Below are 57,342 nucleotides of genomic sequence, written 5' to 3' on the forward strand. Positions count from 1 at the left end.
ATCCCGATCGACGTCCGCCTGCGCGAGGGCGGCGACAGGCTCATGACGAGCGGCGCCCCCATCGGCGTACGGACCGGGAGTCAGAACTTGTTGCGCGGGGTGATCCCCAGCGTCATGCCCGCGAGGCCGCGCTGGCGGCCGCCGAGCTTGCCCGCGATCGTGCGAAGGGCCGAGCCCGCCGGGGACTCCGGGTCCGTCAGGACGACCGGCTTGCCCTCGTCGCCGCCCTCGCGCAGGCGGACGTCGATCGGGATGGAGCCGAGGACCGGGACGTTCGTGCCGGTGGTCTTGGTGAGGCCCTCGGCGACCCGCTGGCCGCCGCCCGTGCCGAAGACGTCGACCATCTCGCCGCAGTGCGGGCAGGGCAGCCCCGCCATGTTCTCGACGACACCGACGATCTTCTGGTGGGTCTGCACCGCGATGGAGCCCGCGCGCTCGGCGACCTCGGCCGCCGCCTGCTGGGGCGTCGTCACGACGAGGATCTCGGCGTTCGGGACCAGCTGGGCGACGGAGATCGCGATGTCGCCGGTGCCCGGCGGCAGGTCCAGGAGCAGGACGTCCAGGTCGCCCCAGAACACGTCCGCCAGGAACTGCTGGAGGGCGCGGTGGAGCATCGGGCCGCGCCATACGACCGGGGCGTTGCCCGGCGTGAACATGCCGATGGAGATGACCTTCACGCCGTGCGCCGACGGCGGCATGATCATGTCTTCGACCTGGGTGGGCTTGCCGTCGGCGCCCAGCATCCTGGGCACGGAGTGGCCGTAGATGTCCGCGTCCACGACGCCGACCTTCAGGCCGTCCGCCGCCATCGCCGCCGCGAGGTTCACCGTCACCGAGGACTTGCCGACGCCGCCCTTGCCGGACGCGACGGCGTAGACACGGGTCAGCGAGCCGGGCTTGGCGAAGGGGACCTCGCGCTCGGCGGTGCCGCCGCGCAGGGCGCTCGCGAGCTCCTTGCGCTGCTCGTCGCTCATCACGTCGAGGGTGACGTCGACGTGCGTGACGCCTTCGACGGCGGCGACCGCGTCGGTCACGTTCTTCGTGATGGTCTCGCGCATCGGGCACCCGGAAACCGTGAGGTACACGGTGACCGCTACCACCCCATCAGGGGAGATATCTACCGATTTGACCATCCCCAGTTCGGTGATGGGTCGATGGATCTCGGGGTCGTTCACCGTCGCCAGTGCTTCACGCACCGCGTCTTCCGTAGCCATACGTCCGATAGTACGGCGCGGTAACCCTGCCCCGGAAAGAGCCGTCAACGGTCGCCTACATCACGCCCGCCGCTCTCCTCGGCGGGGAATACGACGCGCGTCTCCCTCCGCTGCTCCGCCAGCTCCGTGGCCAGCTCCTTGACCAGGTCCTGGAGTTCGGAACGGATCCAGTCGCGGGTGGCCACCTCGCCGAGGTTCATGCGCAGCGAGGCGATCTCACGGCTCAGATACTCGGTGTCCGCGATGGAGCGCTCGTTCTGTTTGCGGTCCTGTTCGAGATTGACCCGGTCCCGGTCGTCCTGCCGGTTCTGCGCGAGCAGGATCAGCGGAGCCGCGTAGGACGCCTGGAGGGAGAGCGCCAGGGTCAGGAACAGGAACGGGAACGGGTCGAAGCGCAGCGCCTGCGGGGCCCAGACGTTCCAGCCCACCCAGACGATGATCGTGATCGTCATCCAGACGATGAAGCGCCCCGTGCCCAGGAACCGCGCGATCCGCTCCGAGAGCCGCCCGAACGCCTCGGGGTCGTACTCCGGAAGCAGCTTGCGGCGCGGCGGCCGCGGCTGGTCGAGCCGGAAGCGGGGCGCGGTCCGCGGCTCGACGCGGTTGTCACGCTCGCGGTCAGCCGGCGCCATGGCGTGCTTCCTCTTCCTGGTGGAACTCGTTCTCGCGCCAGTCGTCCGGCAGCATGTGGTCGAGCACGTCGTCGACCGTGACCGCGCCGAGCAGCGAGCCGCCCTCGTCGACGACCGGGGCCGCCACCATGTCGTACGTGGCGAAGAACCCGGCGACCTGGGGCAGCGCGGTCTGCGGCAGCAGCGTCTGCAGGTCGTCGTCGAGGATCGAACTGACCAGCGTGTACGGGGGATCGCGCAGCAGCCGCTGGAAGTGCACGGTGCCCAGGTACTTGCCCGTCGGCGTCTCGTCCGGCGGACGGCACACGTACACCTGCGCGGCGAGCGCGGGGGACAGGTCCTGCTGGCGCACCCGCGCGAGGGCGTCGGCGACCGTCGCGTCGGGCCGCAGCACGATCGGCTCGGTCGTCATCAGACCGCCGGCGGTGCGCTCCTCGTACGCCATCAGGCGCCGCACGTCGGCCGCATCGTCCGGCTGCATCAGCGTGAGCAGCCGCTCCTTGTCGTCCTCGGGCAGCTCGGCGAGCAGGTCGGCGGCGTCGTCCGGGTCCATCGCCTCCAGGACGTCGGCCGCGCGCTCCTCCTTGAGCTTGCCGAGGATCTCGATCTGGTCGTCCTCGGGGAGCTCTTCGAGGACGTCGGCCAGCCGGTCGTCGTCGAGGGCCGCGGCCACCTCCGCCCGCCGTTTGGGCGACAGGTGGTGCAGGACGTTGGCGAGGTCGGCGGGGCGCAGCTGCTCGAAGGTGGCGAGCAGGCTCTCGGCGCCCTGGCCGTGCTCCTCCAGGGAGAACCCGTCGACGGCCGACCACTCCACGGTCAGCGTCTCGCCCTTGCGCCGGAAGGTGCCGCCCTTGCCCTTGCGTACGAAGACCCGGTCGATCTCCCAGTCCCGGCGGGCCGGAAGCTGCTGCACCGCCACGTCGAGGACGGTCACCTCCTCGCCCGTATCGACCAGATGGACCCGCCGGTCGAGCATCTCGCCGAGCACGAGCCGCTCGGTGGGCCGCTGCTCGAAGCGCCGCACGTTCAGTACGCCGGTGGTGATGACCTGGCCCGTCTCGATGCCGGTCACGCGGGTCATGGGCAGGAAGATGCGGCGCCGCGTGGACAGCTCGACGACCAGGCCCAGGAGCCGGGGCGGCCTGCGCTGCACCCGGAGCGTGGCCACCAGGTCGCGCACCCGGCCCACCTGGTCGCCGTTGGGATCGAAGACGGCCGTACCCGCCAGATGCGAGACGAAGACCCGGGAGGCGCTTGCCGCCATCGAACGTGCCTCCCTCGCTCATAGCTTTTTGTGCTGTTCTGTCGATCAATGCGGGCTTCAGGCTAGCCCGTCCCGGTCGGATACGCCCCGGCGGACCGTACGGCAGGACTGGCGCCGATCCAACTGGTCAGCACGGGTACGCTGCCGTACTGCCGTAGCCGTAGCCGTCGTCCCCACGAGAGGCAGCGCCCCCTGTGTCAGAGATTCCCCTGGCCCGCCGTACCCGCAGGACAGCACTGGTGAGCGCGGTCTGCGCGGGTCTCGTCGTGGGAGTCACCGGTCTCACCGGGTGCAGCAGCGAAGAGGATCCGGACGCGGGCACGAACGGCATGGGGAAACTCTCCGCCGCGAAGATCCAGAGCAAGACCCGCGCGGCGGCCGACTCGGCGCCGGCCGTGCGGCTCTCGGGCACTCTGGTCAGCAAGGGCCACACGTACAAGCTCGACATGCGCCTGAAGGACGAGGGCGGCACCGGTTCCGTGACCTCGAAGGGCGAGACCTTCCAGCTGCTGCGCGTCGGCAAGCAGCTCTTCCTGAAGGCGGACTCCGCCTTCTGGACGCACGAGGACGCCAAGGGCGGCCAGAAGCCCGGCAAGGCGGACGCGGGCGCGGCCTCCAAGCTCGACGGCAAGTACGTGAAGGTCCCCCAGGAAGACGCGTCCTACCAGCAGCTGAGCGGCTTCACGGACAAGGACGTCCTCCTGGAGGGCATGCTCACCCTGCACGGCGCCCTCGCCACCGGCGAGCGCGGCACGACGTCCGGCAACCCCAGCATCGAGATCACCGGCGACAAGGGCGCGGGCGGCACCCTGGACGTCTCCCTGAAGGGCAAGCCCTACCCGCTGAGCCTGGAGCGCGCGGGCGACGCGGGCACGCTGCGGCTGAGCGACTGGGGCAGGGACTTCCCCCTCAGCGAGCCGGACGAGGACGAGATGGTGGACTACGGAGAGCAGCTGCCGGAGTCCTGAGGGGCCGAGGAAGTCCGACGCTCCTGACTGCCGAGGGGCGCGCGGACGCGCTAGCCGCGCCGCTTCTTGCGCTTGAACAACAGCCGGGGCAGCGCAGCGGGCACCGGCTGCCGGGTGGTCGCCCCGGTCGGCAGGGGCGGGGCCGCGAGGGAGCCGTCCGGCAGGTCGGTGATCGTTTCCTGCGGGGTGAGCCTGACGACCCGGCACTCGTCCGCCCAGCGCTGCGGCATCCGCTCGCCGTCGGGCGCGTTCAGGCGCTTGCCCTTGAGCTCGGCGACGGCCGCCTCCCACGCCTCGGAGCGCGGCGCGAGCTCGGTCACCAGGGCCGTCCAGGACAGGAGACGGCCGCCCTTGTCCTTGCTGCGTACGGTCACTTCGGCGGTGCCTCCGTCGACGAGTCCCGGCAGCGGCTGCTCGCCGGGGCCGTCGCCGACGAGGTGCGCCGCACCTTCGTGCCATACGTGCCACAGGGCGCGGGCCGGTTCTTCGCCGCGCACCCAGATGAGGCCCGACTTCTTGGTGGCCTCCTCCAGGAGGGCCTGGGCGAGCAGCGTGTCTGTCATGCGCGCAGCCTACCGAGTGGGGGCTAGAGCCAGCCGTTGCGCTTCAGGGTGCGGTGGATCGTGTAGCAGGCGCCGGCGATGAGGCCGAGGACCATCGGGTAGCCGAAGCGCCAGTGCAGCTCGGGCATGTGGTCGAAGTTCATGCCGTAGACCCCGCAGACCGCCGTGGGCACGGCGATGATCGCAGCCCAGGAGGTGATCTTGCGCATGTCCTCGTTCTGCGCGACCGCGGCCTGCGCGAGGTTGGCCTGGAGGATCGAGTTGAGGAGTTCGTCGAAGCCGACGACCTGCTCCTGGACGCGGGCCAGGTGGTCGGCGACGTCACGGAAGTACTTCTGGATGTCCGGGTCGACAAGACGCATCGGCCGCTCGCTCAGGAGCAGCATGGGCCGGAGCAGCGGCGACACGGCCCGCTTGAACTCCAGGACCTCCCGCTTGAGCTGGTAGATCCGCCCGGCGTCGACACCGCGCGCGGAGCCCTTGCCCTTGCTCGGCGCGGAGAACACCTCGGTCTCCACCTCGTCGATGTCGTCCTGCATGGCGTCGGCGACCGCGAGGTAGCCGTCCACGACGTGGTCGGCGATAGTGTGCAGGACCGCGGACGGCCCTTTGGCGAGCAGCTCGGGCTCCTCCTGGAGCCGGCGCCGCAGGGCGCGCAGCGAGCCGTGGCCGCCGTGCCGCACGGTGATGAAGAAGTCCCGCCCGGTGAAGCACATCACCTCGCCGGTCTCCACGATCTCGCTGGTCGCGGTGAGTTCGGCGTGCTCGACGTAGTGGATGGTCTTGAAGACGGTGAAGAGCGTGTCGTCGTAGCGCTCCAGCTTGGGCCGCTGGTGGGCGTGCACCGCGTCCTCGACGGCCAGGGGGTGAAGCCCGAACTCGGCCGCGATACCGGCGAATTCGGCCTCGGTCGGCTCGTGCAGGCCGATCCAGGCGAAGCCTCCGTCGCGCCGCACCTGGAGCATCGCCTCGTGCGGCGTGAGCGTGTCGTCGCAGGCCGCGCGGCGTCCGTCGCGGTAGACGGCACAGTCGACGACGGCGGACGCGGCGGTGGGGTCGCGGGTGGCGTCGTACGAGCTGTAGGCGCTGCCGTCCTTGCGGAGCGAGGGGCGGACGGCGGCGCGAAGGTCACGGATCATCGACATGGGCAGGCTCCTTTGACGGAGGCCGCCGGCGGCGGGTGGAACTACCCGGAATGAGGACGTCGCTGAGGAGGTTTGGCACGTCCACAAAGCGGGGAGCACCGCACCATCGCGGTGGCAGCTTCGCTACTGACTCAGATCAGATAACTCAGAGAGATCAGGTGGAAACGAAGTGCTCTTCCGTCGCACGCGAGCACGGGGAGTACAGGCGCGCAGTGGCAGCTACAGAGCTGCGTGAGGTGTCAGACGGAAGAACGGGTGGTACTGCACGGTCGACTTCGATCCATGGCAGCCCCACCTCCTCCGGCCGGTCCCCCGTAGGGGAGTCCCAAGCGCGTAGCGCGCGAAGTCATCTGCCCGGGCTTGAAAGCGCGCTCTGCGTGCTGCCCGGAACCAGCGGCCAACACTATCAGCCGACTGAAGTGTCAAGCCCCGCCTTTACCCACCTCTGACGAGTTCTATGCTCGGCGTCATGGCTGATGTTCTTGCTCTGGTCGAAGCCCGTCTCCGCACTGGCCTCGGTGAACCGGACGCCCGCGCCGCGGTGACCTTCCTCGGCACCGACCGCGTCGAAGTGCTGCGCTTCACGGACGGGGACGTGGTCAGGTACGCCACTCTCGGTATGTCGTCCCAGCCGATGGCCGATCCGACCGCCCCGCTCGCCGACCCGATCAAGGGCCCGCGCGCGGAGCTGGTCCTCTCGGTGCGGGGCGGCGTCGCCGACACGGACAAGGTGCTGCGCCCCCTCGCCGTACTGGCGGCCTCGCCGCAGGTCGAGGGCCTGATCGTGGCCCCCGGCGCCTCGCTCGACGTGGGTGAACCGCTGTGGCCCGGCGCACAGTTCACGTCGGTCCTGGTCGCCGAGCCGGGAGGCCTGGTGGAGGACCTGGAGCTCGACGAGCCGATGGAGCCCGTACGGTTCCTGCCGCTGCTGCCCATGACGCCGAACGAGGCGGCGTGGAAGCGGGTGCACGGCGCGCAGGCCCTCCAGGAGCGCTGGCTGAACAGCGGGACGGACCTGCGCGATCCGCTGCGCAAGTCCGTGTCCCTGGACTGAAATCCCGTACGGAGAAAGCTAGTTGGCGAAGACGGTGACGCCGTCCTGTGTGGCGTGCTTCGGTTCGAGCTCCTCGGCTTCGTGGGTCAGGGAGTCCTTGCGGACCCAGACCACGACCGCGCCGAGCGCCGCCGTGACGGCCGCGACCACGAACGGGACGTGGATGTCGCTCCACTCCTCGATCTTCGGCGCGAAGAACGGGGCGGCGGCAGCGGCGAACCACCGGACGAAGTTGTAACCGGCGCTTGCCACCGGCCGCGGCGCGTCCGAGACGCCGAGCGCGAGCTCGGTGTAGACGGTGTTGTTCACGCCGATGAAGGCGCCGGACAGGATCGTGCAGACGATGGCCGTGGCGTGGTTGCCGTACCCCAGTACCAGCACGTCCGCCGCGAGCAGCACCAGCGAACCGCCGAGCACCTTCAGCGAGCGGAACCGCGCCTGCAGCCGCGGGGCCACCAGTACCGAGAAGACCGCGAGCAGCAGCCCCCAGGCGAAGAAGATCGCACCCGACTTGTACGGGGTCATGTTCAGCACGAACGGCGTGAAGGCCAGGACCGTGAAGAACGTGTAGTTGTAGAAGAACGCGGAGGCGGCGGCGGACGCGAGCCCGCCGTGGCCCAGCGCCTTGATCGGGGCGAGCAGCGAGGTCTTCTCCGCGGGCCTGGGCTGCTCCTTCAGGAACGCCGTGATGCAGAGGAAGCCGACCGCCATCAGCGCGGCGGTGCCGAAGAAGGGGTAGCGCCAGCTCGCGTTGCCGAGCACCGCGCCGAGCAGCGGCCCGCACGCCATGCCGAGGCCGAGCGCCGACTCGTACAGCAGGATCGCCGCGGCGCTGCCGCCGGCCGCCGCGCCGACGATGACCGCGAGCGCGGTTGACACGAACAGCGCGTTGCCGAGTCCCCATCCCGCGCGGAATCCGACGAGCTCGCCGACCGAACCCGATGTCCCGGCGAGGCCCGCGAAGACCACGACGAGCGCGAGGCCCAGGAGCAGGGTCTTCTTGCCGCCGATCCGGCTGGAGACGAATCCGGTCACCAGCATCGCCACGGCGGTGATCAGGAAGTACGAGGTGAAGAGCAGGGAGACCTGGCTGGCGGAGGCGTCGAGGCCCTTGGCGATGGAGGGGAGGATCGGGTCGACGAGCCCGATGCCCATGAAGGCGACGACGGACGCGCCCGCGGTCGCCCAGACGGCCTTCGGTTGCCGCAGGAGACTGGTCGCCCCCTCGTCGAACGGATCCCCTTCGGCGGGGCCTCCTGTGCTGCTGTTCATGCCTGCTCCTCCACGGCTTCCGTCGAGATCGTTGACGTATACACATATTAGTTAGCCAGCCTAAAAGATGCAAGCTACATCTAGTTTTGCCTGGTGACGGCGCCACCGGACGGGTGATCGTCCTTGACGGAGTGACGACCGGGGAGGACCGTTGGGCGCTATGAGGGGCGAACCCAGTTGCCCGAAGTGTGGTGGCCGGGTCAGGGCTCCCGGTCTCTTTTCCGACTCCTGGCAGTGCGATGTGCACGGCACGGTGCATCCGCTGCAACCTGTGATCCCGCCCAGCGTCGAGGCCCTCCAGGTCGTGGTGCATCGCGCGCAGGTGCCGGTGTGGATGCCGTGGCCGCTGCCGGTCGGCTGGCTGTTCACGGGCGTGGCCTGCGCGGGTGACGACCGCAGCGGCGGCCGGGCGACCGCGGTGGCCTGCTCCGGGCCCGCGCCGCTCGGCGGCATGGGCGAGCTGGTCCTCATCGCCGAGGAGCTCGGCGTCGGCCTCGGCGCGCGGTACGCGGGCATCGACGGCCCGGACCCGGGCCCGTACCTGAACGTCGAGAAGCCGCCGCAGGCCAAGCTTCTCGCGGCCGGGCGGCCGACCCCGATGTGGCACGTGGCGGGCACGCCGGACGACCGCGCGGTCTTCGCGGGCGAGGCGCGCGGCCTGTGGCTGTGGGCGGTCGCGTGGCCGGAGCAGTCGGGGCTCCTGATGTACGACGAGCTGGTGCTCACCGATCTGCGGGACGCGGGGGCCGAGGTGGACCTGCTGCCGTGCGGGGCGCTGTCGCCGCGGATCCTGATGCCGTGACGGCGCTCGGCGCTCGCTGTTCGGAGGCCGGTGGAGCGCTGACGCCGTGAGGGGAGTCTCCTTCGCGGCGGCGGGTGGAACGGCCCAGTCCCGTTATCCTTGAGCGTCCCCTCGTCCGCCCGCCGCAGAGCCTGGAGTACACGTCGTGCGCATCGACCTGCACACCCACTCCACCGCTTCCGACGGCACGGACACCCCGGCGCAGCTGGTGCGCAACGCCGCCGCGGCGGGGCTCGACGTCGTCGCGCTCACGGACCACGACACCACCCGCGGGTACGCGGAAGCCGTCGCCGCCCTGGGGGCACTCGACCGGGACCTCACCCTCGTCACCGGCGCCGAACTCTCCTGCCGCCTCGACGGCGTGGGCCTGCACATGCTGGCCTACCTCTTCGACCCGGACGAGCCGGAGCTGGCCCGCGAGCGCGAGCTCGTGCGCGACGACCGGGTGCCCCGCGCGAAGGCGATGGTCGGCAAGCTGCAGGAACTCGGCGTGCCGGTCAGCTGGGAGCAGGTCGCGCGCATCGCGGGCGACGGCTCGGTCGGCCGCCCGCACATCGCCGAGGCCTTGGTCGAGCTGGGCGTCGTGCCCACAGTCTCGGACGCCTTCACCGACGACTGGCTCGCCGACGGCGGACGCGCGTACGCCGAGAAGCACGAACTGGACCCCTTCGACGCGATCCGCCTGGTCAAGGCCGCGGGTGGCGTCACGGTCTTCGCGCACCCAGCCGCCGTCAAGCGCGGGCAGGTCGTGCCGGAGGCGGCCATGGCGGAGCTGGCCGCGGCCGGACTCGACGGCGTCGAGGCCGACCACATGGACCACGACCCGGCCACCCGCACCCGGCTGCACGGCCTGGCGGCGGACCTCGGCCTCCTGGCCACGGGGTCGAGCGACTACCACGGCAGCCGCAAGACCTGTGTGCTCGGGGAGTTCACCACCGACCCCGAGATCTACGGCGAGATCACCCGCCGGGCGACCGGGGCGTTCCCGGTGCCGGGCGCGGGCGGACGCCCCGCCGCGTAACGCGGGCTTCCCCCACACCTTTTCCGCCGCCCTCGCGCGGCATTCTCGTACGACTCACTGCAAGGCCATCACTGTGTTCGACGCCGCCGTCTTCGGATCCCTCTTTCTCACCCTTTTTGTCATCATGGATCCCCCTGGGATCACCCCGATCTTCCTCGGACTCACCTCCGGCCGTCCCGCCAAGGTGCAGAAGAAGATGGCCTTCCAGGCCGTGTGCGTCGCCTTCGGCGTGATCGCGGTCTTCGGGCTCCTGGGCCACCAGATCCTCGACTACCTGCATGTCTCCGTCCCCGCGCTGATGATCGCGGGCGGTCTGCTGCTCCTGCTCATCGCGCTCGACCTGCTCACCGGCAAGTCGGACGAGCCGACGCAGACCAAGGACGTCAACGTCGCCCTGGTGCCGCTCGGCATGCCGCTGCTCGCGGGGCCCGGCGCGATCGTCTCCGTGATCCTGGCCGTGCAGGACGCCGACAGCGTCGGCACGCAGGTCTCCGTGTGGGCGGCGATCGTGGCGATGCACGTCGTGCTGTGGCTGGTGATGCGCTACTCGCTGCTGATCATCCGGGTCATCAAGGACGGCGGCGTCGTCCTGGTGACGCGGCTCGCGGGCATGATGCTCTCCGCGATCGCGGTGCAGCAGATCATCAACGGCGTGACGCAGGTGATCAACGGCGGCTGAGGCGCCGCCGGGCACCTGCGGGCCGCCGGCTGGCCGGGTATGCCAAGGGCCCCCGTACCAAAGGTGTACGGGGGCCCTTCAACCTCAATCTCAACCTGTGCGTTACGAGGCCGGGGATTCGGCCGGTCGGATATAGATGCGCTGGCCGATCGCTGCGGCCTGCTGCACGATCCGATTGACGGAGGCGGCGTCTACGACGGTCCGGTCCACGGCGGAGCCGTCGACGTCGTCGAGTCGCATGATTTCGAAGCGCATATGGCTTCTCCCTTCGTCTGGTCATCCTCCTGAAGGAGAACTACTGGAGTTGTGGCCGCCGGGACAGCTGTGTCCGGCGTTCCATACGGGTACAACGAGTTGCCCCCAGCAAACATTCCCTACGCTAAGGAAATTTTTCGACAGACTAATTACTCACGAGTAGCGAGACCGGTTGTGTTCGCTGCGTGACCACCGGGGACAATGGACTCCAATGAACGACGAGATCGACATCAGCGCCCACGTCAGCGTCCAGTTGGAGCGCGCCAACGGGCTCCTCGAGCGCGTGCTCGCCGAGGTGGCGAAGACACCGTCCACACACGCGATCTTCGTCGACGCCGGATACGTGTACGCCGCCGCGGGACGCCTCGCGGTCGGCACGGAGGACCGGCGGGCCTTCGACCTGGACGCGGAGGGGCTGATCGAGGCGCTCATCGACAAGGCGCGCACGATCTTCGCGGACAGCCGGCTGCTGCGCGTCTACTGGTACGACGGTGCGCGGCGCCGCATCCACACGGTGGAGCAGCAGTCGATCGCGGAGCTGCCGGACGTCAAGGTCCGGCTCGGCAACCTCAACGCGAACAATCAACAGAAGGGCGTCGATTCCCTCATCCGGACGGATCTGGAGTCACTGGCCCGGCACCGCGCGATCAGCGACGCGGCCCTGATCGGGGGCGACGAGGACCTGGTCTCGGCGGTGGAGGCGGCGCAGGGGTACGGCGCGCGGGTGCATCTGTGGGGCATCGAGGCGACCGAGGGCCGCAACCAGGCGGAGCCGCTGCTGTGGGAGGTCGACAGTCAGCGCACGTTCGACCTCGACTTCTTCAAGCCGTACGTGTCCCGGCGCGCGGCCACGGCGACGTACGAGGCCGCGGGCACGCCCCGGCCCTCCCGCGAGGACGTGCGTTTCGTGGGCGCGCAGATCGCCTCGAAGTGGCTGGCCGAGCGGGGGCGGGCCGCGCTGGTGGACCTGCTGCCGGGGCATCCCTACCTGCCGGGGTCGGTGGACCAGGAGCTCTTGGTGGAGGCCGAGAAGCTGCTCGCGTACTCGCTGCGGGGACAGTCCGACCTGCGGCGGGCACTGCGGGACGGCTTCTGGGAGAACTTGCAGACGCGGTACTAGCGGCTACGGGCGGGCGGGGCCGCGGTCCCAGAAGTCGATGAGGGCGGCGGCCGTCTCCGTGGGGCGGTCGGTGTTGGGGGAGTGCTCGGCGCCGGTGATGACCGTGCGGTGGGCGTGCAGCCGGGCCGCCATGTCGTCGATCCAGGCGATGGGCCAGGTGTCGTCCCGCTCGCCGGAGATGACGTGCTTGTGCAGGGGCAGGGCGGCGAGTTCCGCGACGCGGTCGGGCTCGGCGCAGAGCTGCTTGCCGGTGGCGATGAGCTGGGCGGGGCTGTGGCGCAGCCAGCGCTCGCGCAGGGCGTCTCCGTCGAGGTCGGTGTCCTCGGGCGGATCGAGGGCCTGCATGGCGGCCCAGGCCTCGGCCATGGAGAGTACGGCGAGCGCGTCGGTCAGCATCTTGGCGCGGTCCTGCTGCGAGGGCGAGATGGCGGCGGGGCCCGAGGACATGAGGGTGAGCGAGGCGAAGGTCTCCGCGGGGGCGCGGAGGGCCGCGGCGCGGGCGATGTGGCCGCCGAGGGAGTGGCCGAGGAGGTGGGGCGTGCCGCCGACGGCCTCGCTCTGCGCGAGGACGTCCCTGGCCAACTCGTCCTGGGCGTACGGGGCTTCGTCCTTCGCCGGGCCTTCGCTCTCGTACTGTCCGCGGCCGTCGACGGAGACGGCGCGGTAGCCGGCCTCCGCGATGGGGCGCAGCAGGGTGATGAAGTCCTCCTTGCTCCCGGTGAATCCGGGGAGCAGGAGGACCGTCCCCTTGGCCTGGCCGGCCGGGGGGCGGGCGTCGAGGGCGGCGAAGTCGCCCCGGGCGGTCCGGAGGGGGCCGGCGTGGACGCCGGGGGGCGGGGTGAAGGTCGGGGGCCTGCTCATGGCTCGAGGCTAGTCGCCGGGGGCGGCCTTGGGGTGGGGGGTAGGGGGGCTGGTGCTTGTGTCCTGCGGGCGGGCTTCTCGCGCTGCCCGCGGGGGGCCTTTTCGCGCTTCGCGCGGAGCTTGCCCCCCCCACCCGCCCGTTTGCCCCGTAGTGGGTGGGGGGTGTGGCGGTGGGTGGTCCTCTGCGGGGCGTGCCTTTTCGCGCTTCGCGCGGATTTTTCCCGCCCGCCCGCCCGTTTGCCCCGTAGTTGTAGGGGGTGGGGGTCCGTGTGCCCTGCGGGCGGGTTTCTCGCGCTTCGCGCGGAGCTTGCCCGCCCGCCCGTTTGCCCCGCAGCTGCGTGGGGTGGGCTCGGGTGTCGCTGCCGGGTGGTCGGGTGGGTGGGTGGGGAGGATCCGGCGCGGAGCGCCGGTCTTGGAGGCTCGGGGAGGGCGAGCGGGGCAGTAAGTGGGGTTCAGGCAGGGGGAGTTGTGGTGGTGGAACGGCGAAGGCCCGGCACCCCGTAGGGGGCCGGGCCTTCGGGCGTCAAACCCGGGGGAGCGTCAGCTCTCCGGCGTTTCGGCCGGCGCAGCCACCGCCTTGCGGGTCCGGCGGCGCGGCTTGGCGACGGCGGACTCCTCGGCGACGACCGGGGCCTCGGCGACCTTGCGCGTACGGCGACGCGGCTTGGTCTCCTCCGTCGGCTGAGCGGGAATCTCGGCCTCGACCACGGGCTCCGCAGCCTTACGGGTGCGGCGCGGCTTCGTGGCCGCGGGGGCCTCTGCCGCTGCCTCGACCACGGGCTCCGCTGTCTTGCGCGTACGGCGGCGCGGCTTGGTGGCCACCGCGGCCTCCGGCTCGGCGGCTTCCGCCGCGACCTCGGCCACGGGCTCCGCGGCCTTGCGCGTGCGACGCGGCTTGGTCGCAGGGGTGGTCTCGGCGGCCTCTGCCGCGACCTCGACCGCGGGCTCCGCGGCCTTGCGGGTGCGGCGGCGCGGCTTGGTGGCAGCCGGAGCCTCGGGCTCCGGCACCTCCACGGCCTCGACCGTGTCGACCACAGCCTCCGCGGCCTTACGGGTCCGGCGGCGCGGCTTCGTGGCAGCCGGAGCCTCGGGGGCGGCGGCTTCCGTCGCCACCTCCACGGCCTCGGCCACGGGCTCCGCGGCCTTGCGGGTGCGGCGGCGCGGCTTCGTGGCGGCCGGGGCCTCGGGCTCCGGTACCTCCACGGCCTCGACCGTCTCGACCGTCTCAACGGTCTCGACCAGGGCCTCCGCTGCCTCCGGAGCGCTCCGCGTCCGGCGACGGCGACGCGGCGTACGCGGCTCCGTCAGCTCGGCCTCGGGAGCGGACACGGACGCAGCCGCAGCCGCAGGCGCTGCCTCGGCAACCGCCACTGCGGGGGCCGGAGTCTCCAGCGGCGTACCCGAACGGGTGCGGCGGCGGCGACGCGGCGTACGCGCCTCACGCGGCTCGCGCTCCGGCTCAGGAGCGCGCCCGCGGTCACGGTCACGACCGGCGTCGCGACCGGCGTCACGGCCACCGCGCCCGCGCGAGCCACCCTTGCCGCCCGTCTCGCCGAGGTCCTCGACCTGCTCCGCGCGGAGCCCGGCACGGGTCCGCTCGGTGCGCGGCAGCACACCCTTGGTGCCCGCCGGGATGTTCAGCTCCTCGTACAGGTGAGGAGAGCTCGAGTACGTCTCGACCGGGTCGCTCAGGCCGAGGTTCAGCGCCTTGTTGATCAGCTGCCAGCGCGGGATGTCGTCCCAGTCGACCAGCGTGATCGCGATGCCCTTGGCACCCGCGCGGCCGGTGCGGCCGATGCGGTGCAGGTAGGTCTTCTCGTCCTCGGGGGACTGGTAGTTGATGACGTGCGTGACGCCACCCACGTCGATGCCGCGCGCGGCGACGTCCGTGCAGACGAGCACGTCCACCTTGCCGTTGCGGAAAGCGCGCAGCGCCTGCTCGCGGGCGCCCTGGCCGAGGTCACCGTGCACGGCGCCCGAGGCGAACCCGCGCTTCTCGAGCTGCTCGGCGATGTCCGCCGCGGTCCGCTTCGTACGGCAGAAGATCATCGCGAGTCCGCGGCCGTCGGCCTGGAGGATGCGCGAGACCATCTCGGGCTTGTCCATGTTGTGCGCGCGGTACACGTGCTGCTTGGTGTTCGCGACGGTCTGGCCCTCGTCGTCCGGCGAGGTGGCGCGGATGTGCGTGGGCTGCGACATGTAGCGACGGGCCAGGCCGATGACCGCGCCCGGCATGGTCGCCGAGAACAGCATCGTCTGGCGCTTCGGCGGCAGCATGTTGATGATCCGCTCGACGTCGGGCAGGAAGCCCAGGTCGAGCATCTCGTCGGCCTCGTCGAGGACCAGGCACTTGATGTGCTTGAGGTTGAGCTTCTTCTGGCCCGCGAGGTCGAGCAGCCGACCCGGCGTGCCGACGACGATGTCGATGCCCTTCTTGAGGGCCTCGACCTGCGGCTCGTAGGCACGGCCGCCGTATATGGCGAGGACGCGGACGTTACGCGCCTTGCCGGCGGTCAGGAGGTCGTTCGTGACCTGCTGGCACAGCTCGCGCGTGGGCACGACGATGAGCGCCTGCGGGGCGTCGGTCAGCTGCTCGGGCTTGGCCCGGCCCGCCTCGACGTCCGCGGGGACGGTGACGCGCTCCAGGAGCGGGAGTCCGAAGCCGAGCGTCTTGCCGGTGCCGGTCTTGGCCTGGCCGATGACGTCGGAGCCGGAGAGCGCTACGGGCAGCGTCATCTCTTGGATGGGGAAAGGGCTGATGATGCCGACGGCCTCAAGGGCCTCGGCCGTCTCGGGGAGAATTCCGAGATCGCGGAAAGTCGTAGTCAGGGCATTGCCTCTTCTGTGGACGCAGTCCGAGGCGAACGCTGGGGGTCGTGACCGTGCCACTACCGCCGGCTGCTTGGGGGGCGGGGCCGGGGGCGCGGGACCACTGCCTGCGCTCGAGCGCTCGTACCGCTGAGGTTCCCTCCTCATGCCGCCCGCACTGTGCGGGCCGCCTGGAGGGCTGTCGGTTCGGAGCCGATCGGGCCTCCGACCGGGCATCCTCATTCGTACGGCCCGACGAATATTCGGCAGGCGCATTACCACTGTACCCCGGAATCTCGCAGCCGTGTCTGGCGAATTGGTCACGTAGTCGTCGTCACAGTCACTGACCAGGCCCTTACACGTTGCTGCGAGCGGGCTATTGTGCGGTTTATGGAGACGCCTGACACCGCCACTGACACACCTGCCGAACCCACCGGAATCGCCGCCCTGGACTGGAAGGCCGCCGCCGACGAGCCGCACTACCGCGCCGCGGTCGTGGATCTGCTCGGCGCGCTCGCCTACGGAGAGCTCGCGGCGTTCGAGCGGCTCGCGGAGGACGCGAAGCTGGCGCCGACGCTCGGCGACAAGGCGGAGCTGGCGAAGATGGCGTCGGCCGAGTTCCACCACTTCGAGCAGTTGCGGGACCGCCTCTCGGAGATCGGCGCGGATGCCACCCAGGCGATGGAGCCCTTCGTGGAGGCCCTCGACGGCTTCCACCGGCAGACGGCGCCCTCCGACTGGCTCGAGGGCCTCGTCAAGGCGTACGTGGGCGACTCGATCGCCAGCGACTTCTACCGCGAGGTCGCGGCGCGGCTCGACGGCGACACCCGGCGGCTCGTCCTCGGCGTGCTCGACGACACGGGGCACGCGAGCTTCGCCGTGGAGAAGGTGCGGGCCGCGATCGACGCGGATCCGCGGGTGGGCGGTCGGCTCGCACTGTGGGCCCGTCGCCTGATGGGCGAGGCGCTCTCGCAGTCGCAGCGGGTGGTCGCCGACCGGGACGCGCTGTCGACCATGCTGGTCGGGGGCGTTGCCGACGGGTTCGACCTGGCCGAGGTCGGGCGGATGTTCTCGCGGATCACCGAGGCGCACACGAAGCGGATGGCTGCGCTGGGGCTCGCCGCGTAGCGCTCTGCTGGGTTTGGCGGATCTTCCCCTGCGGGGGGCCTTCCGGGCTGGCCTTGTGGGTCTGCGCGGGTGCGTTGTGGTTGCGCGCGCAGTTCCCCGCGCCCCTGGCGGGGCGGTCCGCTGTGGGCGTCTGCGGGTGCTCTGTGGCTGAGCGCGCCGTTCCCCGCGCCCCCGGGTGCTTCCGTGCCCCTCAGGGCCCTACGCCGTCGCTGAGCGACGGCGTAGGCGGCCCCTGCTGGGGCGGATCAGGAGTGAGAGCAGGGCTGCCGCTACTGCCACGGCTCCCGCGATCGTGGCGGGGGCGTGGCCCGCGCCCAGGGCCATGTGTGTGACGAACGATCCGATCACGGCGCCCGCGGCCCCGGTCGACAGGACCAGGTTGCGTGCGGGCAGCCGGTGGGACAGTCGGTGGGCCGTGGCCCATGCCAGGGCGAAACCGAGCAGTGCGGAGCCAAGTGCTTCCAGAATCACAGGGTGTTCCCTCCCTCGCGGCCAGGTGCAAAACGGTCGTAGCCGGTCTTACCCCTGGCAGCCGGAATGCAATCCTCCAGAGCCTGGAAGCCTCAGGTCGAACGGGGCGTCAACATGCGAGAACGGCCCGGTGGTTGTCACCACCGGGCCGTTCCCGTCGTTCGTCCTGCGTGCAGCGCCCGTGACCTACAGGGCGCTGAAGCCCACCTTGCGTGCGGTCGGCTCACCGAGCTCGACGTACGCGAGGCGGTCGGCCGGAACCAGGACCTTGCGGCCGTGGTCGTCCACGAGGCTCAGCAACGGCGACTTGCCGGTCAGTGCCTCGGACACCGCGCGCTCGACTTCCTCGGCACTCTGGGTGCTCTCCAGCACGATCTCGCGGGGCGCGTACTGCACGCCGATCTTGACCTCCACGGCTTTGTCCCTCCGACGGTCAGTGATGTGCGCGTCGTCCGCGCCGTACTCAGCACACATTAGCCCGGTGAGGCGATGCTCATGCTTCCGCCGCTGCACGCCAGTAGCGAACAGAGATCGGGAACAAACGCGAACGCCGGAAACCGGGGGTCAGTGGCCGTCCAGGCCGTGCAGCGGGAACCCCGCGATGCCACGCCAGGCCAGCGAGGTCAGCAGCTCCACCGCCTTCTCGCGCGGGACCGTGCTGCCGCTCGCGAGCCAGTACCTGGCGACCACCTGCGAGTAGCCGCCGAGGCCCACCGCGAGCAGCATCGCCTCGTCACGGGGCAGCCCCGTGTCCTCGGCGATGACCTCGCAGATCGCTTCCGCGCACTGGAGCGTGACCCGGTCCACGCGCTCGCGGACCGCCGCCTCGTTCGTCAGGTCGGACTCGAAGACGAGCCGGAAGGCACCGCCCTCGTCCTCCACGTACGCGAAGTAGGCGTCCATCGTGGCCGCGACCCGCAGCTTGTTGTCCGACGTGGAGGCAAGTGCCGTACGGACGGACTGGAGCAGTGATTCGCAGTGCTGGTCGAGCAGGGCGAGATACAGGTCGAGCTTGCCGGGGAAGTGCTGGTAGAGCACCGGCTTGCTGACCCCGGCCCGCTCGGCGATGTCGTCCATCGCCGCAGCGTGGTAACCCTGCGCGACGAAGACCTGCTGTGCCGCGCCCAGCAACTGATTGCGTCGGGCACGACGCGGCAGGCGTGTGCCCCGCGGGCGCGCTGCCTCTGTCTGCTCGATGGCTGTCACGCCGCCTCCCATGATCGTGAATGTGCGGTGTGCGCCGCGCGGCCATCGTACTTTTCAGTAACCGTGATGTGCGCGGTACGAGCGGAGAATTTCACGGACTGGATGACCACGAAAGCCGTGCTTAGCAGGGCAAACACGGGCAGCTCAGCGATAGTCGTCTTCGTCGAGGCTGACGACGCGGGCCTGTTCGGCCAGGTCGGCCTCGTTGGCCGCGTCCGTGTCCGCGCCCTGCAAGGAGTCGTCCTCGTGGGGCGTGAGGTCGGTCTGCTGCTCGGCGCTGTCGGCCTCGGGTGCCTCGACGCTGATGGCGCTCTCTTCGGCCTGGAAGGTCTCGGGCTCGGACGGGTCGGCGTTCATCGTGGCTCTCTTCCCTGGCGGACTAAGCGGACTGATGGTGCGAGTGCCCTCTTCGCCCTCTTCTATGAGCGTAGGAGACTGTCGAACCGGGCGCTACGCGATCTCCGGGCGACATCGGCCTGATCTGTGACGGCGAACACATGAACCACCGTGTGATCGTCTCGTAACATTGCCGCATGTCTTCGACCGAGCTGCCGAACGTGATCGCCGCCTCCGTCGCACCCAAGCCGGGTGTCGTCGGGGTCGCGGCGGGCGAGCGGCTCGACTCGGTCACCCTTCCCGGCCTCACGCTGTCGGTGCGTTCCAGGCCGTCGGTCCGCGAGGGGCTGCCGCCCGCGGTGTACGTCCACGGGCTCGGCGGGTCCTCGCAGAACTGGTCGGCCCTGATGCCGCTGCTCGAAGACGTCGTGGACTGCGCGGCGCTCGATCTGCCGGGGTTCGGGGATTCGCCGCCGCCGGACGACGGCAACTATTCGATCACCGGGCACGCGCGCGGGGTCATCCGCTATCTGGACGCGCGCGGCGACGGGCCCGTGCATCTGATCGCCAACTCGCTGGGCGGCGCGGTCACCACCCGGGTCGCCGCCGTCCGCCCGGATCTGGTCCGCACCCTCACGCTCATCTCGCCCGCGCTCCCGGAGCTGCGGGTGCAGCGCACGGCGGTGCCGACCGGGCTCCTCGCGGTGCCCGGCGTCGCGGCTCTGTTCACCAGGCTCACCAAGGACTGGACCGCCGAGCAGCGGGTCAGCGGTGTCATGGCGCTCTGTTACGGCGATCCGGGCCGGGTCTCGCCCGAGGGGTACAGCGCGGCCGTCCGGGAGATGGAGCGCAGGCTCGCTCTTCCGTACATGTGGGACGCGATGGCCCGCTCGGCGCGCGGCATCGTGAACGCGTACACCCTGGGCGGGCAGCACGGCCTGTGGCGGCAGGCGGAGCGTGTGCTCGCACCGACGTTGCTGATCTATGGTGGCAAGGACCTGCTCGTCTCGTTCCGCATGGCACGCAAGGCCGCTGCCGCGTTCCGTGACTCACGGCTGCTCACGCTGCCGGACGCGGGGCATGTGGCGATGATGGAGTATCCGGATACGGTGGCCACGGCATTCCGCGAACTGCTCGCGGACACGGGCGAGTTGAATGCATCCGGTGATTCGGACGCGGGGAGCTGAGGCGGCGAGTGGGACGTCATAGCCGCCGGGGTTCGGCCGACCTCGCAGACAACACGGGCAGCACAGGCAGCACGGGCAGCACGAACACCGCCGACATACCGGCGCCGCCACAGGGCGCGCGCCCGCCGGCCCCCGGTACGGGGCGCCGCAGGCGCGCTCCGGGGGACAACGGCACCCCCGCGCACGGAACCCCGCAGGCCACGCCGCCGCACGGAATCCCGCAGCCGACCCCGCCGCACGGCATGCCGCAGGCCACGCCTCCGCACGTCCGCGGCGGGCACCCCGAGCAGCGTGAGCCGGGCGGGGCCTGGGGATCCGGGCCGCGGACGGGCGCCGCCCACGGAGCGCCGGGTGTGCGCACCGGGCCGCCGCGCGTGCCGGGGCCGCGCCGCGAGTACGTGGACGCGTTCGGCGAGGAGTTCGCCGACGACGACCTCTTCGGCGGCGCGACCGACGCCCTGCCCACGAAGGCGGGCGCCCCGCCCCGCGATCCGTACGCCTCCGTCACCGACTGGGACCGCGCGGTCGACGAGGACGAGGAAGCACACGGAGAGCTCTGGTCCGACGGAGCCGCCGGCACAGCAACCGAGGCAGCCGGAGCCGACGGGACCGACGGCCCCGGTGGCATCGCGGACGACGCGGCCGATGACGGCAAGGGAGGCGGCAGGGGCCGCACCTTCACCGGGATAGCCGCCGCCGCTGTCACCACCGTCCTCGCCATCGTCGTGGCCGGTCAGGTGGCCGACGGGCCGAAGGATTCCGCTCCCAGGACGCAGGCCGCGAAGGGCGGCGAGGAAGGCCGCGCCGCGGGCGGGGACGCGTCCCGCTCGGACGACCGGCCCACGCCCCCCGAGTCCGCCCCGGCGACGTACGAGACGAAGATGGCCAAGAAGTACCCCCTCGACACCAAGCTCACGGCGTCCGGCGACTTCGACGCGATGGCCGGGTTCGACAAGGCGCCCGGCAAGGGGCAGAAGTTCCGCTACCGCGTGGACGTCGAGAAGGGGATGGGCCTGGACGGCGAGCTGTTCGCGTCGGCCGTGCAGAAGACCCTGAACGACGACCGGAGCTGGGCGCACAAGGGCGGTCGCACCTTCGAGCGGATATCTTCCGGGAAGCCCGATTTCGTCATCACGCTGGCCAGCCCGGGGACGACCGCGAAGTGGTGCGCGAAATCCGGTCTCGACACGATGCAGCAGAACGTCTCCTGTGACTCCGCCGCCACGGACCGCGTGATGATCAACGCCTATCGGTGGGCGCAGGGCGCCAAGACCTACGGCGACCGCATCCATCCGTACCGGCAGATGCTGATCAATCACGAGGTCGGTCACCGGCTCGGCTTCAATCACACGGACTGCACGAAGAGCGGCGAGCTCGCGCCCGTCATGCAGCAGCAGACGAAGTTCCTCGACCACGACGGAATCAAGTGCAAGGCCAACCCCTGGGCGTTTCCCAAAAGTTGAGCCCGGAGTTCAGCTCAGGAGCTGAGGCGGAGTGATCGGCATGCGGTCATTTTTCGATCACAAGCTTTGACATCTGCCGAAAGTTCGTTCATATTTCTCCGCATGTCGCCTCGTCACGCCTCCTCGCGCGCCGCCCTTGAGCTGGCGCTCTTTGGCGTGACCGCGCTCTGCGTGTCCGACATTCACTGTTGCTGACGCCCGCCCCTGGCGCGTGCGTCGCTTTCATTCCGGACCCTGTGCACCCTTTGCACCTTTCGCGGTCCTGACTGACCTTCTTCGGCGGCCCCGGGGCGAGCTCTGCTCTTTTCAAGCGCTCTTCCCCTGCTTGCTTCTCCGAGAGGTCCCTTCCCATGCGTCAACCGTCCGTCATAGCCCGCCGCGTGGCAGCGGCATCCGTCAGCCTGGTCCTGGCAGCGGGCGCAGCCGCCTGCGCGGGTCCCAAGGACGCCGACGGCAATGGCGCCGGAAGCGCCGACGGCAAGGCCGCCAAGGGCGGCACGCTCACCGTCCTCAACAGTGACCCGCAGGTCGACTTCGACCCGGCGCGGCTCTACACCTCCGGCGGCGGCAACGTCCCCTCGCTCGTCTTCCGCACCCTGACCACCCGCAACCGCGAGGACGGCGCCAAGGGCTCGGAGGTCGTGCCCGACCTCGCCACGGACCTCGGCAAGTCGAGCAAGAACGCCACGGTGTGGACGTACACCCTCAAGAAGGGCCTCAAGTACGAGGACGGTTCGGCGATCACCTCCGCCGACGTCAAGTACGGCATCGAGCGCTCCTTCGCCGGTGAACTCTCCGGCGGTGCGCCCTACTTGAGGGACTGGCTGATCGGCGGCGACAAGTACGCCGGGCCCTACAAGGACAAGAGCGGCAAGGGCCTTGAGTCGATCGAGACGCCCGACGAGCGGACCATCGTCTTTCACCTGAACAAGCCCGAGGGCGAATTCCCCTATCTGGCGACGCAGACGCAGTTCACGCCCGTCCCCAAGAGCAAGGACAAGGGCACGAAGTACGAGGAGCACCCCGTCTCGTCGGGCCCCTACAAGGTCGTCAAGAACGAGAACGACGGCGAGCGCCTCACTCTGACGCGCAACACGCACTGGTCCGCGAAGACCGACCCCGAGCGCAAGGCCTACCCGGACAAGATCGACGTGCGGTCCGGCCTGAACTCCTCCGTCATCAACCAGCGGCTCTCGGCCGGTCAGGGCGCGGACGCCGCCGCCGTGACCACCGACACGAACCTGGGCCCCGCCGAGCTCGCCAAGGTCACCGGCGACAAGGCGCTCGCCTCGCGGGTCGGCACCGGGCACTTCGGATACACGAACTACCTCGCCTTCAACCCCAAGGTGAAGCCCTTCGACGATCCGAAGGTGCGCCAGGCCATCTCGTACGCCGTCGACCGCTCGTCCGTGGTCAACGCGGCCGGCGGCTCGTCGCTCGCCGAGCCCGCGACGACGTACCTGCCCGACCAGAAGTCCTTCGGATACACGAAGTACGACCACTTCCCGGCGGGCAAGTCCGGCAACGCGAAGAAGGCCAAGGAGCTCCTGAAGGAAGCCGGTCACAAGGACGGGCTCACCATCACGCTGACGCACTCCAACGCCAAGGACTTCGAGACGAGCCCGGAGATCGCCACCGCGATCCAGGACGCCCTGAAGAAGGCCGGGATCACCGTCAAGCTGGAGGGCCTTGAGGACAACGACTACAAGGACAAGGTGCACGGCGCCAAGACCGAGCCGGGCCTCTTCCTCGCCCACTGGGGTGCCGACTGGCCCTCGGGCGGTCCCTTCCTCGCCCCGATCTTCGACGGGCGGCAGATCGTGAAGGACGGCGCCAACTTCAACACCGGCTTCCTGGACGACAAGTCCGTCAACGACGAGATCGACGAGATCAACAAGCTCACCGACCTCGACGCCGCCGCGAAGCGCTGGGGCGCCCTCGACAAGAAGATCGGCGAGCAGGCGCTCACCGTGCCGCTCTTCCACCCGGTCTACAAGCGCCTGTACGGCAAGGACGTCAAGAACATCGTGATCAGCGACTGGACGGGTGTCCTGGACATCTCCCAGGTCGCGGTCAAGTAAGGGCTACTGGTCACATCACCATGAGCGAGGCCCTGTTGGCCTCGGAAGCGGGGACGGGCGTCACGGCGCCCGCCCCGACTTCCGGTGCCCGTCAGTTCTGGCGGCGGCTGCGTACGCAGCGCGCCGCCCTCGTCGCGGCGGCCGTCGTCGCGCTGCTCGTCCTGGTCGCGCTCGCCGCGCCGCTGCTCACCGCCGTCGAGGGCCAGGACCCCAGTACGTACCACCCCGACCTCATCGACTCCGGGCGCGGCGGCGTCCCGATCGGCTCGTTCGGCGGGATCAGCGCAGAGCACTGGCTCGGCGTCGAACCGCAGACCGGGCGCGATCTGTTCGCCCGCCTCGTCTATGGCGCGCGGGTCTCCCTCGGCGTCGCGCTCGCCGCGACCCTCGTGCAGGTCCTGCTGGGTGTCGGCGTCGGCATCACGGCCGGACTCGGCAACCGCTGGGTCGACCAGGTGCTCAGCCGCGCCACCGACGTCATCGTCGCCATGCCGCTGATGGTCCTCTCGCTCGCCCTGATGGCGATCGTGCCCAGCGGTTTTCCGCGCCCCGTCCTGGTCGCCCTGGTCATCGGGCTCGTCGCCTGGGGCGGCACGGCCAAGATCGTGCGCGCGCGGACCATCACCCTCAGGGAGCTCGACCACGTGGCCGCCGCCCGGCTCAGCGGCTGGAGCACCTGGCGCATCGCGCGCCGCGAACTCCTGCCCGGACTCGCCGCCCCCGTCATCACCTACGCGGCGCTGCTCGTCCCGATGAACATCACCGTGGAGGCCGCGCTCTCCTTCCTCGGCGTCGGCGTCAAGCCGCCGACCGCGTCCTGGGGACAGATGCTGACCTCGGCCGACATCTGGTACCAGGCGGCGCCGCAGTACCTGCTGCTGCCCGCCGGGGCGCTGTTCGTGACCGTGCTCGCGCTGACCGTCCTGGGGGACGGGGTGCGGACCGCGCTCGATCCACGGGCCGCGTCCCGGCTGCGGATCGGGACCGGGAAGAAGCGGGAGGGCAAGGCATGACCGGACACGGCATGACCGGCTTCCTCCTCAGGCGCTCGGTGGGCGCCCTCGTCACGCTGCTCGCCATCTCCGTGATCATCTACGCGGTCTTCTACGTGGCTCCCGGCGACGTCGCGCAGATCACCTGCGGTCCGCGCTGCTCACCGGCGCAAGTGGCCCAGGTGACCGAGCAGTTGCGGCTGGACGATCCGGTGTACGTCCGCTACTGGGACTTCCTCCAGTCCATTTTCACCGGTCAGGACTACTCGACGGGCACGGGCGTGGAGCACTGCGACGCCCCTTGCCTCGGGCTCTCCTACCAGAGCGACCAGCAGGTCACCCAGCTGATCCTGGCGAAGCTGCCGGTCACCGGGTCGCTCGCGCTCGGCGCCATGGTGATGTGGCTGATCCTCGGGGTCGGCACCGGCGTGCTGTCCGCCTGGCGGCGTGGGCGCGTCACCGAGCGCGTCCTGACCGCCGTCACCCTGGCGGGCACGGCCACCCCGGTCTTCGTCATCGGTCTTCTCCTGATGATCGTGGTCTGCGGCCAGCTGAACCTGCTGCCCTTCCCGCAGTACGTCCCCTTCACCGACGACCCTCAGCAGTGGGCGTGGAACCTGCTCCTGCCCTGGCTCTCCCTCGCGCTGATCGAGGCCGCCAAGTACGCGCGCCTCACCCGCGCCTCGATGCTGGAGACGCTCGCCGACGACCATGTGCGGACCTTCCGTGCGTACGGCGTCGGGGAGCGCTCGATCATCGGCAAGCACGCCCTGCGGGGCGCCGTCGCGCCGGTCATCGCGCTGAGCGCCAACGACTTCGGGTCGATGTTCGGCGGCGCGGTGCTCAGCGAGACGCTCTTCGGTCTGCCCGGCATGGGGCGCGAACTCGTGCACGCCGTCAAGGTCGTCGATCTGCCGGTCGTGGTCGGCATGGTCCTGGTGACCGGCTTCTTCGTGGTGCTCGCCAACGCCGTCGCGGACGTCCTTTACGCGGTGGCCGACCGAAGGGTGGTCCTTTCATGAGCCCGGTTCAGCGCCTGGACCAAAGCCTCGTCGAAGTGACCGACCTGGTGGTCGACTTCGGGGACACGCGCGCCGTCGACCGGCTCTCCTTCACGCTGGAGAAGGGCGCCGCGCTCGGCCTCGTCGGCGAGTCGGGGTCCGGCAAGAGCACGGTGGCCTCCGCGCTGCTCGGGCTCCACCGGGGCACCGGGGCGGGCGTCGGCGGCACGGTGCGGGTCGGCGGCGTCGACGTACAGGAAGCGTCCGGTGAGGAGCTGCGCCGGCTGCGGGGCGGCAAGGCGGCGATGGTCTTCCAGGACCCGCTGTCGTCCCTCGACCCGTACTACGCGGTGGGCGACCAGATCGCCGAGGTGTACCGCGTGCACACCGGAGCCTCGCGCCGGGCGGCACGCGCGCGTGCCGTCGAGGTGCTCGACCGGGTGGGCATCGCGGACGCGGCCCGCAGGGCGCGCTCCCGGCCGCACGAGTTCAGCGGCGGCATGCGGCAGCGCGCGCTCATCGCCATGGCCCTCGCCTGCGAGCCCGAGCTCCTGATCGCCGACGAGCCGACGACCGCCCTGGACGTCACCGTGCAGGCCCAGATCCTCGACCTGCTGCACGCGCTGCGGGCCGAGACCGGAATGGGCCTCCTCCTGGTCACCCACGACGTGGGCGTCGCGGCGGAGAGTGTCGACGACGTCCTGGTCATGCGGTACGGGCGGGCCGTCGAGCGGGGGCCCGTGCGCGAGGTCCTGGGGGCGCCCGCGAAGGCGTACACCAAGGAGCTGCTCGGAGCGGTGCCCCGGGTGGACTCGCCGCGGGAGGCGTCCGCGCCCGCGCAGGGCGACGTCGTCCTCGAAGCGGTCGCTCTGCGCAAGGAGTTCGGGCGCGGAAAGCGCGCGTTCGCCGCGGTGGACGGGGTGTCGCTCACGGTCCGCCGGGGCGAGACGCTCGGCGTCGTGGGGGAGAGCGGCAGCGGCAAGACGACCCTGGGGCGGATGCTGGTGGGGCTGCTCGACCCCTCGGCGGGGGAGATCCGGCACGAGGGCGCTTCGGCGCCGGGCGGCGGTGTACGGGCCGGCGTGCAGATGGTGTTCCAGGACCCCGTCTCCTCGCTCAATCCGCGCCGGAGCATCGGTGAGTCCATCGCCGATCCGCTGCGCGCGCGGGGTGCGCACGACGACGCCGTCGTGCGCGCTCACGCGCGCGACCTCATGGAGCGCGTCGGGCTCGATCCGGCGTACTACGGGCGCTATCCGCACGAGTTCAGCGGCGGCCAGCGGCAGCGCGTCGGGATCGCGCGGGCACTGGCCGCCGAGCCCCGGATCATCGTGTGCGACGAGCCGGTCTCGGCGCTCGACGTGACCACCCAGGCCCAAGTGACCGCGCTGCTCGCCGAACTGCAGGAGGAGTACGGGCTCGCGCTCGTCTTCATCGCGCACGACCTCGCGGTGGTACGCCAGGTCAGCGACCGGGTCGCGGTGATGCGGCAGGGGCGGATCGTCGAGCAGGGCACCGTCGAGGAGGTCTACGGCTCGCCGCAGCAGGCGTACACGCGACAGCTGCTGGCAGCCGTGCCCGCGCTCGATCCGGATGCCGCCGCGCGCCGCCGCACGGCCCGCAGGGAGCTGGCCGCAGCTTAACGCTCGGTAGCGAAAGAGCGCTCTCTCGGCTCCATAGCGCGACAGAACGCTACCGGGGCGGGAAAGTTACGGCCGTTCACCCCTTTTGGTGGCGTGATGGACAACCGTCCATCACGCCACCGGCATGTCCGCATACGTTCGTCCCGCTGCGAGCCGCTGGTCCAACGGCGGCTCTCCATAGGGGAGATCGGGGGTGTACGCGTGCGCATCGGACTGCTTACGGAGGGTGGCTATCCGTATGTGAGCGGTGACGCCAGGCTCTGGTGCGACCGGCTCGTACGCGGGCTCGGGCAGCACGAATTCGACATCTACGCCCTCAGCCGCAGCGAGCGGCAGGAGGCGCAGGGCTGGATCGAGCTGCCGCCCCAGGTGAACCGGGTGCGGACGGCGCCCCTGTGGACGGTCGACGACGACGGCATCGCCTTCAGGGCCGGGTACGGACGGCGGGCGCGGCGGCGCTTCGCGGAGTGCTTCGGCGAACTGGCCGCGGTGGTGTGCGACGCGGGGGCCCCGGATGCCCCAGGCCCCACCGGAGCGCTGGCGGACCGTTTCGGCAGCGCGCTCTACGGACTCGCCGAACTCGCCAGGGACCAAGGCGGCCTCGTCGCCGCCCTGCGCTCCGAAGTGGCCGTGCGCGCCCTGGAGGGCGCGTGCCGCGCGCCGGGCGCACTCCGTGCCGCGCGCACCGCGCGGGTGCCCGACCTCCTCACCGTGGCGGGCCTCCTGGAGCGCGCCCTTCGCCCGCTCTCCCTCGACTGGTACGGGGACGACGGCCTGGGCGCGGTGGACCTGTGCCACGCCGCGTCCGGCGGCCCCGCGGCCCTCCCCGGCCTGCTCGCCAAGCACTTCTCCGGGGTGCCGCTCCTGGTCACCGAGTACGGCATACAGCTGAGGGCGCACTATCTGGCGACCGGCGACGAAGCGCTGAGTGCGCCGGCGCGCGCGCTGCTCACCTCCTTCCACGGCAGGCTCGCCGCCGAGGTGTACGGCCAGGCCACGATCGTCACGCCCGGCAACACGCACGCCCGCCGCTGGCAGGAGCGGTGCGGCGCCGAGCGGGCGAAGCTGCGCACGGTCTACCCGGGCATGGAGGCCTCGCGCTTCACGGAGGTCGGCGAGCGGGAGGACCCCGGCGACCCCGACACCCTCCTGTGGGTGGGCCGCATCGAGCCCGCCAAGGACCTGATCTCCCTGCTGCACGCCTTCGCCGAGGTCCGCAAGGAGGAGCCGAAGGCACGCCTTCGCATCGTCGGGGCGCCCGCGGAAGGCCCGGAGGCGGCCGAGTACCTCGCGCACTGCAAGGCGCTCGCCGCACAGCTCTTCCCGGACGAGGCGGCCGGCGCGCATGCCGTCGGCGACAACCCCGTCTCCTTCGAGGAGATCGGCGCCCCCGAGGTGCCCGACCTTCAGGACGCGTACGCCGCGGGCGGCGTCGTCATCCTGTCCAGCGTCGTCGAGGGCTTCCCGATCAGCCTGGTCGAGGCGATGTTCTGCGGGCGGGCGACGGTCTCCACGGACGTCGGCGCGGTCGTCGAGGTCATCGGCGGCACCGGCCTCGTGGTCCCGCCGCGCAACCCGCGGGCGCTCGCCGAGGCGTGCGTGGCGCTCCTGCGCGATGCCGGGCGGCGCGAACGGCTCGGGGCGGCGGCGCGTGCGCGGGCGCTCGAACTGTTCACCGTGGAGCAGAACATCGAGGCATTTCGCGGCATCTACCTGGAGATCGTCTCGCACTGCCCGGTGCGCAGGGAGGCGGTCGACGACGCGGGCGAGCCGGTGCCGTTCGGCAATCCGGCGGAGGCGTACATGCCGGGTCGGTGGGCGGTCGCCGCGGGCGGCGGGGACGCGGGAGCGGGCTCTGGCTCGGGCGGCGCGCCCAGCTGGGCGCAAGAGGCGGACACGCCCGAGCAGTTGAAGGGGGCGGGGGTATGAGCGAGCAGCTGAAGGTCGACGCGCCGCGGGCTCCGGGGAGCCCCGGCGGCTGGGACGCGCGGTCGCAGGAGCTGGTGGCCGACGTCGGGGCGTCGGCCGGTGCCGGAGTTTCCACCGGTACGAAGCCCGCGCGGCGCGGTGGCGTCGACCCCGTGAAGGCGCTGATGCACCGGCATCGAGAGCTGTGCGAGCGCGCCGTCGACCCGCTGGAGATCGCCGCGGGGCTCGAAGCGCACGGAGTGACCGACCGGACCGCCGCGCGGTTCAGGCACCGGGACGTGTTCGCGCTCGCCGAGGAGATGTACGCGCGCGTGCCGCGTGACGAGGACGAACGCGTCGCCCCCGAGGCGCCTCCCTCGCGAGACGTGCCCGAAGTGCCCGCCGGGTGGGCGTTGTTCGCCCTGCTGCCGGGGACGGCCTGCGGACTGGCCGCCGTAGGGCTCGAACTGACCGAGGGGCGTGCGCGGCTCGGGGTGGGGCTCGGCGGCGCGCTCGCCGTGGCCGTCGCGCTGCGCGTGGCCCTTCGGTACGGTCCGCTGCGTTCCGCGCACCATGTCGTGCCGGCCACGCGCGCGTGGGTGTGCTTCCTCGTCGCGTACGCCCTCTTCGGCGACGGGCTGCTGCGGGCCGCCGTCTCCGGAGGGCCCGCAGGCCCCTGGGCGCCTTCGACGGCCGCCGCGCTGGGGCTCTGCCTCGCCGCCGCGCCCGCGCTGTGGTGCGTGCGGCTGTTCTCCGTGGGGGCGCGGGGGCGGTTGCCGCTCAGCCGGGGGCTGGCCGAGTTCACCGCTTCCGTCCGGCCGCTGCTCCTCGGCGTGATCGCCCTGTATCTGGGCGCCCTGTGGATCCTGCTGGTGGGCGCGGGGGCCGTCTACGACGTGCCGGCTCCCGCCGGGGCAGGCGCCCTGGGCGCGCTGCTGCTGCTCTCCCGGCTGCTCACCTCGTACGGATTCACCCGGGCGCCCCTGCTGATGCTGGGGGCCGCGGGGGCGGCCGAGGCGGGTGCGCTGGCCTCGGTCTTCGCGGGGCGGCTGCCCGGATGCGCGTGGCTCGCGGCCCCGGTCGAGGGGGCGGTGCGGGCCTGGGGGCCCGGTCTCGTACCCGTCGTCGCCTGTGGCGCCGCCGCGGGCGTGCTGCTGCTCCATTCCTCGCGGGTGCTCAGCCGGGCGTCCGCGCATGCCGACGGCGCGCCTTGAAGCCGCCTGCTCCGAGACCGAGTGCTGCCGGGCCCTCCCGGCTCCAACCGAAGACTTCCTCTCCCGCGGGGCCGACACCGCGGGCCCAACCCCGTGATCTACGGCAACCCCCTGAAGGAGAACCCCAGATGAGCACCCCCAGCATCCGAGAATCCGACCCGGGAGCCGCCCGATGAGGGTGCTGTTGATCGGAGCCAACGGATATCTCGGCCGGTTCGTCGCCGACCGGCTGCTCGCCGACCCGGCGGTGCAGCTCACCGCGCTCGGCCGCGGTGACGACTCGGACGTACGGTTCGACCTCGCGAGCGGCAGCCCCGGCGCGCTCACCCGCTTCCTGGACGCCGTGCACCCGGGAGTCGTCATCAACTGCGCGGGTGCCACCCGTGGCGGCGCCCGCGAGCTCACCCGGCACAACACCGTCGCCGTCGCCACCATCTGCGAGGCCCTGCGCCGCAGCGGATGCGGGGCGCGGCTCGTGCAGCTGGGATGCGGTGCCGAGTACGGGCCGAGCCAGCCGGGCTCCTCCACCGCGGAGGACGCCGTGCCCAGGCCCGGCGGACCGTACGGCGTCAGCAAGCTCGCGGCCACCGAACTGGTCCTCGGGTCCGGTCTGGACGCCGTCGTCCTGCGGGTGTTCTCGCCCGCGGGACCCGGCACCCCGGCGGGATCGCCGCTCGGGCGGCTCGCCGAGGCCATGCGGCGGGCCATGCAGGCCGGTGACGGTGAGCTCAAGCTCGGTGGCCTCGGCGTGCAGCGGGACTTCATCGACGTACGCGACGTGGCGCGCGCCGTGCACGCCGCCTCGCTCTCGGCGGCCCAGGGGGTCGTGAACATCGGCGCCGGGCGCGCGGTGCGGCTGCGGGACGCGGCCGCCATCCTGGCGCGCGTCGCCGGGTACGGCGGAGCCCTGCACGAGCTCGACCAAGGGGGCCTGCGGCAATCCATCGGGCACCCCCGCACCGAATCCGACCACGGGAGCCCGGCCGCCTACCCCTACCCCGACGGGTGCGGCAGCTGGCAGCAGGCCGACGTGCGCACCGCGCGCGACCGGCTCGGCTGGCGCCCCCGGATCAACCTCGAAGAATCACTCGCCGACATCTGGATGGAGGCGGCATGCCGCATCTGACCAGCACAGCCTCAGGCACCGCACACACCGACGTACGTCTCGGCTTCGGCATCCCGGGCTTCGCGCACCCCCTCGTGGCCCCCGCCGAATGGTCCCAACTCACCCGCCCCGGCGCCCCTTTGCACTGGGTCGTCCTGAATGTGAGCAGGGGGCCCGGCGACCGGCCCGACCCGCACTGCCTGGAGGCGGCGGGGCGGCTGCGGAACGCGGGCGTACGTGTTCTCGGTCACCTCGACGTGATGTACGGGGCGCGCGGGTTCGGGGAGCTCGTCTCCGACGCGCACCGCTACCTCGACTGGTACCAGGTCGACGGCTTCTCCCTTGACCGCTGCCCCACCGAGCGCGCCTCGCTCCCGGAGGTGCGCAGGACGGTCACGACCCTGCGCGCGCTCTGCGACGACGCGCACATCGTCCTGGGCCACGGCACCCACCCCTATCCCGGGTACGCCGAATCCGCCGACCAGTTGGTGACCTTCTCCGGCCCCTGGAGCGACTACCGCTGGTCACAGGTGGCCGAGTGGACCGCCGACTATCCGCCCGAGCGCTTCTGCCACTTCGTGCACGGCATGCCGCGCGGCCATCTCGACGAGGCGCTGCGCATCGCACGCTGGCAGGGCGCGTCGACGATCTACTTCACCGACCGGGTGGACAGCGGGGGAGCGGACGACCCGTGGGAGTCGATGCCCGGTTACTGGGACGAAATCGTCTCGCGCATCGGAACGGGTGTCTCGGAATGAAGAGGGGCGTGGCAGTGTTACGGAGAGAACCACCGATCCGAAATACCGACCAACGGAGTCCCCGTGTCGCTGCCACCCCTGGTCGAGCCAGCATCTGAGCTCACCGTCGACGAGGTTCGCAGGTACTCCCGCCACCTGATCATCCCCGACGTCGGGATGGACGGGCAGAAGCGGCTGAAGAACGCCAAGGTGCTGTGTGTCGGCGCCGGCGGCCTCGGGTCACCGGCGCTGATGTACCTCGCCGCGGCGGGCGTCGGCACGCTCGGCATCGTGGAGTTCGACGAGGTCGACGAGTCGAACCTGCAGCGCCAGATCATTCACAGCCAGGCCGACATCGGCCGCTCCAAGGCGGCCTCGGCGAAGGACTCCGTCCTCGGCATCAACCCGTACGTGAACGTGATCCTCCACGAAGAGCGGCTCGAGGCCGAGAACGTGATGGACATCTTCAGCCAGTACGACCTGATCGTCGACGGCACGGACAACTTCGCCACCCGGTACCTGGTCAACGACGCCTGCGTGCTGCTGAACAAGCCGTACGTATGGGGTTCGATCTACCGCTTCGACGGCCAGGCCTCGGTCTTCTGGAGCGAGCACGGCCCGTGCTACCGCTGCCTCTACCCGGAGCCCCCGCCCCCCGGCATGGTCCCGTCCTGCGCCGAGGGCGGCGTCCTCGGCGTGCTCTGCGCGTCGATCGGCTCCATCCAGGTCACCGAGGCGATCAAGGTCCTGGCCGGCGTGGGAGACCCGCTGGTCGGCCGCCTGATGATCTACGACGCCCTGGAGATGCAGTACCGCCAGGTCAAGGTCCGCAAGGACCCGGACTGCGCGGTCTGCGGCCCGAACGCCACCGTCACCGAGCTCATCGACTACGAAGCCTTCTGCGGCGTCGTGTCGGACGAGGCCCAGGAGGCGGCGCTCGGCTCGACGATCACTCCCAAGCAGCTCAAGGAGTGGATCGACGCGGACGAGAAGATCGAGATCATCGACGTGCGCGAGCAGAACGAATGGGAGATCGTCTCGATCCCCGGCGCCAAGCTGATCCCGAAGAACGAGTTCCTCATGGGCACCGCCCTTGAGGGCCTTCCGCAGGACAAGAAGATCGTCTTGCACTGCAAGACGGGTGTCCGGTCCGCGGAAGTCCTCGCCGTGCTGAAGTCCGCGGGCTTCTCCGACGCGGTGCACGTGGGCGGCGGCGTGATCGGCTGGGTCAACCAGATCGAGCCCGAGAAGCCGATCTACTAGGCGTAGCGCCTGAACCGGGACAAGGCCCGCACCTTTGAGGTGCGGGCCTTGTCGCCTTTTTGAGGTGCGGGCCTTTTCGCCTTGAGGGCTCGTCCGCAAACGCCGGACGGGCTGGAAGCGTGAGGTCTCAGGTCTCGCAGACCTTGCCGTCCTTCGGGGCTTTGCCCTTCAGCAGGTAGTCGTTGACCGTGCCGTCCACGCAGTCGCTGCCGCTGCCGTACGCCCCGTGGCCCTCGCCCTTCCAGGTCAGCTCGACGCCGACGCCCTTGCCCAGCTCGTCCGCCATCTTGCGGGCGCCGTCGTAGGGCGTGGCCGGGTCTCCGGTGTTGCCGACGACCAGGACCGGAGCCGCGTCCGGAGCGCTCACGTCGGGGGAGTCGTGCAGCCCGGCCACCGGCCAGTCGTGGCACCAGCCCGCCGTGTCCCAGCCCATGAACTCCCCGAAGACCGGCGATATCTCGCGGAACTCGCCGAGCTGCCGCTTCGCCTGCGCGGGAGTCGGCCGCGCCTTGTCGTCCAGACAGGAGATCGAGCGCTGCGAATGGCTCTGGGTGCTGTAACGGCCGGACGGATCCCGCTCGTTGTAGAGGTCCGCCAGCCGGAGCAGCTCCGATCCGTCGCCCTTCTCGGCCTGTTCGAGGCCGCGGGTCAGGGCGGGCCAGCTCTGCTTGCTGTAGAGGGTGACCGTGATGCCGGTGGTCGCCAGGGACTGGGTGAGCTCGCGGCCGTCCGAACCGGGCAGCGGGTTGGCGTCGAGGCGCTTCAGGAGACGCACTATCTTCTGTGAGCCCGTCTTGGGGTCCTGGCCCGAGGACTTCAGATAGTTCTCCAGGGCGCGCTGGAAGCCCCGCGCCTGGTTCTTCGCGTGCCCCACCGAGTCCGCGCTCGGGTCGACGACCGCGTCCAGGGTGAGGCGCCCCACCTTCTTGGGGAACAAGTGTGCGTAGACGCCGCCCAGTTCGGTGCCGTACGAAATGCCCATGTAGTGCAGCTTCTCGTCGCCGAGAACCTGGCGCATCACGTCCATGTCCTTGGCGGCCTCGGCCGTCGACACATGGCCGAGCAGCTTGCCCGAGTCGCGCGCGCAGCCCGCGCCGAAGTCGGCCGCGTCCTTGAAGTACGCCGCCTCCTCGGCCGGAGTGTCGGGAGTGAGGTCGACGGCCTCCGCGGCCTGCGTCTTCTTGTCGCTGCGGCAGCGCACCCCCTCGCTGCCGTCGACCCCGCGCGGGTCGAAGCTCACCAGGTCGTAGCGCTCGCGCAGCTTCTCGTACCCGTCGGCGAACGAGGGCAGCATGGAGACGCCGGAGCCGCCGGGCCCGCCGAAGTTGAACAGGAGCGAGCCGATGCGCTTGCCCTCGCCGGTGGACCTGGCGCGGATCAGCGCGACGTCGATCGTCCCGCCGTCCGGCTTCTCGTAGTCCAGGGGGACCTTGAGGGTCGTGCACTGCCACTGGGAGCCGGGCGCGGGGTCGCCGCCGCTCGCCTTGCAGCCGCCCCAGTCGAGCTTCTGGCCGGTGAGCGAGGCGGGCAGGGTGGAGGAGGGGTCGGGCTTCGGCGACTGTTCGGGGCCGGTCGGCGCGGGCTTCGCGTCGTCGTCGCCCCCGTCGGGGCCGCCGCAGCCGACGGCTAGCCCCGCCACCAGAATTCCTGCGGCGGCCAGAGCTGCTGACCGTACGAGACGCGGCATGGAGCGGTTCCCCCCTCGTAAGACAATCAGGCCATAGTAGGTGGGGTGTCTGACGGTGATTCGGGCGGGCCGCGGCGCCCTCCCGTCCCTCCCGCCCGCCACGCCCGTCACACTTGCCACGCGCGTCACACCCGCCACGCCCGTCACGCCCGTCACGAGCAGACCGTGCCCTCCTTCGGCACCGTGCCGTCGAGCAGATAGCCGTTCACCGCGTCCCGCACGCACTTGTTCTTGCTGTCGTACGCCCCGTGCCCCTGGCCCTTGTACGTCAGCTCGACGCCGACGCCCTTGCCCAGCACGTCCGCCATCTTCTTCGCGCCCTCGTACGGCGTGGCCGGGTCACCCGTGTTGCCGATGACGACGATGGGCGCCGCGTCCGCCGCGCCGACGTCCGGGTGGTCGGTGGCTCCGTCCACCGCCCAGTCGGTGCAGCCGACCATGCCCCACGCCAGATAGTCGCCGAACAGCGGCGACGCCTCACGGAACCCGGGGAGCTTCTTCTCGACGTACTCCGGTGTGTAGCGCGCCTTGTCGTCCGCGCAGTTGATGGAGATGTTGGCGGCCTGGATGTTGCTGTACGTGCCGTCTTCGTTGCGGCCGTTCATGGAGTCCGAGAGCGTCATCAGGATCCTGCCGTCACCGTCGTACGCCTGGTCCAGACCCTCGGTGAGGTACGGCCAGAAGTCCTTGGAGTACAGCGACTGCGCGATGCCGTTCGTGGCGGCGGTCTGCGTCAGTCGGCGCGGCGGGAGGCCGGGCAGCGGCTTGGCGTCCAGGTCCTTGAGAAGCTTCGCGATCTTGTCCTTGACGTCCTTCTCGGTGTCGCCGACCGGGCAGTCCTCGACCTTCGACGTGCAGTCCTTGGCGTAGTTGTCGAGGGCGAGCTGGAAGCCCTCGGCCTGGCCGAGCGAACCCTGCTCCGCCGTCTCGGTGGGGTCCACGACCGCGTCGAAGACGGCACGGCCCACCTTCTTGGGGAACAAGTGCGCGTAGACGCCGCCGAGTTCGGTGCCGTACGAGATGCCGAAGTAGTGCAGCTTGTCGTCGCCGAGCACCTCGCGCATCAGGTCCATGTCGCGGGCCGCGTCCGTTGTGCGTACGTGGGGGAGCACCTCGCCGGAGTTCTTCTCGCATCCTCCGTTGAAGCTCTTCACGTTGTCGACGAGCTTCTTGCGCTCGGCTTCGTCGTCCGGTGTGGAGTCCTCCTGGAAGTACGCGTCCAGCTGTTCGTCGTCCTCGCACTTCACGCCCGCGCTGCGGCCGACGCCCCGGGGGTCGAAGCTCACCAGGTCGTAGCGGGTGCGCAGCTTGGCGTAGTCCTCTCCGAAGGCGGGCAGCGTGGTGACGCCCGAGCCGCCGGGGCCGCCGAAGTTGAAGACGAGCGAGCCGATCCGCCGGTCCTTGCCGCCGCTCGCCGCGGCGCGGATCAGGGCGATGTCGAGGGTGTCCCCCTTGGGCTTGTCCCAGTCGAGGGGGGCCTTCATGGTGGCGCACTGCCACTCGGCGCCGCCGGGCAGCGGGGACGGGGCCTCACCGCCGCCTTCGGAGGACGCGGGCGCCGGGCAGTCCTTCCAGCTGAGCTCCTGGCCCGTCAGATCGGCGTCCTTGGAGGCCTTGGAGGCATGGGAGTCGTCACCGCCGCAGGCCGCGAGGGTCGCAGACAGCAGGACGACGGTGGCGGCGGCACGCGCCTTGAGGTTGGGCATGCTCCCCATCCTGCGGGGGGCGCAGACGGGGCGCACGGCTGCTTCGGCCTTCCGTGGACCGGCGTCCTTCTCCTGAAGAAGCCCCTTCCTCCTCCTAGAGAAGGCCCTTCCTCGTCAGGTGGTTGAAGAACAGCCACCCCGGGAGCACCGGCAGCCACAGCGTGAGGAGCCGGTAGAGAAGCACCGCGGGCGCCGCCACGTCCTTGGGCACGCCCACCGCGATCAGACCGAAGGTGAGCGTCGCCTCGACCGCCCCGACACCGCCGGGGGTGGGCGCCGCGGAGCCCAGCGCGTTGCCGGCGAGGAAGACCACGGCGACGCTGGCCAGGCTCAGCGTCGTCATCTCCGTACTGCTGAAGGCCCGTACGGAGGCGTCCAGACAGAGGACGAACAGGAGCGTCAGGAGGAGCATGCCGCCGATGCCGGTGAGCAGCTTCTGCGGGCGCTGCAGTACGTCGAGCATGCGCGGCACGACGCCCGCGAACAGCGAGCGCACGCGCGTGACGACGAACTTCCGCAGGAAGGGGATCGCGGTCACCACGAGCACGAGCACCGCGACCGAGAGGAGACCGGCGATGACGGTGCGGGACGGCGTCAGGGACGGCGTCTTCTCCGTGCCGGTCAGATAGCCGAAGATCATCAGCAGCATGATGTGCGAGCCGAGCCCGAAGAGCTGCGAGGCGCCGACGCTCGCCACCGCGAGGCCGGAGCGGACCCCGGAGCGCTGCAGGAAGCGCGTGTTGAGCGCGACGCCGCCCACCGCGGCCGGCGCCACGATCTTCACGAACGACCCCGCGACCTGCGCCTGCACCGCCCGCAGGAACGGCACTCGCTCCGGCACGAAGCCGAGCAGGCTCATCGCCGCCGCGAAGTAGCTCAGCGCCGAGCACGCCACGGCCACCAGGACCCAGCCCCACTCGGCCTCGCCGACGATCGTGTTGAAGTCGACGTGGGTGAGCTGCGAGAGCAGGAAGTACGCGCCGATGGCACCGGCGATGAAGCTGATCAGCGTGCGCGGCCTGATCCGCTCCAGCTGGGCGGGCTCCACGGGGGCCTGCGGCCGGATGAGCAGCACCTGGTGGCGGATCTGGGTGAGCAGATCCTCCTCGCGGGCCTGGTCGAGCGCGACGTCTATCGCCTGCTTCTCGGCCTGCTTCTCCGCGCGCACCGTCTTGCGGTCGGGCCCCTTGGCGCCGCCCTCGGCGACCTCCACGGCTTCCGCCGCCGCGTCCACGTCCGCCTCGGCGGCGCGGGCCAGCTTGTCCTTGCGGGACGCCTCGAGGACCGCCTCGCGCTCGCGCTGCGACCGCTCCCTGGCCAGCTTGCGCAGGGTGGAGCGGGTGGAGCGGGTCAGGGCGATGGGCTGGAGCAGCGGCAGACAGTCGGCGACCGTGTCCGGGCCGAGCACGTCGAGCGCGGTCGCGACCGCGCGCTCGGCGCCCACGCGCAGCCCGAAGGCGGTCAGGAGCTGGGCGATGTCCATCCGCAGGACCAGATCGCCCGCGGCGATCTCGCCGCCGCGCAGATCGGTCAGGATCACCGTGCCGGAACGATCCACCAAGATCGCGTCACCCGCGAGCCTGCGGTGCGCGATCCGCCGCGACTGGAGCGCCTGCACCTGCCGCCAGGTGTCGCACAGCAGTTCATCGGTGATGACGTCGTCCGGCAGGGAGTCCAGGGTGCGGCCACCCGTGTGCTCGTAGACGAGTATCACCGCGTCGGGACCGAGCTCGGAGGTGGCGATCAGCTTGGGCGCGTTGGCCCCGGCCGCGATCGCCGCGTATGCGAGGAGGGCCTCCTGCTCCAGGGCCTGGCGCAGCGACTGCAGGCTGCGGCGCTGGGTGATGCCGCGCAGCGTCAGCCTGCGCCATACGCGGTAGAAGAAGCCCTGCGCCTGCTGCTCGCGGTCGATGACCGTGACGTCGAGGGGTGGGCCGTCCTCCAGAGTGACGAAGTAGCGGCGGCCGCGGTCGCCGTGCTCGCTGTCCGGGGACTCCTCGCGGGCCGCGCTCACCGGGTGGAAGCCGACGTGCCGCAGACCGGCGAGCAGCGTCTGGCCGGTGGGCCGCACGTTCGGCGAGCCGACCGCGTAGAGCGTTCCGTAGGCCACGCTCCAGCCGAGCAGGACCGTGAGGATGATCGAGAACGGCGTCGTGTAGCCCGTGACCAGCATGGTGAAGGCGTCGAGCAGCAGCACCACCCACAGCACGACGCGCCAGCGTGGTCTTCGGGACATCCCGACGGCGGTCATGTACGCGATGACGGGGGCCAGATAGCCGTGCACGGGATCGGTCAGCGCGTGCAGATCGCCGGGCGAGGGACGGGTCAGCGCCTCCTGGATGGAGCCCGGGGCGGCCTTGGCGACCCAGAGGTCGGTGGCGAGCGTGACGCCGTGCGCGAGGACGGCGGCGAGTACGCCGTCGGCGATGCGCAGGCCGTCCCGCTTGACCAGGCGCTCGATGGCGAAGGCGACGGGGACGAGCAGGACGCCGATGCTCGCGGTGAGGCCCGCGAACTTGATCAGGAGGTCCGGCGCCTGGTCCGTGCCCTTGTCGATGTCCTGGGCGAGACCCGAGGTCGTGCCGTGCGCGAACGCGGCGATGGCGAGGACGATGGCGATCCCGAGGACCCCGACGAGCAGCCGCATCAGGTCGGACGGACGGTGCACGCGCGCGGCGAGCAGCGGTTCGTCGCCGGCGACGCGGTCGGTGTGCGCTTCCTCGTCGTCTGCGCAGCCGTCGGGGACGAAGGCGGTGTGGGCCTCGCGCCCGGCTTCCTGCCCGGCTTCCTGCCCGGCTTCGGGTCCGGGTTCGGCCCCGGCCTCCTGCCCGGCTTCGGGCTTCGTGTCTTCCTCGTCCCTGCCGGACTTCTCGAACTTCTCGTGCTTCTTCAGGGAGTGCCCACCGGTGTCCGGGTGCGCCTCGGCCGCAGGGGTGCCCGCCGACTCATCGGGGTGCACATCCTGCTGCTCCGTCGCCTCTTCTTGATCTCGTATCACCAGTCACCGCCCGCACGATGGTGGCATGCCCCACCGACAGAGGGGGGCATCAGGGTGCAATGCGGGGGCGCAAAGTGTTCACCGGGCTCCAGTTTGTCTCGTACCGCACACTCTGTCGCGGCCCGGTCACTGTGTCGGTGGGGTACGGCAGGATGGACCGGATGAGCGAGGAGAGCGGAGCTGACGGCCCGGCGGAGCGGACACCGGAGGACGGCCTCTCGGCCTACCCGGAGTACGCCGAGCGGGTCTTCGAGGTCGCGGAGCTGATCCCTCCGGGGCGCGTGATGACGTACGGGGATGTCGCGGAGTGGCTGGAGGAGGGCGGCCCGCGGCAGGTCGGCCGGGTGATGGCCCTCTACGGGGACGCGGTTCCGTGGTGGCGTGTGGTCCGCGCGGACGGCCGACTGCTGCCGGGCCACGAACTGCGGGCGCTTGGCCACTACCGCGCGGAGGGCACACCGCTGCGCGAGGCGGGCCGCGCTTCCGAGGGGCATGTGCCGCGCCTGGACATGCGGCAGGCGCGCTGGGACGGTGCGGGTCCGCGCGGTGCTGGTTCGGGTGGTGCTGGTTCGGGTGGTGCTGGTTCGGGTGGGCATGAGGGGGCCGCGCCGCGCGGGGGCGGTGCCGCTCGTCCGCAGGCTCCGGGGGCTCACACCTGACAGCTTCGGCCATCGCGCGGCCTCGTGGGGGACCAGTGGCCCGTACGGGGGAAGACCGTACGGGGGAAGACACACGTTCCCCGCGCCCGCTGGCGTAGCGTCGACAGCACGCATTTCTCTCACCCCGTAGCCATCGCGCAGCCGTATTTCACCACGTACACCCACCAGGACCGGCGACCCACGTGAGCTCCACTTCTTCCGCCCGGCACACCCGGCACCCGTCGCACCGCCAGGTGCGACAGGGGGCCCAGGGCGCCTATCGACTGGTGCGTACCGCGCCGGTCCACGTGGACCCCCCTCGTCTTGACGCACCGCAGCGTGCGGTGGTTGACCACCCCGGAGGGCCGCTGCTCGTCCTTGCGGGGCCCGGCACGGGCAAGACGACGACCCTCGTGGAGTCCGTCGCCGCGCGGATCGCGAAGGGTACGGAGCCGGAGCGGGTCCTGGTCCTCACCTTCAGCCGCAAGGCCGCGGTGGAGCTGCGCGACCGCATGGCGCTGCGCATAGGAGCGGCCAACGCTCCGCAGGCGACGACCTTCCACTCCTTCTGTTACGCCCTCATCCGCGCCCACCAGGACGCGGATCTGTTCGTCGAGCCGCTGAGGCTCCTCTCGGGTCCCGAGCAGGACGTGGCCGTACGGGAGCTGCTCGCGGGCCAGATCGACCTGGCGGGCGAGGGCCGCTCCCACGTCCGCTGGCCGGACGAGCTGCGGGCCTGCCTGACGACGCGGGGCTTCGCCGACGAGGTCCGCGCGGTGCTCGCCAGGAGCCGTGAACTGGGTCTGGGCCCCGACGCCCTGGACGCCTTCGCCCGCCGCGCGGGGCGCCCCGACTGGGGTGCGGCGGCGGCGTTCCTCGCGGAGTACCTGGACGTTCTCGACATGCAAGGAGTGCTCGACTACGCGGAACTGGTGCACCGCGCGGTGCTGCTGGCGCGGCGCCCCGAGGTCGCCCGTGCGCTCGGCGCGCAGTACGACGCGGTGTTCGTGGACGAGTACCAGGACACGGATCCCGCGCAGGTACGACTGCTGCACGCGCTGGCCGGGGGCGGGCGCTCCCTCGTCGCGTTCGGTGACCCGGACCAGTCGATCTACACCTTCCGGGGCGCCGACGTGAACGGCATCCTGGAGTTCCCGGACGACTTCCCGCGCGCGGACGGCACGGCGGCGCCGGTCGAGGTCCTGACGACGTCCCGCAGGTCGGGCGCGGGCCTCCTCGCGGCCACCCGCCTGCTGACCCGGCGCATGCCGCTGACCCGGCTGCCCGCGCAGAAGGTACGGGCCCACCGGGAGCTGGCCGCGGTCCGGGACGGCGGCCACGTCGAGGCGTACACGTACCCGACGTCGGGTACGGAGCTCGACAACATCGCGGACATCCTGCGCCGCGCGCACCTGGAGGACGGCGTCCCCTGGAGCGAGATGGCGGTCCTGGTCCGCGCGGGCGCCCACACGATCCCCGCCGTCCGCCGCAGCCTCACCGCGGCCGGCGTCCCCCTGGACATCGACGGCGACGACATCGCCCTACGCCACGAGCCCGCGGTCACACCACTGCTGACGGCGCTGCGAGCGGTGGCGGGGGCTGTGGTGGACCAGGCGGGGGGTGGTGGGCCGGAGCGGGGTGGGCCGCAGCGGCGTGAGGCTGAGCGGCGTGAGGCTGAGCGGCGTGAGGCTGCTGAACTGGGTGCGGCGGGCGAAGCTGAGCTCGGTGGGGATGCTGCCGCCGGTGCTGAGCCCGGTGCTGAGCCCGGTGCCGAGCCCGGCCCCGACCCCGCAGCCGATCCGGATGCCGCCGCCGACCCCGAGCCCCCTTCCCCGACCCCCGTCTGGCTCGACACCGAGACGGCTCTCGCGCTTCTCACGTCTCCCCTCGCCGGCATGGACGCCGCCGATCTCCGTCGTCTCGGGCGGGCCCTGCGTGCCGAGGAGCGGGCCGCGGGGAACCATCTTCCGGCGCCCTCCGACGAGCTGCTTGCCCGCGCGCTTGCCGAGCCGGAGCGGCTCGTCGCGCACGATCCCGCGTACGCGCGTGGTGCCCAGCGGCTCGGCGCGCTGCTCCGCAAGGCGCGTGAGCGGCTCGCGGGCGGCGGCACCGCGGAGGAGGCGCTCTGGGAGCTGTGGGACGGCACACCGTGGCCCCGCCGCCTGGAGCGGACCGCGCGCCGCGGTGGCGCCGCCGGGCGCAACGCGGACCGGGATCTCGACGCCGTCTGCGCCCTGTTCGCGTACGCGTCCCGCGCCGAGGAACGCACCGGAGGGCGTGGCGCCCTCAACTTCCTGGAGGAGACCGAGGCGCAGGACATCGCCGCGGACACCCTCACGCGCAGGGCGGTACGCCCCGAAGCCGTACGCCTGATGACCGCGCACCGTTCCAAGGGGCTCGAATGGCGGCTCGTGGTGGTCGCGGGCGTCCAGGAAGGCCTCTGGCCCGACCTGCGCCGCCGGGGCTCCCTCCTGGAGGCCGACCGCATCGGAAGCGACGGCCTCGCCGAGCCCCTCACCCCCGGAGCGCTCCTCTCCGAAGAGCGCCGGTTGTTCTACGTGGCCGCCACGCGCGCGCGTGAACGCCTCGTCGTCACCGCCGTCAAGGCGCCCGCGGACGACGGCGACCAGCCCTCCCGCTTCCTCACCGAACTCGGCGTCGAGCCCAAGGACATAACGGGCCGCCCGCGCCGCCCCCTGTCCGTCTCCGCGCTCGTCGCCGAGCTGCGCTCCACCACCGTCGACCCCCGCGTCTCGGAGCCCCTGCGCGAGGCCGCCGCCCATCGCCTGGCCAAGCTCGCCGCGCTGAGCGACGCCGACGGGCGACCCCTCGTGCCGTCCGCGCACCCGTACCGCTGGTGGGGCATGTACGAGCCGACGGCGAGCGAAGTCCCCCTGCGGGACCGCGACAAGCCCGTCGTCCTCTCCGGAAGCGCCCTGGACCAGCTCGCCAACACCTGCTCCCTGCAGTGGTTCCTGGGCCGCGAGGTGAAGGCGGACGCCCCCGCGACCGCCGCCCAGGGCTTCGGCAACGTGGTGCACGTCCTGGCCGACGAGGTCGCCTCCGGCAGGACGCCCGCCGACCTCGCCGTCCTCATGGAGCGCCTCGACTCGGTCTGGGACGCGCTGGCCTTCGACGCCCCCTGGAAGTCGACGCAGGAGAAGGAGCACGCGCGCGTGGCGCTCGAACGCTTCCTCCAGTGGCACGTCACGGACCGCGCGACCCGCACCCCCGTCAGCAGCGAGCACGACTTCGACGTCACCCTCGAAGCGGGGCCCTACGAAGTACGCGTACGCGGCTCCATGGACCGCGTCGAGCAGGACGCGCAGGGCCGTGCCTACGTAGTCGACTTCAAGACCGGCAAACAGACCCCCACCGCCGCCGAGGTCGCCCGCCATCCTCAGCTCGCCGTCTATCAACTCGCCCTGCGCGAGGGAGCGGTCGACGACGCCTTCGAAGGCGTGCGTCCGGAGGCGGGCGGCGCGGAACTGGTGCAGCTGCGCCAGGGTGCCGCCAAGAAGGACGGCGGCGAGACCCTCCCCAAGGTGCAGGCCCAGGAGCCCCTTTCGGGGGAGTGGGTGGGTGACCTGCTGGCCACCGCGGCCGGCAAGGTCCTCGACGAACGCTTCTCGCCCACCACGGGCCAGCACTGCACGCACTGCGCCTTCCGCGCCTCGTGCAGCGCGCGGCCGGAGGGCCGGCAGGTCGTCGACTGACCTGTGCGTCACCAGTGCGGTTGGTGGCCAAGCTCACGTCAGGGCGCTCGCGTTCATAGCAGCCTCACAGGCCATCTACAGTCGCGGCAAAGCTCAACGTCTCTCGAGGAGAAACACACATGGCAGCCAACCGGAAGCTCCTGACCGCGGCAGTCGCCTGCGCCGCCGTGTTCGTCGGTGTCACGGGCTGCTCCAGCGAGGAGAAGGACCCGTTCGACGGCATGAGTGCCGACAAGATCGCCGACAAGGCGTCCGACGCGTCCAAGGGCGCGGGCTCCTTCCGCGTGTCCGGTGAGGGCAAGCAGGACGCCGAGACGGTCAAGGTCGACTTCTCGGTCGCCAAGTCCGGTGACTGCAAGGGCAAGGTGGGCGGCGGCGCCGGCGGCACCGCCGAACTGCTCGTGTCCGGCGATGCGCAGTACATGAAGGGCGACGAGGCGTACTGGAAGAAGGCCATGGGCGGCAGCGACAAGGCGTCGACCCTCAAGGGCAAGTGGGTCAAGACGCCGAACACCGGGAACGGCGGTGTCTGCGACCGGGACGCCATGTTCCAGTCCAAGGAGCTCAAGAAGCTCGAGCGTGAGAAGGACTCCGAGGTCGACGGCAAGAAGGCGGCCGTCCTCACGAAGGACGAGTCGGGCAAGAAGACCACCTTCTACGTCGCCGCCGAGGGCAAGCCGTACTTCCTGAAGGTCGTCACCGACACCAAGGAGGACCCGGGCACGATGTACTTCAGCGACTACGGCAAGCCCGTCGCCGTGAAGGCGCCGGCGCCGGGTGACGTCATGGACATGAAAGAACTCATGAAGCCCTGACGCTCGAAGCCTGACGCTCGAAGCGCTCGAAGCGCTCACGGAGCCATGGCTCCATGAGCGACAGCGGCCACTGACGACCGGGCATGCCCCGATTGTCAGTGGCCGCCGCTAGCCTCTCTGACGTGCCACCTCGTATCACCGACCCCGAGCAGCTCAAAGAGCTCCTCGGCATCCCGTTCACCCCGGAGCAGACGGCCTGCATCACCGCGCCGCCCGCCCCGCAGGTGATCGTGGCCGGAGCCGGGTCGGGCAAGACGACGGTGATGGCGGCCCGCGTGGTCTGGCTGGTCGGCACCGGCCAGGTCGCCCCCGAGCAGGTCCTGGGCCTGACGTTCACGAACAAGGCGGCGGGTGAGCTCGCCGAGCGGGTGCGCCAGGCGCTCGTCAGGGCCGGGGTCACCGACCCCGAGGCGCTGGACCCGGACAACCCTCCGGGCGAGCCGGTCATCTCCACGTACCACGCCTTCGCGGGCCGCCTCCTGACCGACCACGGGCTGCGCATAGGGCTCGAACCCACCGCCCGGCTGCTCGCCGACGCGACCCGCTTCCAGCTCGCCGCGCGCGTGCTGCGCGAGGCACCGGGCCCGTATCCCGCGCTGACCCGTTCCTTCCCCGACCTCGTCAGCGACCTCCTCGCACTCGACAGCGAGCTCGCGGAGCACCTCGTGCGCCCCGAGAAGCTCCGCGCGTACGACACCGGGCTCCTGCACGCCCTGGAGGGCGCCAAGCTCTCCAACGCCGACCTGCGCAAGGTGCCGGAGACCGCCGCGGCCCGGCTGGAGCTGACCGAGCTCGTCGGCCGCTACAGGGACGCCAAGCGCTCCCGCGACCTCCTCGACTTCGGCGACCAGATCGCTCTCTCCGCGACCCTTGCCCGCACCCGCGCGGAGGTCGGCGAGATCCTGCGCGAGGAGTTCCGGGTCGTCCTGCTCGACGAGTACCAGGACACCTCCGTGGCCCAGCGCATCCTCCTGGCAGGCCTCTTCGGAGGCGGTACGGGCCACCCCGTGACGGCGGTCGGCGACCCCTGCCAGGCGATCTACGGCTGGCGCGGTGCCTCCGTGGCGAACCTGGACGACTTCCCCGAGCACTTCGCGCACGCCGACGGACGCCCCGCGGCACGCCACTCGCTCAGCGAGAACCGCCGCTCGGGCGGCCGTCTCCTGGACCTCGCGAACGGCCTCGCGGAGCCGCTGCGCGCGATGCACGCGGGCGTGGAGGCCCTGCGGCCCGCGCCCGGCGCCGAGCGCGACGGCATGGTGCGCTGCGCCCTCCTGCGGACGCACACCGAGGAGATGGACTGGCTCGCCGACTCCATCGCGCACCTCGTGCGCACCGGCAAGGCTCCCGGCGAGATCGCGGTCCTGTGCCGCACGGCGACGGACTTCGCGCAGATCCAGGGAGCCCTGGTCGCCCGTGACGTCCCCGTGGAGGTCGTCGGCCTCTCCGGGCTTCTGCACCTCCCGGAGGTCGCCGACCTCGTCGCCGTCTGCGAGGTGCTCCAGGACCCGGGTGCGAACGCCTCCCTGGTGCGCCTGCTGACCGGCCCGCGCTGGCGCGTCGGCCCACGCGACCTCGCCCTCCTGGGCCGCCGCGCACGCCTTCTCGTACGCCACGGGCACGCGGCCCCCGACGACCCGGACCGGCGGCTCGCCGAAGCGGTCGAGGGGGTCGATCCCTCCGAGGTGATATCGCTCGCGGACGCGCTCGACTCGTTCCTGGAGACGCCGCTCGACGACGACAGGGAGGACGACGGCCTTCCCTTCTCGCCGGAGGCGCGGGTGCGGTTCGCCCGGCTCGCCGCCGAACTGCGCGATCTGCGCCGCTCGCTGGCCGACCCGCTGATGGACGTGCTGCACCGGGTGCTCGCCGTCACGGGCCTGGAGGTCGAGCTCTCCGCGTCACCGCACGCCCTCGCGGCCCGCCGCCGCGAGACGCTCTCGAACTTCCTGGATGTCGCCGCGTCCTTCGCCGCGAACGACAGCGGGGCGAGCCTGCTGGCCTTCCTCGCGTTCCTGCGGACGGCCGCGCAGTACGAGAAGGGCCTGGACAACGCCCTGCCCGGCGGCGAGAACACGGTCAAGGTGCTCACCGCCCACAAGTCCAAGGGCCTGGAGTGGGACGTCGTGGCCGTCCCCGGCCTGGTCACCGGGACCTTCCCGAGCACCCAGGGCCGCGAGAAGTGGACGGCCCAGGGCAAGGTCGTCCCGCACGCGCTGCGCGGAGACGCGGCGACCCTGCCCGACATCGAGGCGTGGGACTCCCGGTCCATGAAGGCGTTCCACGAGGACATGAAGGACCACCAGCGCACCGAGGAGCTCCGCCTCGGCTACGTGACGTTCACCCGCCCCCGCTCGCTTCTCCTGGGCTCAGGACACTGGTGGGGCCCTTCGCAGAAGAAGCCGCGCGGCCCCTCGGACTTCCTCCAGGCGCTGTACGACCACTGCGCGGTGGGTCACGGCGAGATCGAGGCCTGGGCGGACGCACCGGAGGAGGACGAGGAGAACCCCGCCCTGGCGGCGGGCGCCGCCGAGCACGCGTGGCCGCTCCCGCTGGACGACACGTCCCTGGCCAGGCGCCGGGCCGCCGCGCAGACGGTCCTCACGCATCTGGACGGCCTGACGGGGCAGGGGGCTCCGGGCGCCGACGCCCGCTCGCACGAGGAGCCCCACCCCTCGGCGTACGACGACGTGCCCCCGTCCGAGGACCCGGACTGGCCGCCCCCTCCGGAGGACGAAGAGCCGCCCTACGGAGAGCCGCCCTTCGAAGAGCCGCCCTTCGAAGAGCCGTCCTACGGAGAAGCCGAGCCGCCCGACACCGACCCCGGGGAGTGGGACTCCTGGACACCCGCCCGCCCGGCGATCCCGCACCAGGTCGCCGCCCCGCCCTCCGCGACCGCCCGCCCCCACCCCGCCGACGCCCCTGCCGACCCCGCCCCGCGGCAGCCCCGCCTCACTCCGGAGGAGTCCCGCACCCTCGCCTCCTGGGACCGCGACCTGGACGCCCTCACCGGCGAACTCCTGCGCGCCCGGGAAGCGATCAGGGACATTCCCGTACCGGCATCGCTGACGGCGTCCGAAGTGCTGCGCCTGGCCGCCGACCCCGAGGGCTTCGCACAGGAGCTCGCCCGCCCCATGCCCCGCCCGCCGCAGCCCGCGGCCCGGCGCGGCACCCGCTTCCACGCCTGGGTGGAGACCCGCTTCGAAGAGCTGCGCCTGCCGCTGCTCGCCCCCGACGACCTGCCGGGCGGCGCCCCCGGAGAGGCCGAGATCGCCGACGAGCGCGACCTGGACGCCCTCAAGGAAGCCTTCGAGCGCACCGAGTACGCCCACCGCACCCCCCACCGCGTCGAGGTGCCCTTCCAACTGACGCTCGCCGGCCGCGTCGTCCGCGGCCGGATCGACGCGGTCTACAAGGACGGCGACGGCGACGACGTGACGTACGAGATCCTCGACTGGAAGACCAGCCGGGGCCGCACCGCCGACCCCCTCCAGCTCGCCGTCTACCGCCTGGCCTGGGCCGAACTGCACGACGTGCCCCCGGAGTCCGTGAAGGCGGCGTTCCTCTACGTACGAAGCGGCGAGACCTCACGCCCCGCGCACCTGCCGGGCCGGGCCGAACTGGAGAGGATCCTGCTGGAGGAACCGGGCGGGCAGCCGGGTGACGAACCACCGGACGAAACGGCCTCCGGGGGCGGCTAGGCTCGTGACCATGAGCCAGCCCGTTGACAGCGACGTCAGTGGCGGTAGCGCCGTCCGTACGTTCATCCAGACCCACCGTGCCGCCTTCCTCGACGACCTCGCCGAGTGGCTGCGCATCCCGTCCGTGTCGGCGCAGCCCGACCACGCGGACGACGTACGGCGCAGCGCGGACTGGCTCGCGGCCCAGCTGAAGGAGACCGGCTTCCCGACCGTCGAGGTCTGGCCGACGCCGGGCGCTCCCGCCGTCTTCGCCGAGTGGCCTTCCGGGGACTCCGAGGCACCCACGGTCCTCGTCTACGGCCACCACGACGTGCAGCCCGCGGCCCGCGAGGACGGCTGGCACACGGACCCCTTCGAGCCCGTCGTGCGGGGAAACCGCCTCTACGCGCGCGGGGCCGCCGACGACAAGGGCCAGGTGTTCTTCCACACACTCGGCGTCCGCGCCCACCTCGCCGCCACCGGCCGCACCGCCCCCGCCGTGAACCTGAAGCTCCTGATCGAGGGCGAGGAGGAGTCGGGGTCCCCGCACTTCCGCGCGCTGATCGAGGAGCACAAGGAGCGCATCGCGGCCGACGCGGTGATCGTCTCGGACACCGGCATGTGGGCGGAGGACACCCCCACGGTCTGCACCGGCATGCGCGGCCTCGCCGACTGCGAGATCGAGCTGCGCGGCCCCGACCAGGACATCCACTCGGGATCCTTCGGCGGCGCCGTCCCGAACCCGGCGACCGCGGCAGCCCGCCTGGTCGCGGCGCTGCACGACGAGCACGCGCGCGTGGCCGTCCCCGGCTTCTACGAAGGCATCACCGAACTCACCGACCGCGAGCGCGAACTCTTCGCCGAGCTGCCCTTCGACGAGGAGACCTGGCTGCGTACGGCCAAGTCGCACGCGACCCACGGAGAGGCGGGCCACACGACCCTGGAGCGCATCTGGGCCCGCCCCACCGCCGAGGTCAACGGCATCGGCGGCGGCTATCAGGGACCGGGCGGCAAGACGATCGTCCCGTCGTCCGCCTTCCTGAAGCTCTCCTTCCGGCTCGTCGCGGGCCAGGACCCGGACCGCGTCGAAGAGGCCGTGCGCACCTGGGTCGCCGACCAGCTGCCGGACGGCATCAGCCACACGATCACCTTCGGCTCCGCCACGCGCCCGTGCCTGACGCCGCTCGACCACCCCGCCCTGCAGTCCGTCGTACGGGCGATGGGCCGGGCCTTCGAGCAGCCGATCCGCTTCACCCGAGAGGGCGGTTCGGGACCGGCGGCCGATCTCCAGGACGTACTCGCCGCCCCCGTGCTCTTCCTGGGCATCTCCGTGCCGTCCGACGGCTGGCACGCGCCGAACGAGAAGGTCGAACTCGATCTGCTCCTCAAGGGAGTCGAGACGACGGCCTACCTGTGGGGCGATCTCGCCGAGAACTGGCGAGACGCACACTGAGCCCCACCTTGTTGACCTTGCCGCACCACCCATTCCATCGGGGGAGTTGGAAGCACCTGTGACCACCTGGACCGAACGCGCCGCTGACCGTCCCGTCTCGCTCACCGCACCGAGCGGCATCGATCGCGCGGCCCACCACCGCCTCGACGAGGCCTGGCTCGCCGCTGCCTGGAGCCACCCCACGACACGGGTCTTCGTGGTCTCCGGCGGCCAGGTACTCATCGACGAGACACCGGACGGCAGCACCGAACTGGTGATGACGCCGTCCTTCGAGGCGCCCCTCACCGAGGCCCACCGCTACTTCCTGGGCACGGACGACGACGGCGTCAGCTACTTCGCGCTCCAGAAGGACTCCCTGCCGGGCCGCATGGACCAGCAGGCGCGCCCCGCGGGCCTGCGCGAGGCCGGGCTCCTCCTGTCGCCCCGTGACGCGGGCCTGATGGTGCACGCGGTCGCCCTGGAGAACTGGCAGCGGCTGCACCGCTTCTGCTCGCGCTGCGGCGAGCGCACCGTCATCGCTGCGGCAGGGCACATCCGCCGCTGCCAGGCGTGCGGCGCCGAGCACTACCCGCGCACGGACCCGGCCGTGATCATGCTCGTGACGGACGACCAGGACCGCGCGCTCCTGGGCCGCCAGGTGCACTGGCCCGAGGGCCGCTTCTCGACGCTCGCGGGCTTCGTGGAGCCCGGCGAGTCCATCGAGACGTCGGTGCGGCGCGAGGTCTGGGAGGAGGCCGGTGTCGTGGTCGGCGACGTCGAGTACGTCGCCAGCCAGCCCTGGCCGTTCCCCTCCAGCCTGATGCTGGGCTTCATGGCCGACGCCACGTCGTCGGAGATCAACGTGGACGGCGAGGAGATCTCCGAGGCCCGCTGGTTCTCCCGGGAAGACCTGCGGGCCGCATTCGAGTCCGGGGAGGTCCTGCCTCCCTACGGGATCTCGATTGCGGCCCGACTGATCGAGCTCTGGTACGGAAAGCCCCTGCCGAAGCCGGGCACCGTCGGCTAGTCGCTCAGGCGGCCAGCTTCTGCTTGACCTGGGCGAGCGAGGGGTTCGTCAGCGTCGAGCCGTCCGGGAAGAGAACGGTGGGAACCGTCTGGTTTCCGCCGTTCGCCTTCTCGACGAAGGTCGCGGAATCCGGGTCGTGCTCAATGTTGATCTCGTTGTACGTGATGCCCTCGCGGTCCATCTGGCCCTTGAGCCGGCGGCAGTAGCCGCACCACGTGGTGCTGTACATCGTCACAGTGCCCGGCATGTGTCTCGCGCTCCTTTGTTGCTCGGGGTGCGTCATCGCAATGACCTGAACGTACGTGACCCGGCCACCATTCCCGCATTAGTACGACCGCACAGGTCCCCCTGTGGACAACCGGGCTCACGGGCCTCCGGCGACCTGGCAGCATGGCGGGGTGACAGCAGCAACGCACTCCACCCTCTTCCCGCAGGTCCCGGACTCTGCCGACGCGGTGCTCGCCGGGCTCGACCCCGAGCAGCGCGAGGTGGCGACCGCCCTGCACGGGCCGGTGTGCGTCCTGGCGGGCGCCGGGACGGGCAAGACACGGGCGATCACCCACCGGATCGCCTACGGCGTGCGTGCCGGGATCCTCCAGCCCGCCAGCGTGCTCGCCGTCACGTTCACCAACCGCGCGGCGGGCGAGATGCGCGGCCGCCTGCGCCAGCTCGGCGCCTCCGGCGTCCAGGCGCGCACGTTCCACTCCGCCGCCCTGCGCCAGCTCCAGTTCTTCTGGCCCAAAGCGGTCGGTGGCTCGCTGCCCCGGATCGTCGACCGCAAGATCAAGATCGTCGCGGACGCGGCGGCCGCCTCCCGCATCCGCCTTGACCGCAACGAACTGCGCGACGTGACGAGCGAGATCGAGTGGGCCAAGGTCACCCAGACCGTCCCCTCGGACTACGCTGCCGCCGCCGCGAAGTCGGGCCGCCTCATCCCCCGGGACGCGGCGGAGATCGCCCAGATCTACGGCGCGTACGAGGACCTGAAGCGTGACCGCTCGGTGATCGACTTCGAGGACGTCCTGCTCCTGGCCGTCGGCATCCTCCAGGACCGTCACGACATCGCCGACCAGGTCCGCGCCCAGTACCAACACTTCGTGGTCGACGAATACCAGGACGTCAGCCCGCTCCAGCAGCGCCTCCTGGAGCTGTGGCTCGGCGACCGCGACAGCCTCTGCGTCGTCGGCGACGCCAGCCAGACGATCTACTCCTTCACCGGCGCCACCCCCGACCACCTGCTGAACTTCCGCACCCGCCACCCCGGGGCGACGGTCGTCAAGCTCGTCAGGGACTACCGCTCCACCCCCCAGGTCGTCCACCTCGCCAACGGCCTGCTCTCCCAGGCCCGGGGCCGCGCCGCCGACCACCGCCTCGAACTGATCTCCCAGCGCGACGCCGGAGCCGAACCGGTCTACACGGAGTACGCGGACGAGCCCGCCGAGGCCGAAGGCGCCGCCCGCCGCATCCGGGCCCTCATCGCCGACGGCGTCCCGGCGAGCGAGATCGCGGTCCTCTTCCGCACGAACTCCCAGTCGGAGATCTACGAACAGGCGCTCGCCGACGCCAACGTGCCCTATCAGCTGCGCGGCGCCGAGCGGTTCTTCGAGCGCACCGAGGTCAGGGAAGCGGGCGCGGCCCTGCGCGGAGCGGCCCGCTTCGGGGGCAACGACTCCCTGCTCGACGACGTCATCGACCTGCCCTCGCAGGTGCGGGCCGTCCTGTCCACGAAGGGCTGGACCACACAGCCCCCGGCGGGATCCGGCGCCGCCCGCGACCGCTGGGAGTCCCTGGCGGCCCTGGTGCGCCTCGCCGAGGACTTCGTGCGGGTCAAGTCCGACGCGTCGCTCTCCGACCTCGTGGGGGAGCTCGACGAGCGCGCGAGCGCCCAGCACGCGCCGACCGTCCAGGGCGTCACCCTCGCCTCGCTGCACGCCGCCAAGGGCCTGGAGTGGGACGCCGTCTTCCTGGTCGGCCTGGCCGAGGGCATGATGCCGATCACGTACGCCAAGACGGACGAGCAGGTCGAGGAGGAGCGCCGCCTCCTGTACGTGGGCGTGACCCGGGCCCGCCTCCACCTCTCCCTCTCCTGGGCGCTGTCCCGCTCGCCGGGCGGTCGCGCGGGGCGCCGCCCCAGCCGGTTCCTCGACGGGCTGCGGCCGGGCTCGGGGGCGGGCGCCGGAGCGCGCGCCGCGGGCGGCGGACCCGGTGGGGTCGAGCGCGGCAGCGGCGGCGAGGAGGGCGGCGGCGCCAGGAGCCGCCGGCGGACGACCAGGTCACCGGCCAGGTGCCGGGTCTGCGGGCGGACCCTGACCGACGCGGGCGAGATGAAACTGATGCGGTGCGAGGACTGCCCGTCCGACATGGACGAGGGCCTCTACGAACGCCTGAGGGAGTGGCGATCGGGCCAGGCGGAGCTCCTCGGCCAGCCCGCCTACTGCGTGTTCACGGACAAGACCTTGATCGCCATCGCGGAGGCCGCACCCGACGAGGAGGGCGAACTGGCCCGCATCCCCGGCGTCGGCGTGCGCAAGCTCAACCGATTTGGATCTGATGTCCTCGCCATCTGTGCAGGTGAAGAGCGTGTAAGGGGCGCCGATGGCAACTGATTCAAACTCGTCGAAAAAATAGTTTGCGCAGGCGCAAGGAAGACCCATAGGTTCTTAAGCACGGGAACGGCGGCTTCTCCGAAGCCCTCGCCCCGTGCTGTACTTAATAGCCCGCAGGATCGGTTCCGGCCGATCCCATAGACGCCGAGAGGAGGCGATTCCAGTGATCAGCATCAACGAGAGCTTCATCAGCACCGTGAAAATGACCGATCGCCCGGTCGTCGCTTCCTGCCTGCTCGGCTTCTCGAACCTGGGCACCGGTCTGTCCGGTGGCATCGCTGCCGCCGCCGTCCGACCGGAGTCCTCCGTCCTGCCTCTGTCCGTCCCGCGTACTGCCGGCATCGCTCTCAACGTGCTTCCGGTGCGCGAGGTCAATGAAGGCAGCAAGCGAGCGACCAAGGCACCGGAAGCAGTAATGACGGCACAGGCGCAGGCCTATGCCTCTGCCGCAGCCGGTGCCGGATCCAAGAAGCAGACGACGCAGCAGCAGACGCAGCACCACCACATGATGTGGGCCTTCCGTGGGCTCGAACCCTGGAGTGATCCAGTCTGATCCTCGATCAGACCGGCGCCTTCAGGGCCGCGGAACCCCACCCGGGATCCGCGGCCCTTCTGTTTTCCCCAAAACGGGATGACGGAGCGAAGGGGCCGAGCAAGACCCGGTACCAGCCGCCAACCGGCCGACCCAGGCCGGCACGACCAGACGAGGAAAACACCACCGTGCAACTCGAAGCGCACGCCCCGTCCGTACCGCCTTCAGCGACTCTCCCCCCGCCCGCTCCCACGGAGGACCCGACCTTGACTCCCCTGACCGCGCTCACCGCGCTCGACGACGCCATCGAGAACCTCGGCGTACCCGTCCCCTGCCGTGCCTACGACCCGGAGGTCTTCTTCGCCGAGTCGCCGGCGGACGTCGAGTACGCCAAGTCCCTCTGCCGTACCTGCCCGCTGATGGAGGCCTGCCTGGCCGGCGCCAAGGAGCGGCGCGAGCCGTGGGGCGTCTGGGGCGGCGAGCTCTTCGTCCAGGGTGTGGTCGTTGCCCGCAAGCGGCCCCGTGGCCGTCCGCGCAAGAACCCGGTTGTCGCCGCATGAACGCCACCGGAACGATCGATCGCCCCCTGACGCACGACCCCAAGAAGCAGGCCCCGATGAAGGCAGCCACCGCCGAGCCCGCAGGCTCCGCCACCCCGGACTTCACCACCACAGGTGCGAACGACTCGCGCCAGAACAGGACCCGCGAGATGCAACTCATCCCAGAAGCCATGGCTCGTGCGCATATGCACGAACGCATGCGTGAGGCCGAGGCCGGGCGCCCGGCCGCCCGTCTGATGGCGGCTCGCCGGATGCAGCGCCGCGCCGAGCGCGCGTCGCTGCGCGCCAGGCGCGCGCTCGCCATCGCCGTCATGCAGTGACGAGCCGACACGCCGACTGACTGAAGTCACACCACCAAGCCCGCGGGGGCCGGTCCGAACGGACCGGCCCCCGCGGTGCGTTGTACCGGGCGAACCTCCGGGAGCGGCGATAGGGTCGCCGGGTGGACCAGCAGACTCCTCAGCCCGACGGCGTCGAGAATCGAGTGTGTTCCGGCTGCGGCGCGGTCGCCGAAGGCGCGCCGCCCACCTGGATCTGCTCCGTGGAGAACGGCGCCCGCCGCTACTTCTGTGACTCCTGCGCCCGCGAGAACCTCAGAGCCATCGAGAGTCGGCTCGACTCCGCCTGGTGGTGAGGCCGAGCCGCGGCGTCAGGCCCCGGCCGCGGGATCGTCCGCCTCGAACTCCTCCGGCTCCTCCTCCAGGAAGCCCGGCAGCCACTCCTCGAGCTCGTCCCGCATCCGCACCGTCGCCCCGAGCTGGCAGAGCACCCCGATCGTGCTCAACGTCACACGGTGGATCAGCAGATACGACGGCGGGAGGTTCAGCCGCTTGCCCAACTGATAGGCGGGGGAGCGGGGATCGGCCACCCGCGCCGCCTGGCCGCGCATCCAGCCGCGGGTGAAGGTGAACTCCTCCACCAGCATCGGTTCGATGATCGGCAGCAGATAGTCCAGGACCGCGTCCGGTTCGAGCTCGACGGACTCCTGGACGAAGTCCTCCTCGCGCAACATCTCGTAGACCGCGTCGGCCTCGCCGTCGAGCGTCATGCGCAGGGAGCGGCCGATGGTCGGGGGCAGCCCGCCGGGCAACCGGTCCACCGTGCCGAAGTCGAGGACCCCGAGCCGCCAGCCGTCCTTCTCGTCGGGCAGCAGGCGGAAGTTGCCCGGATGCGGATCGGCGTGCAGCAGGCCGGTGCGCGCCGGACCCGAGAAGAGGAAACGGGCCAGGAGCTGTCCCGCCCGGTCCCGCTGCTCCTGGGTGCCGTCCGCGATCACGTCCGATAGCGGCACCCCGTCGACCCACTCGGTCACCAGGACCTGATCGCGCTGGTGCACCACATCGGGCACCACGACATCCGGGTCGTCGGCGAACTCCTCGGCGTGCGCGTGCTGGGCCTGGGCCTCCAGGCTGTAGTCGAGCTCCTCGGAGACCCGGTCGCGCAGCTCCGCGATGAGCGGCTTGATGTCCATCCCCGGAATCAGCGGCCCCAGGAGCCGGGCGAACCGGCTGAGTTGGTTCAGGTCGGAGAGCAGCGCCTCGCCCGCCCCCGGATACTGCACCTTGACGGCGACCTCGCGCCCGTCCTTCCACACCGCCCGGTGGACCTGTCCGATCGACGCGGCGGCGGCCGGTTTGTCCTCGAACTCCAGGAACAGCTCGCGCCAGTCCTCGCCGAGCCGCTCCGTGAGGACGGCGTGCACGGTGCGCGTCGGCATCGGCGGCGCCGCTTCCTGCAGCTTCGTCAGCGCGGCGCGATACGGCCCCGCGACCTCCTCGGGCAGCGCCGACTCGAAGACCGACAGCGCCTGGCCGAACTTCATGGCCCCGCCCTTGAGCTCGCCGAGCACCTTGAACAGCTGCTCCGCCGTGCGCTGCTGCAGCTCACGGCCGACGATCTCCGCCGACTTGCCCCCGATCCGCTTGCCGAGCCCCCAGGTCGCCCGCCCGGCGAAGCCGAGTGGCAGCGCGGCCAGTTTGGCGGTACGAGTTACCGCCTTCCGGGGAAGATCAGACATGCGCCCCTCCATTTCCCAGACAGCCACGCCTTGTCAGGCGGTTACCCGGCCATTGTGTCGTGCGGCCTCTCGTCCCCGGCGGGGTGTTCCCCCTTATCCACCACACCCGCCCCGCATGGGCACGTGAGATGCGGTGGAACCGGCCGTGCGTGCCAGTCGAATCCCGGCACGGACGCCTCCCAGCGGACCCCCGCGCTCGCCGGCGCCGCCCCGTCCAGAAAGGCCAGGGCATGCGCCGCGGCAAGACCGGCGACCGTGGTCGACAGTGCCAGATCGCACGCGGTGACGTGGCGGGCGCGTCCCGAACGCCACTGCGCGAGCATCCGCGGCCAGGTCGGATCCCGCTCCGCGCGGTCCAGCGCCAGGCAGCCGGCGCAGGCTGTCGCACCCGGCAGGACGAGCGGCCCCACCACTGCGGTTCCCTCGATCACACCCGCATAGAGATGAGGTGTCCCCGAGGAGACGAGCGGCTCGGCGGTCAGCGGGTCGGGGGCATGGGCGTCCAGACCGTCCCGCGGGGCGATGATCACAAGGG

48 protein-coding genes and 1 pseudogene (1 of these 49 only partly in view) are annotated in these 57,342 nt (G+C 71.3%); 30 read left to right on the top strand and 19 right to left on the bottom strand.

Annotated features, from left to right (window positions below; all coding sequences use genetic code 11):
• Positions 1–80 precede the first annotated feature (80 nt).
• From ACFUPX_RS28615 to ACFUPX_RS28625, 3 genes are read right to left on the bottom strand one after another with little or no spacing between them, the layout of a single operon-like run.
• Positions 81–1,214: an Mrp/NBP35 family ATP-binding protein gene (locus ACFUPX_RS28615; RefSeq protein ID WP_383328741.1), complete on the bottom strand. Its 1,134-nt coding sequence runs from the start codon at positions 1,212–1,214 to the stop codon at positions 81–83.
• Positions 1,215–1,258: 44 nt separating this feature from the next.
• Positions 1,259–1,846, bottom strand: a complete 588-nt coding sequence (locus tag ACFUPX_RS28620; protein ID WP_383328744.1) for a DUF1003 domain-containing protein — start codon at positions 1,844–1,846, stop codon at positions 1,259–1,261.
• Entirely contained in the window at positions 1,833–3,110 is a 1,278-nt protein-coding gene (locus ACFUPX_RS28625; RefSeq protein ID WP_383328747.1) for a magnesium transporter MgtE N-terminal domain-containing protein, read from the bottom strand. The genes ACFUPX_RS28620 and ACFUPX_RS28625 overlap by 14 nt, the downstream gene beginning before the upstream one ends.
• 194 nt (positions 3,111–3,304) lie before the next feature.
• Between ACFUPX_RS28625 and ACFUPX_RS28630 the strand changes: the two genes are divergently transcribed.
• A complete protein-coding gene (locus ACFUPX_RS28630; RefSeq protein ID WP_383328750.1) occupies positions 3,305–4,078 on the top strand; it encodes a hypothetical protein in 774 nt (257 codons plus the stop codon).
• Positions 4,079–4,128: 50 nt separating this feature from the next.
• On the opposite strand, the gene ACFUPX_RS28635 is transcribed toward ACFUPX_RS28630, so the two are convergent.
• Together ACFUPX_RS28635 and ACFUPX_RS28640 are read right to left on the bottom strand one after the other, a co-directional pair.
• On the bottom strand, positions 4,129–4,641 hold the full coding sequence (locus tag ACFUPX_RS28635; protein ID WP_383328752.1) for a hypothetical protein: 513 nt from the start codon (positions 4,639–4,641) through the stop codon (positions 4,129–4,131).
• Between the two features lie 23 nt (positions 4,642–4,664).
• On the bottom strand, positions 4,665–5,786 hold the full coding sequence (locus ACFUPX_RS28640) for a magnesium and cobalt transport protein CorA (protein ID WP_383328755.1): 1,122 nt from the start codon (positions 5,784–5,786) through the stop codon (positions 4,665–4,667).
• Between the two features lie 469 nt (positions 5,787–6,255).
• On the opposite strand from ACFUPX_RS28640, the gene ACFUPX_RS28645 reads away from it, so the two are divergent.
• On the top strand, positions 6,256–6,840 hold the full coding sequence (locus tag ACFUPX_RS28645) for a suppressor of fused domain protein (protein WP_383328758.1): 585 nt from the start codon (positions 6,256–6,258) through the stop codon (positions 6,838–6,840).
• An 18-nt stretch (positions 6,841–6,858) separates the two neighbouring features.
• Here the strand turns inward: ACFUPX_RS28645 and ACFUPX_RS28650 are convergent, their stop codons facing one another.
• The gene (locus ACFUPX_RS28650) at positions 6,859–8,112 is read right to left on the bottom strand and encodes an MFS transporter (protein ID WP_383328761.1); all 1,254 of its coding nucleotides are present in this window, start codon (positions 8,110–8,112) and stop codon (positions 6,859–6,861) included.
• A gap of 160 nt (positions 8,113–8,272) precedes the next feature.
• On the opposite strand from ACFUPX_RS28650, the gene ACFUPX_RS28655 reads away from it, so the two are divergent.
• From ACFUPX_RS28655 to ACFUPX_RS28665, 3 genes are all read left to right on the top strand, one after another.
• Entirely contained in the window at positions 8,273–8,914 is a 642-nt protein-coding gene (locus ACFUPX_RS28655) for a DUF6758 family protein (RefSeq protein WP_383328764.1), read from the top strand.
• 145 nt (positions 8,915–9,059) lie between these two features.
• Entirely contained in the window at positions 9,060–9,935 is an 876-nt protein-coding gene (locus ACFUPX_RS28660; RefSeq protein ID WP_383328767.1) for a PHP domain-containing protein, read from the top strand.
• Between the two features lie 73 nt (positions 9,936–10,008).
• On the top strand, positions 10,009–10,614 hold the full coding sequence (locus ACFUPX_RS28665; RefSeq protein WP_383328770.1) for a MarC family protein: 606 nt from the start codon (positions 10,009–10,011) through the stop codon (positions 10,612–10,614).
• A gap of 102 nt (positions 10,615–10,716) precedes the next feature.
• On the opposite strand, the gene ACFUPX_RS28670 is transcribed toward ACFUPX_RS28665, so the two are convergent.
• Positions 10,717–10,869: a hypothetical protein gene (locus ACFUPX_RS28670; protein ID WP_363308038.1), complete on the bottom strand. Its 153-nt coding sequence runs from the start codon at positions 10,867–10,869 to the stop codon at positions 10,717–10,719.
• A gap of 211 nt (positions 10,870–11,080) precedes the next feature.
• Here ACFUPX_RS28670 and ACFUPX_RS28675 point away from each other — a divergent pair, with 211 nt between their 5' ends.
• A complete protein-coding gene (locus ACFUPX_RS28675) occupies positions 11,081–11,989 on the top strand; it encodes an NYN domain-containing protein (RefSeq protein WP_383328773.1) in 909 nt (302 codons plus the stop codon).
• Between the two features lie 3 nt (positions 11,990–11,992).
• On the opposite strand, the gene ACFUPX_RS28680 is transcribed toward ACFUPX_RS28675, so the two are convergent.
• Complete coding sequence (locus ACFUPX_RS28680) at positions 11,993–12,850, bottom strand: alpha/beta fold hydrolase (protein WP_383328776.1); 858 nt, start codon at positions 12,848–12,850, stop codon at positions 11,993–11,995.
• A 540-nt stretch (positions 12,851–13,390) separates the two neighbouring features.
• The gene (locus ACFUPX_RS28685; protein ID WP_383328779.1) at positions 13,391–15,586 is read right to left on the bottom strand and encodes a DEAD/DEAH box helicase; all 2,196 of its coding nucleotides are present in this window, start codon (positions 15,584–15,586) and stop codon (positions 13,391–13,393) included.
• Positions 15,587–16,048: 462 nt separating this feature from the next.
• Between ACFUPX_RS28685 and ACFUPX_RS28690 the strand changes: the two genes are divergently transcribed.
• On the top strand, positions 16,049–16,786 hold the full coding sequence (locus tag ACFUPX_RS28690; protein WP_383328782.1) for a ferritin-like fold-containing protein: 738 nt from the start codon (positions 16,049–16,051) through the stop codon (positions 16,784–16,786).
• A gap of 198 nt (positions 16,787–16,984) precedes the next feature.
• Here ACFUPX_RS28690 and ACFUPX_RS28695 read toward each other — a convergent pair whose 3' ends face one another.
• From ACFUPX_RS28695 to ACFUPX_RS28710, 4 genes are all read right to left on the bottom strand, one after another.
• Positions 16,985–17,257, bottom strand: coding sequence for a hypothetical protein (locus ACFUPX_RS28695; RefSeq protein ID WP_383328785.1), 273 nt, complete (start codon positions 17,255–17,257; stop codon positions 16,985–16,987).
• Positions 17,258–17,443: 186 nt separating this feature from the next.
• Entirely contained in the window at positions 17,444–17,671 is a 228-nt protein-coding gene (locus ACFUPX_RS28700; RefSeq protein WP_249587904.1) for a DUF3107 domain-containing protein, read from the bottom strand.
• 150 nt (positions 17,672–17,821) lie between these two features.
• On the bottom strand, positions 17,822–18,463 hold the full coding sequence (locus tag ACFUPX_RS28705) for a TetR/AcrR family transcriptional regulator (protein WP_383328788.1): 642 nt from the start codon (positions 18,461–18,463) through the stop codon (positions 17,822–17,824).
• A gap of 144 nt (positions 18,464–18,607) precedes the next feature.
• Positions 18,608–18,820, bottom strand: coding sequence for a hypothetical protein (locus ACFUPX_RS28710; RefSeq protein ID WP_383328791.1), 213 nt, complete (start codon positions 18,818–18,820; stop codon positions 18,608–18,610).
• Between the two features lie 176 nt (positions 18,821–18,996).
• On the opposite strand from ACFUPX_RS28710, the gene ACFUPX_RS28715 reads away from it, so the two are divergent.
• From ACFUPX_RS28715 to moeZ, 12 genes are all read left to right on the top strand, one after another.
• Positions 18,997–19,986, top strand: a complete 990-nt coding sequence (locus tag ACFUPX_RS28715; RefSeq protein WP_383328794.1) for an alpha/beta fold hydrolase — start codon at positions 18,997–18,999, stop codon at positions 19,984–19,986.
• A gap of 8 nt (positions 19,987–19,994) precedes the next feature.
• Entirely contained in the window at positions 19,995–21,449 is a 1,455-nt protein-coding gene (locus tag ACFUPX_RS28720; protein ID WP_383328797.1) for a DUF3152 domain-containing protein, read from the top strand.
• 102 nt (positions 21,450–21,551) lie between these two features.
• Positions 21,552–21,644, top strand: coding sequence for an Ms4533A family Cys-rich leader peptide (locus ACFUPX_RS28725; protein WP_344520500.1), 93 nt, complete (start codon positions 21,552–21,554; stop codon positions 21,642–21,644).
• Between the two features lie 155 nt (positions 21,645–21,799).
• Complete coding sequence (locus ACFUPX_RS28730) at positions 21,800–23,530, top strand: ABC transporter substrate-binding protein (protein WP_383328800.1); 1,731 nt, start codon at positions 21,800–21,802, stop codon at positions 23,528–23,530.
• A gap of 20 nt (positions 23,531–23,550) precedes the next feature.
• Positions 23,551–24,543, top strand: coding sequence for an ABC transporter permease (locus ACFUPX_RS28735; protein ID WP_383328803.1), 993 nt, complete (start codon positions 23,551–23,553; stop codon positions 24,541–24,543).
• An 11-nt stretch (positions 24,544–24,554) separates the two neighbouring features.
• Entirely contained in the window at positions 24,555–25,544 is a 990-nt protein-coding gene (locus ACFUPX_RS28740; protein WP_383328887.1) for an ABC transporter permease, read from the top strand.
• Entirely contained in the window at positions 25,541–27,166 is a 1,626-nt protein-coding gene (locus ACFUPX_RS28745; protein WP_383328806.1) for a dipeptide ABC transporter ATP-binding protein, read from the top strand. The genes ACFUPX_RS28740 and ACFUPX_RS28745 overlap by 4 nt, the downstream gene beginning before the upstream one ends.
• Positions 27,167–27,367: 201 nt before the next feature.
• Positions 27,368–29,095 (top strand): DUF3492 domain-containing protein, encoded by a 1,728-nt coding sequence (locus ACFUPX_RS28750; RefSeq protein WP_383328890.1) that lies wholly within the window; start codon positions 27,368–27,370, stop codon positions 29,093–29,095.
• Entirely contained in the window at positions 29,092–30,288 is a 1,197-nt protein-coding gene (locus ACFUPX_RS28755; RefSeq protein ID WP_383328809.1) for a hypothetical protein, read from the top strand. The genes ACFUPX_RS28750 and ACFUPX_RS28755 overlap by 4 nt, the downstream gene beginning before the upstream one ends.
• Positions 30,289–30,460: 172 nt before the next feature.
• Complete coding sequence (locus tag ACFUPX_RS28760; protein WP_383328812.1) at positions 30,461–31,414, top strand: NAD-dependent epimerase/dehydratase family protein; 954 nt, start codon at positions 30,461–30,463, stop codon at positions 31,412–31,414.
• The gene (locus tag ACFUPX_RS28765) at positions 31,402–32,151 is read left to right on the top strand and encodes a spherulation-specific family 4 protein (protein WP_383328815.1); all 750 of its coding nucleotides are present in this window, start codon (positions 31,402–31,404) and stop codon (positions 32,149–32,151) included. Before ACFUPX_RS28760 ends, ACFUPX_RS28765 begins: the two co-directional genes overlap by 13 nt.
• A 63-nt stretch (positions 32,152–32,214) precedes the next feature.
• Positions 32,215–33,393, top strand: a complete 1,179-nt coding sequence (moeZ, locus tag ACFUPX_RS28770) for an adenylyltransferase/sulfurtransferase MoeZ (protein ID WP_351163560.1) — start codon at positions 32,215–32,217, stop codon at positions 33,391–33,393.
• Between the two features lie 127 nt (positions 33,394–33,520).
• Here moeZ and ACFUPX_RS28775 read toward each other — a convergent pair whose 3' ends face one another.
• The 3 genes from ACFUPX_RS28775 to ACFUPX_RS28785 all read right to left on the bottom strand — a co-directional run bounded on the left by ACFUPX_RS28775 (position 33,521) and on the right by ACFUPX_RS28785 (position 39,745).
• Positions 33,521–35,080 carry an alpha/beta hydrolase gene (locus ACFUPX_RS28775; RefSeq protein WP_383328818.1) on the bottom strand — a complete coding sequence of 520 codons (1,560 nt, stop codon included), beginning with the start codon at positions 35,078–35,080 and terminating at the stop codon, positions 33,521–33,523.
• 152 nt (positions 35,081–35,232) lie between these two features.
• Positions 35,233–36,786 carry an alpha/beta hydrolase gene (locus tag ACFUPX_RS28780; protein ID WP_383328821.1) on the bottom strand — a complete coding sequence of 518 codons (1,554 nt, stop codon included), beginning with the start codon at positions 36,784–36,786 and terminating at the stop codon, positions 35,233–35,235.
• Between the two features lie 94 nt (positions 36,787–36,880).
• Entirely contained in the window at positions 36,881–39,745 is a 2,865-nt protein-coding gene (locus tag ACFUPX_RS28785) for a flippase-like domain-containing protein (protein WP_383328824.1), read from the bottom strand.
• A gap of 200 nt (positions 39,746–39,945) precedes the next feature.
• Between ACFUPX_RS28785 and ACFUPX_RS28790 the strand changes: the two genes are divergently transcribed.
• The 6 genes from ACFUPX_RS28790 (at position 39,946) to nudC (ending at position 51,092) form a co-directional block, all read left to right on the top strand.
• Positions 39,946–40,443 (top strand): MGMT family protein, encoded by a 498-nt coding sequence (locus ACFUPX_RS28790; RefSeq protein ID WP_383328827.1) that lies wholly within the window; start codon positions 39,946–39,948, stop codon positions 40,441–40,443.
• Between the two features lie 182 nt (positions 40,444–40,625).
• Complete coding sequence (locus ACFUPX_RS28795) at positions 40,626–44,138, top strand: ATP-dependent helicase (RefSeq protein WP_383328830.1); 3,513 nt, start codon at positions 40,626–40,628, stop codon at positions 44,136–44,138.
• A gap of 119 nt (positions 44,139–44,257) precedes the next feature.
• Entirely contained in the window at positions 44,258–44,953 is a 696-nt protein-coding gene (locus tag ACFUPX_RS28800) for a hypothetical protein (protein ID WP_383328832.1), read from the top strand.
• Between the two features lie 122 nt (positions 44,954–45,075).
• The gene (locus ACFUPX_RS28805) at positions 45,076–48,654 is read left to right on the top strand and encodes a UvrD-helicase domain-containing protein (protein ID WP_383328835.1); all 3,579 of its coding nucleotides are present in this window, start codon (positions 45,076–45,078) and stop codon (positions 48,652–48,654) included.
• Positions 48,655–48,664: 10 nt separating this feature from the next.
• On the top strand, positions 48,665–50,086 hold the full coding sequence (locus ACFUPX_RS28810) for a dipeptidase (protein ID WP_383328838.1): 1,422 nt from the start codon (positions 48,665–48,667) through the stop codon (positions 50,084–50,086).
• 58 nt (positions 50,087–50,144) lie between these two features.
• Entirely contained in the window at positions 50,145–51,092 is a 948-nt protein-coding gene (gene nudC / locus ACFUPX_RS28815; protein ID WP_383328841.1) for an NAD(+) diphosphatase, read from the top strand.
• A 4-nt stretch (positions 51,093–51,096) separates the two neighbouring features.
• On the opposite strand, the gene ACFUPX_RS28820 is transcribed toward nudC, so the two are convergent.
• Complete coding sequence (locus tag ACFUPX_RS28820; RefSeq protein ID WP_249587883.1) at positions 51,097–51,339, bottom strand: mycoredoxin; 243 nt, start codon at positions 51,337–51,339, stop codon at positions 51,097–51,099.
• A 45-nt stretch (positions 51,340–51,384) separates the two neighbouring features.
• Between ACFUPX_RS28820 and ACFUPX_RS28825 the strand changes: the two are divergent.
• From ACFUPX_RS28825 to ACFUPX_RS28845, 5 genes and pseudogenes are all read left to right on the top strand, one after another.
• Positions 51,385–53,698 (top strand): annotated as a pseudogene (locus ACFUPX_RS28825) (ATP-dependent DNA helicase UvrD2).
• Between the two features lie 163 nt (positions 53,699–53,861).
• Positions 53,862–54,251, top strand: coding sequence for a hypothetical protein (locus tag ACFUPX_RS28830; protein WP_383328844.1), 390 nt, complete (start codon positions 53,862–53,864; stop codon positions 54,249–54,251).
• Between the two features lie 167 nt (positions 54,252–54,418).
• Positions 54,419–54,790 carry a WhiB family transcriptional regulator gene (locus ACFUPX_RS28835; RefSeq protein ID WP_383328847.1) on the top strand — a complete coding sequence of 124 codons (372 nt, stop codon included), beginning with the start codon at positions 54,419–54,421 and terminating at the stop codon, positions 54,788–54,790.
• Positions 54,787–55,110, top strand: coding sequence for a hypothetical protein (locus ACFUPX_RS28840; RefSeq protein WP_383328850.1), 324 nt, complete (start codon positions 54,787–54,789; stop codon positions 55,108–55,110). Before ACFUPX_RS28835 ends, ACFUPX_RS28840 begins: the two co-directional genes overlap by 4 nt.
• Before the next feature lie 122 nt (positions 55,111–55,232).
• On the top strand, positions 55,233–55,424 hold the full coding sequence (locus ACFUPX_RS28845) for a hypothetical protein (protein WP_383328853.1): 192 nt from the start codon (positions 55,233–55,235) through the stop codon (positions 55,422–55,424).
• A gap of 15 nt (positions 55,425–55,439) precedes the next feature.
• Here ACFUPX_RS28845 and ACFUPX_RS28850 read toward each other — a convergent pair whose 3' ends face one another.
• Together ACFUPX_RS28850 and ACFUPX_RS28855 are read right to left on the bottom strand one after the other, a co-directional pair.
• Complete coding sequence (locus ACFUPX_RS28850; RefSeq protein ID WP_383328856.1) at positions 55,440–56,807, bottom strand: ABC1 kinase family protein; 1,368 nt, start codon at positions 56,805–56,807, stop codon at positions 55,440–55,442.
• Between the two features lie 41 nt (positions 56,808–56,848).
• A protein-coding gene (locus ACFUPX_RS28855; protein WP_383328859.1) for a ThiF family adenylyltransferase crosses the window boundary here: on the bottom strand, positions 56,849–57,342 show its 3' portion. It continues 655 nt past the right edge of the window; 494 of the gene's 1,149 nt are visible here — the last part of the coding sequence; its start codon lies beyond the right edge, outside the window — the gene reads right to left on this strand; it ends in the stop codon at positions 56,849–56,851.

The sequence above is a fragment of the Streptomyces sp. NPDC057302 genome (genome assembly GCF_042667685.1).
Classification (GTDB): Bacteria; Actinomycetota; Actinomycetes; order Streptomycetales; family Streptomycetaceae; genus Streptomyces.

What these genes read in the sequence shown, in the direction of transcription:
- ACFUPX_RS28725 (WP_344520500.1), top strand. Translation starts at nt 21,552, where the DNA reads ATGTCGCCTCGTCACGCCTCCTCGCGCGCCGCCCTTGAGCTGGCGCTC.
- ACFUPX_RS28655 (WP_383328764.1), top strand. Translation starts at nt 8,273, where the DNA reads ATGAGGGGCGAACCCAGTTGCCCGAAGTGTGGTGGCCGGGTCAGGGCT.
- ACFUPX_RS28715 (WP_383328794.1), top strand. Translation starts at nt 18,997, where the DNA reads ATGTCTTCGACCGAGCTGCCGAACGTGATCGCCGCCTCCGTCGCACCC.
- ACFUPX_RS28780 (WP_383328821.1), bottom strand. Translation starts at nt 36,786, where the DNA reads ATGCCCAACCTCAAGGCGCGTGCCGCCGCCACCGTCGTCCTGCTGTCT.
- ACFUPX_RS28755 (WP_383328809.1), top strand. Translation starts at nt 29,092, where the DNA reads ATGAGCGAGCAGCTGAAGGTCGACGCGCCGCGGGCTCCGGGGAGCCCC.
- ACFUPX_RS28710 (WP_383328791.1), bottom strand. Translation starts at nt 18,820, where the DNA reads ATGAACGCCGACCCGTCCGAGCCCGAGACCTTCCAGGCCGAAGAGAGC.
- ACFUPX_RS28615 (WP_383328741.1), bottom strand. Translation starts at nt 1,214, where the DNA reads ATGGCTACGGAAGACGCGGTGCGTGAAGCACTGGCGACGGTGAACGAC.
- ACFUPX_RS28680 (WP_383328776.1), bottom strand. Translation starts at nt 12,850, where the DNA reads ATGAGCAGGCCCCCGACCTTCACCCCGCCCCCCGGCGTCCACGCCGGC.
- ACFUPX_RS28735 (WP_383328803.1), top strand. Translation starts at nt 23,551, where the DNA reads ATGAGCGAGGCCCTGTTGGCCTCGGAAGCGGGGACGGGCGTCACGGCG.
- ACFUPX_RS28730 (WP_383328800.1), top strand. Translation starts at nt 21,800, where the DNA reads ATGCGTCAACCGTCCGTCATAGCCCGCCGCGTGGCAGCGGCATCCGTC.
- ACFUPX_RS28635 (WP_383328752.1), bottom strand. Translation starts at nt 4,641, where the DNA reads ATGACAGACACGCTGCTCGCCCAGGCCCTCCTGGAGGAGGCCACCAAG.
- ACFUPX_RS28810 (WP_383328838.1), top strand. Translation starts at nt 48,665, where the DNA reads ATGAGCCAGCCCGTTGACAGCGACGTCAGTGGCGGTAGCGCCGTCCGT.
- ACFUPX_RS28685 (WP_383328779.1), bottom strand. Translation starts at nt 15,586, where the DNA reads ATGACGCTGCCCGTAGCGCTCTCCGGCTCCGACGTCATCGGCCAGGCC.
- ACFUPX_RS28765 (WP_383328815.1), top strand. Translation starts at nt 31,402, where the DNA reads ATGCCGCATCTGACCAGCACAGCCTCAGGCACCGCACACACCGACGTA.
- ACFUPX_RS28625 (WP_383328747.1), bottom strand. Translation starts at nt 3,110, where the DNA reads ATGGCGGCAAGCGCCTCCCGGGTCTTCGTCTCGCATCTGGCGGGTACG.
- ACFUPX_RS28650 (WP_383328761.1), bottom strand. Translation starts at nt 8,112, where the DNA reads ATGAACAGCAGCACAGGAGGCCCCGCCGAAGGGGATCCGTTCGACGAG.
- ACFUPX_RS28800 (WP_383328832.1), top strand. Translation starts at nt 44,258, where the DNA reads ATGGCAGCCAACCGGAAGCTCCTGACCGCGGCAGTCGCCTGCGCCGCC.
- ACFUPX_RS28840 (WP_383328850.1), top strand. Translation starts at nt 54,787, where the DNA reads ATGAACGCCACCGGAACGATCGATCGCCCCCTGACGCACGACCCCAAG.
- ACFUPX_RS28850 (WP_383328856.1), bottom strand. Translation starts at nt 56,807, where the DNA reads ATGTCTGATCTTCCCCGGAAGGCGGTAACTCGTACCGCCAAACTGGCC.
- ACFUPX_RS28645 (WP_383328758.1), top strand. Translation starts at nt 6,256, where the DNA reads ATGGCTGATGTTCTTGCTCTGGTCGAAGCCCGTCTCCGCACTGGCCTC.
- ACFUPX_RS28790 (WP_383328827.1), top strand. Translation starts at nt 39,946, where the DNA reads ATGAGCGAGGAGAGCGGAGCTGACGGCCCGGCGGAGCGGACACCGGAG.
- ACFUPX_RS28670 (WP_363308038.1), bottom strand. Translation starts at nt 10,869, where the DNA reads ATGCGCTTCGAAATCATGCGACTCGACGACGTCGACGGCTCCGCCGTG.
- ACFUPX_RS28675 (WP_383328773.1), top strand. Translation starts at nt 11,081, where the DNA reads ATGAACGACGAGATCGACATCAGCGCCCACGTCAGCGTCCAGTTGGAG.
- ACFUPX_RS28745 (WP_383328806.1), top strand. Translation starts at nt 25,541, where the DNA reads ATGAGCCCGGTTCAGCGCCTGGACCAAAGCCTCGTCGAAGTGACCGAC.
- ACFUPX_RS28620 (WP_383328744.1), bottom strand. Translation starts at nt 1,846, where the DNA reads ATGGCGCCGGCTGACCGCGAGCGTGACAACCGCGTCGAGCCGCGGACC.
- ACFUPX_RS28820 (WP_249587883.1), bottom strand. Translation starts at nt 51,339, where the DNA reads ATGCCGGGCACTGTGACGATGTACAGCACCACGTGGTGCGGCTACTGC.
- ACFUPX_RS28775 (WP_383328818.1), bottom strand. Translation starts at nt 35,080, where the DNA reads ATGCCGCGTCTCGTACGGTCAGCAGCTCTGGCCGCCGCAGGAATTCTG.
- ACFUPX_RS28740 (WP_383328887.1), top strand. Translation starts at nt 24,555, where the DNA reads ATGACCGGCTTCCTCCTCAGGCGCTCGGTGGGCGCCCTCGTCACGCTG.
- ACFUPX_RS28690 (WP_383328782.1), top strand. Translation starts at nt 16,049, where the DNA reads ATGGAGACGCCTGACACCGCCACTGACACACCTGCCGAACCCACCGGA.
- ACFUPX_RS28640 (WP_383328755.1), bottom strand. Translation starts at nt 5,786, where the DNA reads ATGTCGATGATCCGTGACCTTCGCGCCGCCGTCCGCCCCTCGCTCCGC.
- ACFUPX_RS28760 (WP_383328812.1), top strand. Translation starts at nt 30,461, where the DNA reads ATGAGGGTGCTGTTGATCGGAGCCAACGGATATCTCGGCCGGTTCGTC.